The following is a 57,671-nucleotide window of genomic DNA, read 5'->3' on the forward strand; positions in this document are numbered from 1 at the left end:
AGACAGGCCAGCGTCAGCGCGTTTTCTCCGGCGTTGGCCTTGCCCTCAAACGGCGTACCGAGATGCCATAGCGTCGGCGTGGTAATCAACTGCGGAGAGGAAGGTAATTGCAGTTCCGTGCTGCGATCGCGCAGGATCTGCTTCATCGCCTGCGTCACCAGCTCATGTTCATGGCGATCTTTTTGTGAAGCCAGCAATCGGTTTCCCGCCTCGCGATCCAGAACGTCATCCGGCTGTCGGCGTGCCGAGCCTGCTAACGGCAGCGAACTAAACCGCTCGCCCTCTTTGCGTAGCAACAATTCGGGGCTGGCGCCCAGCAGAACGCCGCCATCCGCCAGTGGCACATGGAAGTTGTAACTAACAGGATTCTGCGCAACCAGCCGCTCCAGCAATGCTCCGCTATCCACCGCCACATTAGTGGTGATATCTATCAGCCGGGAAAGCACCACTTTATCGACGTCTGGCGTGGCGGTCAGCATAGCCGCGCGTGCGACCATCGCTTCAAAAGCATCCTGCTCCGGAATCGCCTTTCGCGCCGTCACCGTCACCGGCTGATGGTCAGTAAAATAACGCGCCGTGCGCTGCTTTTCCTGGCGAGAAAAAAGCTGCCACTCTAGCGGGATAAATAGCGACGATGGCTGACAGGTATCAAAGGGGATCGCGCCCACCAGGATAGGATTTACAATGCCCTGCGATTTGGCCGCAGCAAACTGCTGTCGCAATTTCTGCTGGAAAGGGCTATCCGGCGAATCCCCGGAGACCGCAGGCTCGGTATAACGGGCGAAACACCCGGAGGTGGTAAAACTGCGATACGGCGACATGAAGAAAAAGCGGTCGGGAGCAAGCGTTGCCATTGTCTCCTGAGCGTCCTCGGCCAGTGACATATCCATATCATCCTCCAATGATAAAGGCTTATATACACTTCATCCTTCAAGCTGCCTCTTTGTTGGCTGCGCTCAGAAACCCCGGTCACATAGTTATCTATGCTCCCGGGGATTTCTTCCCTTGCCGCCGCGATGCTTCTTGAATGATTTTGTGTATAATAATGATTATTATTTCTATTTTTAGTGCGATAACCTAAGAGTAAAACGTCGCTCTGTCAACTCTGGTCATGACTTAAATGGCGCTAAGGCTTGCATCTCGCTGCCGCTGATATGAAAATGAGAAGCATTAACTTTATTAATAACAGGACGCTATTGTGAGACTCCCCGCCTTTTATCGTTGGCTGCTTTTAGTGGTTGGTTTATCAGTTTCAGGAATATCCTTAGCCCGGGACGCGGGTTGGCCCCGGCAAATCCAGGATAGCCGCGGCGTTCATACGCTGGACCACAAGCCCGCGCGTATCGTCTCTACCAGCGTGACGTTAACAGGCTCGCTGCTGGCAATTGACGCGCCCGTCGTCGCCAGCGGGGCCACTACGCCGAATAACCGCTTTGCCGACGATCAAGGGTTTATGCGCCAGTGGAGCGACGTAGCAAAGGCTCGCCATGTCGCCCGGCTGTACATCGGCGAACCGAATGCTGAAACGGTCGCCGCGCAAATGCCGGATCTCATTTTGATTAGCGCCACCGGCGGCGACTCCGCGCTGGCGCTTTACGATCAGCTCTCCGCTATCGCGCCGACGCTCGTCATCAATTATGACGATAAAAGCTGGCAGAGTTTGCTCACGCAGCTTGGCGAGATCACCGGTCAGGAGAAACAGGCCGCCGCGCGAATAGCGGAATTTGAGGCGCAACTGACGACGGTTAAACAGCGAATCGCCCTGCCGCCGCAGCCGGTTAGCGCGCTGGTGTATACCCCTGCCGCGCATAGCGCCAATCTGTGGACGCCAGAATCAGCACAAGGCAAACTATTGGCGCAGTTAGGCTTTACGCTGGCGACATTGCCCCGTGGGCTGCAAACCAGCAAAAGCCAGGGTAAGCGCCACGATATCATTCAGCTTGGCGGTGAAAATCTGGCCGCCGGGTTAAACGGCGAATCTCTCTTCCTGTTTGCCGGCGACAACAAAGATGTCGCGGCCCTATATGCCAATCCGCTGCTGGCGCACCTGCCAGCGGTGCAAAATAAGCGCGTCTATGCACTGGGTACGGAGACGTTCCGTCTGGATTATTACAGCGCAACATTGCTACTTAACCGGCTTGCCGCCCTGTTTTAGCCTTGTCGGGGTTTTATCCGACTGACCAGACAGATTTTGTCGGTCGGATAAACGCGCCCTCATCAGCCAGCATCGCTAGCCGGCGGCGTCTGGCGAAAGCGGCGTAGCTCGCCCAGCACTAACAGTAGCAACAAACCGATAATCACCAGCCCGAATCCACTCACGCTCGCGGAAGCGACCGGCGTCATCATTGCGCCAAGACCGCCTAACAGCGCCGCGCCGATAGCGTCTCCCGTGACGTTTTGCGCGGTCCACAGGCCGTTCATTCGCCCCAGCATATTTTCCGGCGTCTGGGTTTGCAGCAGAGTATATTGTAATAACGAACTGATGGCGCTGAGCCAGCCAAACAGCGCCAGACAGATAACACCTGCGATCCAGACCGGCATGATGGCGAACAGCCCCACCGCCAGAAAAGAACCAACTGTCGAAACCAGCATAATGAGCCCCGGACGAACGCTATGCGCCAGTTGCCCGCTGGTCAGCGCGCCAATGGCCGCCCCCAGCGGAATTGCCGCATACAGCAAACCGATTTGCGCCGCCGACATCTGCCAGCTCATCGCCAGCGCTGGATAGAGTACGCGTACCGCGCTTGCCATCGTCACCAGGCCGCCAAGCAGCGCAATACCGCCGATAAGCGGACTGGCAAGCAAAAAATGAAACGCCGCCAGCAACGCGATAAAAGGATTTTCCCGCGGCTGCGGAGGGACAGGCAGTCGCGGCAGCGTCAGTAACGGCAATAACGTAATAAACGTCCCGGCAGCCGCCAGCCCATAGTTCCAGGCTACGCCGCCGCTGGCAAGCAATATGCCCCCCAACATCGGCGAAATAACCGATCCCAGACGTACCGTCAGCATGGTAATCGCGCCGGCCTGCATCAGATTTTCTCTTCCGACCAGCGCTGGCGTCGCCGCCAGTAAAGCGGTCACGCCCAGCGACGCGAAAAAGCCGTCCCACAGGCCAAGGAGATATATCGCCAGCAATGACGGTTCCGGCAACAGCGCATTCACGCACAGGCCAATAAAGCCAATACCGCAAGTACCGCGCGCCAGCAAAATCACCTTTTTGCGTTCGTAGCGATCGGCCAGTACGCCGCCCACCATTAAGCCAATAAACATGGCGCCGCCGGTTAACGTTACCGACAGCCCTACCTGCCAGGTGGAGTGCGTCATCATTTGGATCTGTACCGGAACCGCCACGCCAAGCAGCCCCAGCGAGACAATAGAGATAAAACGGGCCAGAAATACTGCGCGAAATGCAGGATGCGTCTTCAACAGGCTGAGATTGAGCAGCCAGGATTGTCGATTCATTACAACGCCTTAATGCGAGTTTTTTAAATATCCATTCAATGGCTGCACATGCTAACATAACAAAATAAGATAGATAACGATAATTACTATCATTATCAGGGAAGTTACTATGTCATGCTCGTTTTCCGTGACGCGCGCGTTCGCCGTGCCCGGATTGTTGTTATTACTGATTCTGGCTGCGGTGTTAAGCCTGGTTATTGGCGCGAAACCGCTGCCCGCCGCCGTCGTGCTGGACGCGTTCACCGGCGTTTGCCAAAGCGCCGATTGCACCATCGTCCTGGATGCGCGTTTGCCGCGAACACTGGCCGGATTACTGGCGGGCGGCGCTTTGGGTCTCGCCGGGGCGCTCATGCAAACGCTCACCCGTAATCCGCTCGCCGATCCGGGGATTCTGGGTGTTAACAATGGCGCCAGCTTCGCCATCGTACTGGGCGCGGCGCTGTTTGGTTTCTCCACGCCGCTGGAGCAGCTTTTCATGGCATTTAGCGGCGCGCTTATCGCATCACTGATTGTCGCCTTTACCGGCAGTCAGGGCGGCGGTCAGTTAAGCCCGGTTCGCCTGACGCTGGCGGGCGTGGCGCTTGGCGCGGTACTGGAAGGACTAACTAGCGGTATCGCGCTGTTAAATCCAGAGGTCTATGACCAGCTTCGCTTCTGGCAGGCGGGATCGCTGGACATTCGCAGCCTGCAAACATTGAAAGTGGCTATCGCGCCTGTGGTGATCGCCGGGATCGTGGCGCTATTGCTGAGCCGCGCGCTGAACAGCCTGAGTCTCGGCAGTGATACCGCGACGGCGCTGGGCAGTAAAGTGGCGCGCACTCAACTTATCGGCTTACTGGCGATTACCGTCTTGTGCGGCAGCGCAACGGCGCTGGTCGGCCCTATCGCTTTTATCGGTCTGATGATGCCGCATATGGCGCGTTGGCTGGTCGGCGCCGATCACCGCTGGTCGTTGCCAGTGACACTATTGGCGACCCCTGTCCTGCTGCTTTTCGCCGATATTATTGGGCGCTTGTTGGTACCCGGCGAACTCCGCGTTTCGGTCGTCAGCGCGTTTATCGGCGCGCCGGTACTTATATTTCTGGTACGCCGTAAATCAAGCGGAGGCGGCCTATGATGTTTCTTTCGCGTCGGCTTATCATAAGCAGCCTGCTTCTGGCGGCAGGCTGCTTCGCCATTGGCTTATGGAGTTTACAACGCGGCGCCGTACATCTTGATACCGGGCAGATTATTGCCGCGCTACTGGGTGACGCGCCGCGTAACATCACCCTTGTGGTGACCGAATGGCGGTTGCCGCGCGTATTAATGGCGCTGCTGATTGGCGCTGCGCTTGGCGTCAGCGGAGCGATTTTTCAGTCGTTAATGCGTAACCCGTTGGGCAGCCCGGATGTGATGGGCTTTAATACCGGCGCCTGGAGCGGCGTGCTGGTCGCAATGGTTCTTTTTGGCCAACATCTGACCGCCATCGCGCTGGCGGCGATGGCGGGCGGCATCGTCACGTCATTGATTGTCTGGCTGCTTGCCTGGCGTAACGGGATTGAAACCTTCCGGCTAATTATCATCGGTATCGGCATCCGCGCTATGTTGGTCGCCTTTAATACCTGGCTCTTGTTGCAGGCGTCGCTGGAAACGGCGCTAACCGCCGGATTATGGAACGCCGGGTCGCTCAACGGTCTGACATGGGCGAAAACCTGGCCTTCGGCGCCGCTGATTATTGTGATGCTGACAGGCGCCGCGCTACTGGTACGTCGCATGCGGCTGCTGGAGATGGGCGATGACAGCGCCTGCGCGCTGGGTGTTAGCGTGGAACGGTCACGCCTGATGATGCTGCTGGTGGCGGTATCGCTCACCGCGGCTGCTACGGCGCTGGCTGGCCCCATCTCGTTTATCGCTCTTGTCGCGCCGCACATCGCCCGCCGCCTTAGCGGCACAGCTCGCTGGGGATTAACCCAGTCGGCGCTGTGCGGCGCGTTATTACTACTGGCCGCTGATGCATGCGCGCAACAACTGTTTATGCCTTATCAGCTTCCGGTAGGCGTCGTCACCGTAAGCCTCGGCGGTATTTACCTTATCGTCTTGTTAATTCAGGAGTCCCGCAAAAAATGACCGAATCCGTAGCCCGTTTGCGCGGCGACCAGTTAACTCTGGGTTATGGCAGCTATACTGTCGCAAAAAACCTTAACGTTTCGATTCCGGACGGCCATTTTACCGCGATCATCGGCCCTAACGGCTGCGGCAAGTCGACGTTGCTACGCACGCTAAGCCGTCTGATGACGCCCATTGACGGCCATGTCTGGCTGGATGGCGAACAAATACAGCGTTACGCCAGTAAAGAGGTGGCGCGACGAATCGGTTTGCTGGCGCAAAACGCCACCACGCCGGGCGATATCACCGTACAAGAGCTGGTCGCCAGAGGGCGTTATCCGCATCAGCCCTTATTTACCCGCTGGCGCAAGGAAGATGCCGACGCCGTCGCCAATGCGATGCGTGCAACGGGTATCACTTCACTGGCGACGCAAAGCGTCGATACCCTGTCCGGCGGTCAACGCCAGCGGGCGTGGATAGCCATGGTGCTGGCGCAGGAAACGTCCATCATGTTGCTGGATGAGCCGACGACCTGGCTGGATATTAGCCATCAAATTGATCTGCTGGAATTGTTAAGCGAACTCAATCGCGAAAAAGGCTATACGCTTGCCGCCGTTCTGCACGACCTGAATCAAGCCTGCCGATACGCCACCCATTTAATTGCATTACGTGAAGGTCACATTGTGGCGCAGGGCGCGCCGAAGGAGATTGTTACCGCTGAGCTTATCGAAAAAGTCTATGGCCTGCGTTGTATGATTATCGACGATCCGGTTGCCGGTACGCCGCTGATCGTACCGCTGGGGCGGCAATAGTTACCCATACATACGAAAAAGCCGGATAATCGCTATCCGGCTTTTTCGTGTAAATCAGACTAATCGTTCATCTATTGTTAGCGCGTTTTCCATTTTACGCGAGACCATCGCATGACGCAGTAATACGCCGCCGCAAGCCATCATACCGCCAATTAGCGTCGCCAGGATAATAATGATCGCTTTACCCGGACCATCCTTTTTGACTGGCAAAGACGGAGACAATTGATATTTAAATGGGGTAAACGTCACGTCTCTTACATTCATTGCCGCCAGTTGTTCAACATGATATTGACGGTTACGCAAATCACCGTTGATCTCGGCCATGTCCGTGACCCCTTTCTCAATTTCCAGTTTGCGGGAAATACCATCAGCGCCGAGGGAAATAGAAAAATCCGGATCATCTTTTACCGCCTGCCCATTACTGTAAACTGGTTTCTTAATTCCGGCGGCGTTGGCTATTTCCAGCGAATAACGCAGTCGTTGAATATTGGCATCAAGTTGATTTCTGAGGCGCACCCGATCCATCGCCAGCTTTTCCTGCTCATAGCGGGTTTTGATTTCCAGTTGGTTACGAATATTTTCCAGTGTCTCTTTCACGACGATAGCAGAGATGTACTGAATATAGCCAGACAGCACTTTTTGCGCTTCTTCCCGCGTCGGCGCGGTAAAGCTCAACGTCCACGACGTGAATAACGATGTTTCATTTTTCTTACCGACATTGCTGTCCACCGCTTTCATTTTTTCGCTCAGCGCGACAATTGCCCGATGAAGATCCTGCTCGTCTATTTTCGCGCCTTTTAATTGATCCATAACATACGGAGAAGAACGAAGATATTCTTCCAGCAGCAACAGCGAGCTAAACTTTTTAATGAACAGATTAAATACACTGACCCGATCAACGCTTACATCCATATCCAACACACGCAGCGCGGTCAACGTTCTCTCCAGTCCCTGCCACTGTACCGATTCGGCCGGCGTGACAATCGCCTGGCTGGTCCATTTTTGCGGCAGTAGAAATGACAGGAGCAACCCCATGCACGCAAAGGCGAAAATGGTAGCAAGAATATGACGTTTAGCCTGCCATAACACCTCCATAAGGCTAAACAAATCGATTTCATGACTGTTGGCGGGCGGCAGTGAGTAACCTGCAAATTGCTGATTTTTTTCTTGATTTATATTAAGAGATGACATGCCGTATGACCTGAAAACTTTATCCAATGAAAGAACACCTTCCTGTCGGAGATTCTAACAGTAAGTAAGAATTATCTGAAACAATCTTTGCGCACCCGCGTCAGAAAAGCACAATAATCGGAATAGGACTTGTCTGCAACATGTATCACTTATGTTAAATAAATTAATAATTGCAATAAAAACCTCATAATAATTATTATGAGGTTTCGCGATTTAATTTGTTAAAAACAGAGACAACGCCCGTTATTTATTAATGAGCTTGTTGATAATAGGTCCAATTGTTTCAAAGGCGGTGGGAGAAATAATATCCACATGCGCGTATGGCTGGCGATAAATAGTCAAAGAGGTTATCCACGGTGACCAACTTTGTTCAGGCGATACGCCTTCCGGCACCGTTTTATCCGCCACAAAGAGCGTAGCATGTCCATCAAACGGTATGCTATGCGCCGTCGTCAGCAGACGGACGGCATCCGCATAATTGCCTTCAATAGCGGCAAATAAGGCGTCGGATGCATTTCCCTGCTGGGCGGTGACAAACGCCGCGCGTTCGCGTTCAATTTCCGCCAGTACGTCCGGATTAAGGCCGTTCGCCTTTTTTCCCCGCCAGTTTTGGGTTTCCGGCGGCCAGGTATCCAGTAATCCCAAAAACGCTACCGTTTCGCCGCGCGCGCGCAACCGGGCGGCGATCCCTTGCGCCAGCGTCCCGCCCAGAGAATAGCCTAATAAATAATAAGGGCCATGCGGTTGCCGGGCGAGCAACGTCGCCAGATGATGTTCACATAACTCATCAAGGGCTGTTGCTGTTTGCATAGGACCTGCAGGACGGGGGGACTGAATCCCCATGATTGACCACGACGGGCTAAGATAACGTGATAATACGCTAAATTGCCAGGCGAAGCCCGACGCCGGATGGAAACAGAATAACGTTGGGCCATCGCTTTCACGCAGCGGCAACAGCGGCCCGAACCCCAGGTTACGCGAGCGTTCATCATCATCAGCGTCAAGCAACTTACTCAACTGCGCCACGTCAGATGCTACCATCACCTGCCCCGGCGTCACCTGGCGATTAAACGTCTGGCTTAACTGGGCGGCCAGTTTCATCGCCAGCAGCGAGTGTCCACCCAGCGCAAAGAAATCGCTTTCAACGTCGTTAATCTCACAGCCCAGCAGGCTAGAAAACGCCGCAGCGACAGCGACCTCCGTTGCGGACTGCGGCGCACGTCCTTTCACGCATGGCGTCAGTTCCGGCAGCGGCAGGGCTTTACGATCCAGCTTTCCATTAGCGCTAAGCGGCAAACTAGCAAGCTGCAACAGCACAACCGGCACCATATGCGCGGGGAGCTTTTGGCGTAATTTTTCCTGCAACGCCGATAGCTCCAACGGCAAACCGGAGTGCGAAACCAGATAGCCGACCAATTGCCGAGCATCTCCGCCCGTCGCCGCCGCCTGATTAAAGACACAGGCATGTGCTACCGCCTGTTCAACATCCGGCAGCGTTTGCATTACGCGATCAATCTCACCCAGTTCAATACGTTGACCACGAATTTTGAGCTGATCGTCGCTGCGCCCCAGGTATTCCACCGCGCCGGAATCCAGCCAGCGCACCACATCTCCGGTGCGGTACATCCGTTCGCCTGGCGCAAAAGGATCGGCGATAAAGCGGCTGGCGGTAAGATCCGGACGCCCCAGATAACCCTGCGCCAACTGAATACCGGTCAGATAGAGATCGCCCGCCACGCCCGGCGGCACCGGCTGCATATGCGCATCGAGAATACGCAAACCGGTATTCCAGACGGGATAACCAATCGGGATGCTGTTGCCGTCGACAGCCGCCAGCTCAGCGCCGCAAGCCGGGTACCAGCTCACATCCACCGCAGCCTCCGTCGGGCCGTACAGATTGTGTAGCGGCGCGCCGGTCAACGTTTCCCATTCGCGACACAGCGCCGTCGGCAGCGCCTCGCCGCTACAGAAAACCCGCTTGAAGGCGGCGCAACTTTTTCCAGCCGACGCTGGCGTTAGCGAGGCAATAAAAGCCGACAGCATCGACGGCACAAAATGGGTGGTCGTGATGCCGTATTGCGCAAAGAACTGCTGCATCGCGAGCGGGTCGCGGTGCGCTTCCGGCTCGGCCATCACCAGTTTCGCCCCGGCGATAAACGGCCAGAAAAACTCCCATACCGAGACGTCGAAACTGCACGGCGTTTTTTGCGCCACTACATCATCCGCCGTCAGCGGATAGTGATCCTGCATCCACAGCAGCCGGTTCACTATCGCCGTTTGCCCCACCATTACCCCTTTCGGTCTGCCCGTCGAACCAGAGGTGAAAATGATATAAGCGGTATGATGCGGTAACGACAGTCCCAGCGGGGTTGCGTCACTGACCGGTAGCGGTTCGCTATAACACAAATATTCCATTCCCGGAATATCGTGAAAGCGCGCCAGTTGCGCCTGAGTCGTAATTAACAGTTTCGGCTGCGCATCTTCCAGCATCATTCGCAGCCGATCGTCAGGATAACCGGTGTCCAGCGGCAGCCAGGCGGCGCCCGCCTCGACAATGCCATGCAGCGCTATGGTCAGGAAAACTGACCGCGGCAACGCCACCGCCACGCTATCGCCAGGCTGAACGCCGCGTTCACGAAGCGCGTGCGCCAGCGCCACAATCTGTTCGCGCATTTCATGGTAGGTAAAGTGATAATGCGCATCCACCAGGGCGGGAGCATCTGGCGTTTTTCGCGCCTGCCGCGCTACTAAATCGCTGAGCGTGGCGACGGGAATAGTTACCGCCGTGTCGTTAAGGCGCGTTAACTGCGTTTGTTCCTCCGCCAGCAGCATTTGCGCGTCGCCGCAGCGCAGCGCGGGATTATCAGCAAATTGCGTGATAAGCGCCATCAACCGTAAGGCATGGCGAGAGAGCATGGCGTCATCGTAACGCTGCGAGTTCGCCAGCAATTCAATATCCAGACCGCCGTTTTCATCCGGAAAAAGCGCCAGTTCAAGATCGTTAACCGGCCCCGTCGCCAGGGTATGGGTTTGCGCCTGTATGCCAGGAAGATCCAGATGATAATCAAACACTTTTATATTGAGCACCGGGCCAAATAGCGGCGTCTCCCCTGCGGCTCGCCCGCTATCGCGTACAATCTGTTCGGCGTCGTAACGCTGGTGGCGGCGCATCTTCTTTAACTGCACCGCAAGACGCTTCGCCAGCGTTGGCAGATCTTCCGTCGCATGAAGGTTAACCGCCAGCGGCAACACGTTAAGGACAGGCCCGGTCGCCGTTAACGCCGCCGAGCCCATCCGCCGCATAAAGATAAATCCGGCGGTGTAATCCATCCGCCCGCATAATCGTCCCAGCCACAACGTCACCAGCGCCAGGGCAAGATCCGCTCGCGGTATCTCAGGCATGTGCGCCGCCAGTTGGCGAAACGCCCCCTCCGGCGCGCTCAATTTCATACGCAGAACATCCGCCGTCGCCGACCGTCCCGGCAACGGCGCGGCAGAAATTGACGCCGGCGGCGGCAGCTCACGACGCTGCTGCGCCCAGAAGGCGCCATCACGCTGCCAGGCCTCGCTCTGGCGATAGCGCTGATACTCTTCGACCACATCCGCAAAGGGGGTAAAAGGCGAGTCAGGCGTAGGGTCGCCGCTCTGCCAGGCGCGATAAATCGCCGCAATCTGGCGGGTTATCGCCGGGAAGCTAAACCCATCAACCAGCAAATGATGGTAGCGCTGATACCAATACCAGCGCATATCATCAATGCGCATTAACTGGTGAAACGCCAGCGGCTTACCGCTATCTGCGCGCAGGTTTTGCCGTAAGTCTGCCTGCATTAACGCCAGCGCCGCGTGATGAGGCTCGGCCTGGTCGCGTAAATCGACAATCGTGGGCTCGCCGAAAGTGCGCTCTGGATCGATCCATTGCCAGACCTCGCCGTTCTCTTCGGTAAAACGCATCTGGAGCGTATCCGCCTGTAGCATCCCCACTGCTACCGCTTTTGCCAGCAAGGCGGCATCCAGTTCGCCGGTCAGTTCCACATAGTGCGCCACGCTCCAGGCGGAAGGAAAATCAGAGAGTTTTTCCGCCATCCAGATCCCCGACTGGGCGGCGACTAACGGTAAACGCTGTGTCATTTCGCCTCCTGCCTATCGGCATAATGCGCCGGATTCAGTGTCGTCCAGCGCGTATTGAGCCACTGCTGGCAGGCATCCTGCGATTGCGGTTCGCATACTACGTCCCAGCCTGCGGGAAGCGCGCACGCTGCTGGCCAAAGGCTGAACTGACGCTGCGCATTTTGCAGGATGTAAAATTGTCCCTGCGGATTATCGAAAGGATTACTGAATTCCATACTCAACTCCTGTCGTGGACATGTGCCCGGTTAAAGCGTGTCGATGAGCGGCTGCCAGAGCAACATTAACCCTTGCGTTAGCCCGCCGCGCCAGCAAAGCGCATCGTGTCCGCCGTCAACCTGACGCCAAAAAATAGTCTGCGGCGAGGTACTCAGTTGGGCATAAAGCGCCTGATTCGCCTGAAAAACGAAAGGCTCACGTATGCCGGCTTCCAGTACGATGCGCAGCCCGCGCGCGCGTAATGCGCCGTTTTTCAACCCGGTAATCACTTCCCCCTCCTGCGGGTTGACGCGATGGGGCCACCAGAAAGATCCTGACTGGCTTAGTACACAGCCAAAACGCGCTGGCCAGTTCAGGCCGGCATACAGCGCCGACAGGCCGCCAAAACTCTGTCCGGCGACTACCGTCCGTGCGGCATCATCGCTAAAGGGCGTTACGGCTCTGACCTGCGGCAACAGTTCCTGCTGCACCGCCAGCCAGAAGTCGGCATTGCAGGGCAACTCCTGGCTACGACGCTGGGTATCAATCGCATCAATCAGCAGATAGACGGCGCCGGGAAGCATACGTTGATGAGTCAGCGAGGCGAGCGCAGGCCAGACGGGCATACTTTCCGCCCAGAACTGACCATCCAGCAGAATAGCCAGCGGCCTTTCTTCCGGCGCCTCGTCTCCGGTCGTCAATATCCATACGCGGCGGGAATTACCCAGACGTTCGCTATGCCACTGCATCATCAAAGGCGGTGAGTACGGCGTTTCAGGGCGATCCCATCCAGGTTGGAGAGGCGCATCCGGCATTTCCAGCGCCGAAACCGCATGGCCACGCCCTCCCCGCCAGCTTTGTGAATTAAGCGGATCGGCAATCGCCTGCGGTAGTAGCTGACGCCAGCCTTTACGCAGCGCGTTCCGATCGGGCGTTTCGCCCGGCGCAAAAGCGGAAAAAATGTCATCGCGCTCGGTGGGAATGAAGCAGTAGCTGCCGCGCCAGTTAGCGCCAAGCACCGTGCTCCAGCGCCAGACATCCGTTCCGGCAATACGCGCCATCGTCTGAGGCTGCGCGTTTTGATGATGATCGGTCACGCCCGTGATGTAGACCCAGACACGCCGTATCGGGGAGTATTTTTCGTTTCCCTGCGGGTCGCGCCACCAAAAAGTGACCCGATAATTTCCGTCTTTTTCCCGTCCCCATTCCGGCCCGGTTTTCGTCCTCCACCAAGCCTCACTTCCCGTCGCCAGCGAACCTTCCATCATAACCCTATGTTTATTATTGGTTTTATATATAAATAGCGAAATATATTGATAATATTATTGATAACTATTTGCATTTGCAATAGCGTATTGTCGCGCTACAGGAAGCGCGCACACAATTTCACCACCCCGGCCAATGCCTTTGACGGGCGTTTTGGCGTATGTGGCTAAAGAAAAGCAGGATATACAATGAACAAGAAGATTCATTCCCTGGCCTTACTGGTCAATTTAGGGATTTACGGGGCCGCTCTGCCCGTGATGGCGGAAGAAAAAACCGATAGCGCTGCGCTCACCAATGAAGACACCATCGTGGTGACCGCTGCCCAGCAAAACCTGCAGGCGTCAGGCGTATCCACTATCACCGCCGATGAAATCCGCAAAAATCCACCCGCACGCGACGTATCAGAAATCATCCGCACCATGCCGGGCGTTAACCTGACCGGCAACTCCACCAGCGGTCAGCGCGGGAACAACCGCCAAATCGATATTCGCGGTATGGGGCCGGAAAATACCCTGATCCTGATTGACGGTAAGCCCGTTACCAGTCGCAACTCTGTGCGCCTGGGCTGGCGCGGCGAACGCGATACCCGCGGCGATACCGCGTGGGTGCCGCCGGAGATGATCGAACGTATTGAAGTACTGCGTGGTCCTGCCGCCGCACGTTACGGTAACGGCGCGGCAGGTGGCGTGGTGAATATCATCACCAAAAAAGGCGGTAGCGAGTGGCACGGCTCATGGAACACGTATTTCAACGCGCCGGAACATAAAGACGAAGGCGCGACTAAGCGCACCAACTTTAGCCTGAACGGCCCGCTGGGCGGGGATTTCAGCTTCCGTCTGTATGGCAACCTCGACAAAACGCAGGCTGATGCGCGCAATATTAACCAGGGACATCAGTCTGAGCGAACCGGAAGTTACGCCGACACGCTACCGGCCGGGCGCGAGGGGGTGATTAACAAAGATATCAACGGCGTGGTTCGTTGGGATTTCGCTCCGCTTCAGTCGCTGGAACTGGAGGCCGGTTACAGTCGCCAGGGCAACCTCTATGCCGGCGATACGCAGAACACCAATACGAACCAACTGGTGAAAGATAATTACGGAAAAGAGACAAACCGTATTTATCGGCAAAACTACTCTCTGACCTGGAACGGCGGCTGGGATAATGGCGTAACCACCAGCAACTGGGTGCAATACGAACATACCCGTAACTCCCGTATGCCGGAAGGCTTAGCGGGCGGTACCGAAGGAATTTTCGATCCGAAAGCGTCGCAAAAATATACCGATGCCGATCTGAATGACGTCACCCTACACAGCGAAGTGAGCCTTCCTTTTGATCTGCTGGTCAATCAAAACCTGACGCTGGGTACCGAATGGGCCCAACAACGTATGAAAGATATGCTTTCCAACTCGCAAACCTTTATGGGGGGAAACATCCCGGGTTACAGCAGTACCGATCGTAGCCCGTATTCAAAAGCGGAAATTTTCTCTCTGTTTGCCGAAAATAACATGGAACTGACCGACAGCACTATGCTGACGCCAGGGCTACGTTTCGATCATCACAGTATTGTAGGGAATAACTGGAGCCCGTCGCTGAACCTGTCGCAAGGTCTGGGGGATGACTTTACTCTGAAAATGGGTATTGCACGCGCTTACAAAGCGCCGAGTCTGTACCAGACTAACCCGAACTATATTCTGTACAGTAAGGGGCAGGGCTGCTACGCGACTGGCGCCGGCACCGGCATCGGCTGCTATATGATGGGCAACGATGAGCTGAAAGCCGAAACCAGTATCAACAAAGAGATCGGTCTGGAATTTAAACGCGATGGCTGGCTGGCCGGCGTCACCTGGTTCCGCAATGATTACCGCAATAAGATCGAAGCAGGTAAGGTGCCGTTGCAGCGTATCAACAACGGCAAAACGGATGTTTATCAGTGGGAGAACGTTCCGAAAGCGGTCGTTGAAGGCCTGGAAGGCACGTTAAACGTACCCGTTAGCGACACTGTGAACTGGACGAATAACGTGACCTATATGCTGCAGAGCAAAAACAAAGAGACCGGCGAACGCCTGTCGATTATTCCGCAGTACACGCTCAACTCAACCCTGAGCTGGCAGGTACGCCAGGACGTTTCTCTGCAATCGACCTTCACCTGGTACGGCAAACAAGAGCCGAAGAAATATGATTATCAGGGTAAACCCGTTACCGGAACAGATAAGCAATCGGTCAGCCCCTACAGTATCGTTGGCCTGAGCGCTACCTGGGACGTGACCAAAAACGTCAGCCTGACCGGCGGCGTAGATAACCTCTTTGACAAACGTCTATGGCGTGAAGGTAATGCGCAAACCGTTAGAGATACTAAAACCGGCGCCTATATGGCGGGCGCTGGCGCGTATACCTATAACGAACCGGGCCGCACGTGGTATATGAGCATTAATACCCATTTCTGATGCCAACCTTCCCTCCCTCATTCGGGGGAGGGAGTTTGAAAGAGATCATGCTGACATCCCATTTTTCCCTTCCCTTTGCCGAACACACGCTGCATATCGTCGACTTTGATGCGAGTAGCTTTCATGAAAACGACCTGTTATGGCTTCCTCATCACGAACGGCTCCGGTCTGCCGGACGCAAGCGGAAAGCTGAACACTTAGCAGGCCGCATCGCCGCTGTTCATGCGTTGTGCGGGATAGGTATCAGGACGGTGCCCGGTATTGGCGATAAGCGACAGCCGCTATGGCCGGACGGCGTATTTGGCAGTATCAGTCACTGCGCGTCAACGGCACTGGCAGTCATCTCCCGGCAACGCGTCGGCGTTGATATAGAAAAAATCATGAGCCAGCAAACGGCGACAGATCTGGCGCCGGCCATTATTGATAACGATGAGCGCCAAATTCTCAAGGCAAGCTCGCTACCTTTTCCGCTGGCCCTGACGCTGGCCTTTTCCGCCAAAGAGAGCGTTTATAAAGCGTTTTCAGGCAACGCCACGCTACCGGGGTTCGATAGCGCAAAAATAACATCGCTTACCGCCACGCAAATCTCGTTAAATCTCCTGCCAGCCTTTGCCGCCACGACGACTGAACGTGATGTCCGGATAAGGTGGTTTCAACGTGATAATCGCGTTATTACCCTTTGCTCCTGAAATAACGCCCCTTCTCCACGACAAACGCGTCCCCGCTTCTATACTTAGCGCGATACCACGATAAATGAGATCGCTATGCCGCTGAATGATTTTCACGTTTCTGAACCGTATACGCTGGGTATTGAGCTGGAAATGCAGGTGGTCAATCCGCCAGGCTACGATTTAAGCCAGGACTCTTCTACACTGATTGACGCCGTTAAGTCCCGACTCACCGCGGGAGAAATTAAGCACGATATTACCGAAAGTATGCTGGAAATGGCCACGAACGTCTGCCGCGACATTGACCAGGCGGCGGCGCAACTTTCTGCCATGCAGCAGGTTATTTTACAGGCGGCGTCGGAACACCACCTTGGCATTTGCGGCGGCGGCACTCACCCTTTTCAAAAATGGCAGCGTCAGGAGGTTTGTGATAATGAGCGCTATCAGCGCACACTGGAAAATTTCGGCTACTTAATTCAACAGGCGACGGTTTTCGGCCAACATGTTCACGTCGGCTGCGCGAATGGCGACGATGCGATTTATCTTTTACACGGGTTGTCGCATTTTGTGCCGCACTTTATTGCGCTCTCCGCCGCGTCTCCCTATATGCAAGGATCTGACACCCGTTTTGCCTGCGCACGCCTGAATATTTTTTCCGCTTTTCCCGATAACGGTCCCATGCCGTGGGTGAGTAACTGGCAAGAGTTCGCAGGATTATTTCGTCGTCTGTCTTACACCGCAATGATCGACAGTATCAAAGATTTGCACTGGGATATCCGCCCCAGCCCTGACTTTGGCACGGTAGAAGTTCGGGTAATGGATACGCCGCTCACCCTTGATCAGGCCATCAATATGGCAGGGTTAATTCAGGCAACTGCTCACTGGTTGCTGACCGAGCGTCCCTTTAAACCGCAGGAACAGGACTATCTGTTATATAAATTCAACCGTTTTCAGGCCTGCCGCTATGGTCTGGAAGGTATGCTGACCGATGTCTATACCGGCGATCGCCGTCGGCTGGCGGACGATACGCTGCGTCTGCTGGATAACGTTACGCCTTCTGCGCGCAAAGTGGGCGCCGACAGCGCCATTGACGCGCTACGTCTGCAGGTAAAAAAAGGCGGTAATGAAGCGCAATATATGCGGGAATTTATTGCCGACGGCGGTTCGCTGATAGGCCTGGTGCAAAAACATTGTGAAATCTGGGCGGGGCAATAGACAGCAAATTTGCCTTACGTGGCGATATCCCGGACAATGGCATTTTAACTTACGTTTAACAAAACCATGCAATATCTGCTTGAATCATTGATGACCGCAGCCGGTATTCTGCTGATGGCCTTTCTCTCCAGCCTGCTGCTGCCCGCCCCTTCGCTCGGCCTTGCGCTGGCGCAAAAACTGGTTGGGCTCTTTCATCTTATGGACCTCAACCAGCTTTATACTTTGCTGTTTTGTTTATGGTTTCTGTTGCTCGGCGCGCTGGAATATTGTGTTATTCGCTTTATCTGGCGGCGCTGGTTTGCGCTGGCCGATTAAGCATTTCAATGCGTGCGCCATGCTTTTCTTTACGGTAAGCGCCTGGCGGCAGGTTGAATGTGCGGGTAAAAATGCGCGTAAAGGTTTGCTGCGAATCAAAACCATACTTGAGACAGATATCATACACTTTCTGATCGGTGTCACGCAGATCGCGCGCCGCCAGTTTTAACTTCCGTTCACGCACATAGCGCCCCAGACTCTCCCCTTTGTACTGCATAAAAAGGCGTTGCAGGTGCCACTTGGAATAGCCCGCATGGCGGGCAATATCATCAATACGTAACGGCTGATTCAAATTATCATCAATCCACTCGACAATCGTGTCGATAACCTGAGCGGAAATAGTCATCGTGCTCTCCCCTCTATCAAACTCGTCAACGGCTCCCACACCGTACATTTACTGCAATAGCAATAAGCATAGTAATAACCACACAAATTGTGAGACGGCTTATGGCATGGCCTGCAATACGCTTTTCAACCGCTTCACGTGGGCAGCTCTTGATTATGAGTGAGTAAGCACTCATTATAGAAAGCAACGATACGCCGTCAAGGTACTTTTCAAAGGTTGATATTCACCGTTGCGACGTGACAACGGGCGTGATTCAATCATCTTTTTACAGACATAAGGGTAACGTGTAGTGGCTCGTCCGAAGAGTGAAGACAAAAAACAGGCATTACTGGAAGCGGCAACCCAGGCGATAGCGCAATCCGGTATCGCCGCCTCAACAGCGGCGATCGCGCGTAACGCTGGCGTTGCAGAAGGAACATTATTTCGCTATTTCGCGACCAAAGATGAGCTGATTAACACGTTGTATTTGCACTTGAAGCAGGATCTCTGCCAGTCAATGATCATGGAGCTGGATCGCTCCATTACCGATGCCAAAACGATGACCCGTTTTATCTGGAACAGTTATATCAACTGGGGTCTGAACCATCCCGCCCGCCACCGGGCGATCCGTCAATTGGCCGTCAGCGAAAAGATCACCAAAGAGACGGAAAAACTGGCCGACGATATGTTCCCCGAACTGCGCGATTTATGTCATCGCTCCGTTTTGATGGTGTTTATGTCGGATGAGTACCGCGCCTTCGGCGACGGTCTTTTTCTGGCACTGGCCGAAACGACAATGGATTTCGCCACGCGCGATCCCGCTCGCGCTGGTGAATTTATTGCGCTGGGATTCGAAGCCATGTGGCGCGCGCTGACTCGCGAGGAGCAATAATGGACGGCCAAACGCTGCACGCCTGCGCAAAACGCTTTGCGCTGGAACGGCCTTTTACCGAACACTGCTGGCCTTTCGGCCCGCAGTACGATGTGTTTAAGGTCGGCGGCAAAATATTCATGCTTTTCACTGAACATCGCTGTCGCCCGCTAGTGAACCTGAAAGCAGACCCGCAAAAATCTCTGGTGAATCAGCAAATTTACCGCAGCATTACGCCTGGCTATCACATGAATAAGAAACACTGGATTTCAGTTTATGCGGGGGAGGATATCACCGTATCGCTACTCAACGATTTGATAAATGACTCATGGAATCTGGTGGTAGACAGCCTGCCCAAAAGAGATCAACAGCGTCTGCGGCCGCGCTGATGTAATACTCGTCGCAATAACCGCATTTTCCTCCCTTATCTTTTTGCCGATAACCCGGTACCCTGCTGATACAAAAGGGTACTAAACCAACCAGGAGCATTTATGGATATCGTTTCTGTCGCCTTAAAACGCTACTCCACTAAGGCGTTCGATCCCAGCAAAAAACTGACCGCCGAAGAAGCGGATAAAGTAAAAACACTACTACAGTACAGCCCCTCCAGCACCAATTCCCAGCCGTGGCACTTTATTGTCGCCAGTACGGAAGAAGGCAAAGCGCGTGTCGCAAAATCCGCCGCCGGAAACTACACGTTCAACGAACGCAAAATGCTGGACGCCTCCCATGTGGTGGTCTTCTGCGCGAAAACCGCGATGGACGACGCCTGGCTGCAACGGGTGGTCGATCAGGAGGAAGCCGATGGCCGTTTCGCTACGCCGGAAGCTAAAGCGGCAAATGATAAAGGTCGCCGCTTTTTCGCCGATATGCACCGCGTCTCGCTGAAAGATGACCACCAGTGGATGGCGAAACAGGTTTATCTGAACGTCGGCAACTTTCTGCTGGGCGTCGCCGCGATGGGTCTCGACGCCGTCCCCATTGAAGGTTTCGACGCCGACGTGCTCGACGCTGAATTTGGTCTGAAAGAAAAAGGCTATACCAGTCTGGTCGTGGTGCCAGTCGGCCATCATAGCGTCGAGGATTTCAACGCCGGACTGCCGAAATCACGTCTGCCGCTTGAAACCACACTGACGGAAGTCTAATCCCCTGCCTAAGCCGGACGCCCGTCCGGCTTTTTTCACCTTTCTGCCAGGTTCCCCAATGATCAATGGCGCGAAGTGCCAGGTTTTACATCGTTAGTGTTAACTTCCCCTTTCAACCTATTGAAAATAAATAACATTTAAAACTGGCACGCCGTTTGCCATATCTGGATACCCCCTATCTGGATGAAGGAGAAAACGGGTGAGACATGTTTATGTGGCCAGCCATGGCCCTTTTGCCCGCGGACTTATTAACAGTCTATCGCTGCTGATTGGCGACGAACACGGCGTGACACCGGTTTGCGCCTACGATGGCGATATTGTCACCACGGAGCAGCTTGAACAAACCCTCGAAAATCTGATCGCGCAGGCCAACGGCGAAGAAGTGGTGGTGTTTACCGATCTGCTCGGCGGCAGCATCAACAATAGCGCAGCGAAAGTGCTGATGCGTCACCGTCACGTTTTTGTGGTGGCTGGCGTCAACATGACCCTGCTGCTGGAGTTTTTACTCTGTGAAGAAGAAAGCACAGACGCGGCCATTACCTACGCCACCAATGCGGCGCGTGAATCCATTGTCTTTATCAACACGCTAATAACACAACCATCCGCTGACCTACAGGGAGAATCCCATGATCAAATTAGTGCGCATTGATTACCGCCTGCTGCACGGCCAGGTGGTCTTCGCCTGGACCCGGGCGCTGGATATCGACCATATCATCGTCGCTAACGCTAACGCCGCCGGCGACGCGTTTGTCTCTATGTCATTAAGTCTGGCAAAACCCGCTGGCGTGTCGCTGGACATTATTACGGTGGAACAGGCGGCGGAAAAACTCGCCAGCGGCAAGCTGGATCACAAAAAAGTGATGGTGGTACTGGGAAATACCGCCGAAACCCTCGCCTTCGCCGAGAAAGTGCCAGGGATTAACGTTATCAACTACGGCGGTATCGCGCAAAAAGAGGGCGCGCAGCAGTTCGGCAAAGCCATATACCTGACCGAGCAGGAGATTGCCGATAGTCAAGCGCTAAAAGCCAAAGGCATCCGTCTGGAAATGCGCCAGGTTCCGGCCCATTCCGCCGAATTGCTTAACGATAAACTCTGAACCCGGAGGTCACTATGTTGCTCACCGCAACGCTGCTCGGCCTGATTGCCGCACTGGGCATTCTTGACGGGCGCTTACTCGGCGTGTCGATGATTGACCGTCCGCTGGTGATGTGCGCCCTCACCGGTCTGGTCTGCGGCAATTTACATGAAGGCATTCTGATCGGCGCGACGCTGGAACTGATCTTTTTAGGCAATGTCGCTATCGGCGCCGCCGTACCGCCTGATGTCGTCACCGGTTCGGTACTGGCGACCGCGTTTTCTATTATGTCCGGGCGCGGGCCCGAAGCGGCGCTGACCATCGCGATTCCTATCTCTATGCTGGCGCAGACTCTCGGCGTCCTGGTGCGCGTGGTTAACGCCCGCTTTGGCCACATGGCCGATCGTTATGCGGCGCAGGGTAATACCCGGATGGTTGCCGTTATGCACCTGGGAGGCCCAACGCTGCTCTATTTTCTAAGCGGTTTTCTGCCGGTCTTTTTCGCCATTTTGCTCGGTTCTGCCGCCGTCACCTGGTTCCTCGACGCTATTCCCGCCTTTATTACCAATGGCCTGGTTGTCGCCAGTAAGATTTTGCCGGCGCTGGGATTCGCGTTGCTGATCAGCATGATGCTTAGCAGCAAATTAATGCCTTACCTTGGGCTGGGCTTTCTGATCGCCGCATATACCAAACTGGACATCATCGCCATCGCGCTGTTTGCCGTGGTGCTGGCTTTCATTATCAGCCAGTTTCTTAACACATCCCAACAGGAGGGCTAATCATGAGTGAAGTGACGCAGACCCTGATCGACGACGCACAGGCTCACTCGCAAAGCGAAAGCCGCATCACCGCCCGCGATTTACGCAGCGTTTTCTGGCGCTCCTTTACGTTGCAAGGATCGTGGAACTATGAACGCCAGCAGCATATGGGCTATGCCTTCGCTATGTCGCCAGCGCTGAAGCGTATCTACCAAGACCCCGCCGAGCTGGGGCGCGCCTTACAGCGCCATCTGGTGCTGTTTAATACCACACCGCATCTGTCAACGTTTGTCTTTGGCCTGTCGATTGCGATGGAGGAGGAAAATCAACGCAACCCGGACTTTAACGAAGAGTCGATCAATGCCGTTAAAACCAGCCTGATGGGGCCGCTGGCCGGGATTGGCGATTCCATCTTTTGGGGATCGCTGAAAGTTATCGCCGCCGGGATGGGGATCTACTTTGCCCAGCAGGGCAGCATTCTGGGGCCAATTCTCGCCCTACTGGTCTATAACATTCCGCACATCCTCTGCCGCTGGTACGCCCTCAAACTGGGCTACCGGGCGGGGACCACCTGGCTGATGCGCATCTGGCAAAGCGGGTTGATGGACAGGGTGACTTATATCGCGTCAATCGTCGGGTTGATGGTCGTCGGCGCCATGACCGCCAGCATGATCGACATTACTACCCCGCTGAGCTTTACCGCCGGGCAGACTACCATGAAAGTGCAGGATTTTATTGACAAAATCCTCCCTTCCCTGCTGCCGCTGCTCTTCACGCTCGGCATGTACAAACTTATCCGTAAGGGCGTGAACATTAACTGGATCCTGTTAGGCACCGTCGCGTTTGGGCTTCTTGCCAGCGCGCTGGGCCTACTTTGACGAGAGGTAATACTATGCAAGTAGAAGACTATATGAACGAGACGCCCCTTCGCCTGCTGGAGATGCTGACGCAGACGCGGGAAGATCTCTGGCGCGCGGCGCAGGCGCTAACGGAACGCGGCGTCACCCGCATTATTCTGACAGGCTCCGGCACGTCATACCACGGCGCGCTAACCGCTCGCGCATTTATGCAGCGCTGGTGCGCATTGCCGGTGGATGTCTGCTGGCCGTTTATGCTTGACAACGAGACGCTTGCCCGCAGCGGCAAGGCACTGGTTGTCGGCATCTCCCAGGGCGGCGGCAGCCTCTCAACGCTGGCGGGGATGGAGCGCGCCCGCGATATTGGTCATATCACCGCCTCAATGGCTGGCGTGGCGCCTGCGACTATCGACCGGGCGGCGGATTATATCCTTACCGTTCCCTGCGGCGAAGAAACCGCTGGCGCGAAAACAAAAGGCTATCACTGCACGGTTCTCAATTTGATGCTGCTGGCGCTCGCCGTCGCCGGGCAGCAACAGCGGCTGGATGGCGAACAGCGCCGGTCACTGCTGCTGCGGATGGAAAAGACCTTTAACCACCTGCCCGCGCTGATTACCGCCTCGCAGGCGTGGACGCAAACCAATGCGCTGGCGCTGCGCGATAGCGCAGATATTCGTCTGACCGGCCCGGCAACGCTGTTCGGTACGGTGCAGGAAGGTGCGCTCAAGATGCTGGAGACGTTGCGCTGCCCGGTATCGGGCTACGAATTCGAGGAGTTTATTCACGGTATTTACAATGCCTTTAATGCGCAATCCGCACTCATTATGCTCGACCCGCAGCCTGACGCGCGTCAGGATCGGCTGGCGCAAATACTCGGTGACTGGACGCCGTCTATTTACCGCATCGGCCCGCAGGTAGAAAATAATGGTCTGAATCTGAATTTCCCGTTTGTCAATGATGAGGACTTTGCTGTCTTTGAATATATCATTCCACTACAAATGCTATGTGCGATATTACCCCCGCAAAAAGGCATTAATCCGGCGATACCCAAAGATCCGCAATTCCATCAAAAAATGAAAAGTAAGCAAGAAATGTAATTTTTATTAATGCTCGTTATTATCCGCGCTGTTGCGGAGGACGCGCTACACGCTAAGGAGATAAATATGTCTGTTGCTCATGGAAATGCCCGCCGTATTATTAGTGATATTTTAGGTAAACAAAACATTGAACGCGTCTGGTTTGTCGGCTGCGGCGGTTCATTAACCGGCTTCTGGCCAGGAAAATACTTTCTGGACTGTGAAGCGTCAAAACTGGCTGTCGGTTATATCACCAGTAATGAATTTGTCCACGCCACGCCAAAAGCGTTAGGAAAAAATAGCGTCGTTATTCTCGCCTCGCAGCAGGGCAATACGGCGGAAACCGTCGCAGCCGCCCGCGTGGCGCGTGAAAAAGGAGCGGCGACCATCGGTCTGGTTTACCAACCTGACACGCCGCTGTGCGAATACAGCGACTACATCATTGAATATCAGTGGGCGCGTTATCCGGAAACGGTCGACCCTGCACAACAAAAAGCCGCATACAGCCTGTGGCTGGCGCTGGAAATTCTCGCCCAAGCAGAGGGCTATGCGCAATACGATGAATTAGTCAGCGCGTTTGGGCGCTTTAGCGACGTTGTTCACGGCGCCCAACGGCAGGTACAAGAAGATGCTCGGCGTTTCGCCGCCGAATGGAAGGATGAGAAGGTGGTCTATATGATGGGCAGCGGCCCCTCTTTCGGCGCCGCGCATCAGGAGTCTATCTGTATTCTGCTGGAAATGCAGTGGATCAACTCCGCCAGCATACATAGCGGAGAGTATTTCCACGGACCGTTCGAAATCACCGAGCCGGGCACGCCGTTTATATTGCTACAAAGCAGTGGTCGCACTCGCCCGCTGGACGATCGCGCGATTCGCTTTATTGAACGCTATCAGGGAAAACTGCAGTTGATCGATGCGGATAAACTCGGCATTCAGGATCTGCCCACCGACGTTGGCGAATACTTCTGCGGCCTGTTGCACAACTGTGTGCTGGACGTTTATAACCTCGCTCTGGCGACAGCCCGTAACCACCCACTGACCACCCGCCGGTATATGTGGAAAGTTGAATATTAATAGTTATGCCGGATGGCGGCTTCGCTTTATCCAGCCTACAAAGCGATCTGTAGGCCTGATAAGCGTAGCGCCATCAGACCTTTCTTCTGCGGGGCGCTAGCGCCCCTTTTTCCCTGAACTACCGCGGCTACCAGCGGAAATCCTCTATCCGTAATTCGAAAATATCGTGGATATAGCCAATTTCCGCTACCGGCAGCGCCACGTTATAAAGAATTTTCAACCGCTGAAACGAATGATTTACCATCGCGATAAATTCACCATGTCGCTCGTTAAATTCCGTCATGTTTTTATAGTGGGTAATTTCATTGCGCATGACCAGTCGCTCAATCATACAGCTCAAATGAACATATAAACTAATAATCAAATTATTATTAAAGCTGAAGCCCAGCGTATTTTGCCATTCGGCAATAATCGTTTCGATATGCCCTATCGTCTTATTGGCATTAAGAATAGTCAGCGAATTAACCACATTATGCAACGAAAATTCGCGAACCATATTTTTATTAATTAACGCAATTTGTTTATCGTTAAGATAACCGCTTAATAACTGACTTAAATGCGCATACCCCTGCTCGCCAAGCAGCTCTTCAATCCCCACCCAGGGAACGCCCGCCAGCTGCGGGTCAATGGTGCCGACAACCGCAATCACTTCATACTGATTCAGCAACGAGGTCGCCATTCGGCTGTTTTTCAGGCGGGTATATTCACAGGCGATAATATTAATATCAAAGTCGGTCAACTGACTTTTTTCCATCAAATTTTTAAATTTAAACGCCGTCCCGATGCCGGTAATACAGGTCACCAGCAGCGCGCGCGCTTTTTTCTGCGCGGGCCAGAAGACATCCCAGCGCGACTGATTTAACGGGACGATCTCTTCGGCGATCTGTTCGATGTTTTTTTGCAGCGCGATCTCGCTGGCCACGTTCAACGCCAGACGCGTCGTAACGTTATCGACCACCACCAGCGGGCCATGAATTACGCTCAAAAGCGCATCGGCGATCTCTTTGGTGTATCCCATATCGATCAGCACCATGACGCCTGCGCGGGTATCCGTATGCTGGAGATAATCGACAATGGCCCGGCTGACATCGCTAAACGCGACCTCCATCGGCATATCCATCGCATGATAAATCTTTTCGCCAATCAGACGGTTCGCCACGCCTGCAATGCTGCTGGCGGTCGAATAACCATGCGCGATGATCAGCGCTTTTACCTTACCGCCGCTGGTGGCGTCAATGGCATTACTGACGATGGCCGCCACGACCAGTCTGTCGAGCGTGTCGATTAACAAATCATATTTATTATTTACCACGTCCAGCAGTTTTTGCGCCACACGCTGCGCCAGTCCCGGCGCCTCCTCCAGCCAGCGCAGCATCACATGGCGAACCGATGGCGACGCCTCCACCGGCGTTAACGGCAGGCTGGTAAGGTAACGTCCGGTGAGATAAGCGAATTCCGCATTCAGTTCGAGATCGTAATGTGCAGCGATCGCTTTCCCGACATCTTCGATAAAACGCAGCCGCTTGTCCTGACGAGCGCGAGGGCTCTCTTTATTCATTAAGGCATCGAGATATAACGTGAGATTTTGATAGACCAGCTTGTCAAACGTCCGTGCGGAAATATTCTCCTGCGCCAGCTCTTCGCACAGGCCGCAAATGTTTTCCGTCAACCGTAAATATTCCTGATGCTGACCGGAAACTCGCGGAAAACCGCCACCTTCGCGATAAATCATGACGCGTTCCGCCGTCTGCGGAACGGTAAAGGGCACCTCCATCAGCAGACGATCCGGCAGTTGCCCGGCTTTTACCTCCAGTACCCCATCGTCACGCTGGCCGAAAGTCCAGGCGCTGGCGCAAATATTACGAATGAGATTTTCCAGGCCGCCGACATTCCCTTCCAGGGTCTCCTGCATCAGTTGGCTGATAATTTCACTATCCAGCGACAAATCGTGATGAAGACGCTGCGCCTCGCGACGGAAAAAATGGTGAATAAACGCCAGCCGCTCATACTGTCCGCGTTCGGCGATAGGCAGAATTTTGACAATGACCGGTATCCGGCGAATAAATGTCGCCAGAAAGTGTTTTTCCAGATCTTCGGTAGAGGCGAATATCAGGCGTACCGTGGCGCTGCGTTCATCGCTGCTTTCGCCTAAGCGACGCCAGGTGCCGTTATCCATAAAATGGAACAGTTTTTCCTGCCCTTCCGGCGGTAAACGGTGCACTTCATCGATAAACAATACGCCGCCATTACTGGTCTCAATTAACCCGGATACCGCTCTGTCTGCGCCGGTAAACGCACCTTTGGCATGACCAAACAATTTTGACGTCAGCAATTCCGGGTTATTAGCGTATTCGGCGCAGTTAAACACGGTAAAGGGCGCCTCCGGGGGCAAAATGCCCTGCTCGATGGCGTACTGCCAAAGCTGACGCGCCAAAAAACTTTTTCCTGTCCCCGTCGGGCCGCGCAGCAGCAAAGGCAAGCCCGCGCCGGGATAACTGATCGCCGCCTTACACTGACGCAGGGACTCCTGCAAGCTGCCCTGCGCGCCAATGAGCAGCTCCAGACTGTCCTGCCGCTCCGCGCACAGCGCCTGAATGGACGCGTAATCCCCCTGTCGAACCGCCAGTCGGTGGTAACGACGTAGCGCCTCGACGGGCAGGAACAGCACCGGGCGGCTATTCACTTTGACCACCCGCTGCTCACGATGCAAGTTATTAAGATGGTGACTAATAATGCTGCGTTTTTGCCTGAGACTGTCGGCAATCGCCATTGCGCTAAACCCGCTTAACGCGTCGGCTGTTAGTGAACATCCGGCCAGCCGTAGCTCCAACTGACGAAATATGGACTCTTTATTCATACCTGCGCCCCGCCAAAAACGTAAACTCCGCTTATACGATAATTTACAAACGGCGTCACAGGCTTCACCCACATTTTTGAAAATACTTACTTTTTATAAAACTTACCGTTGCGCTTTCGGCTCATCGTGTCACGAACGAACGGGATTGGCCTTCCCTGGCGTCTCATCAGAATCGGGCGCTAAATCCGACGTTATAGCGGGTTTGATTGCCATCGTTTAACCCTGCCGTTTGCGCCAGCCCAACGAAGCCTGACACCGCTGCCGACAGCGGAAAATCTGCGCCAATCTCAATATCAACCCAGTTTTTATCCTGCGCTTTCCCGGCGCGGCTAAACGTCAGCGCGGTCGTTTTAAGACCGCCGTTCGCCACATACGTATCATCGCCAAACTGGCGGCGATAATTAATCTGCGCCCAGGAATGAATGACGCTGTCGCGAAGATCCAGACGCCAGCCAGCGCTACCCACCTGCGAGTGGGCGTTTTGGTCGCCAAAACGCATTGATGTGCTGGTATTGAGCTTCTCGCTATAACCATTAACGTGGCTGTAATCCCATGCATATTGCAGCATCGGTCCGGTCGTTAACCACGGCATCACGACAAAATCGTAACCGCTAGTTAACCTCGCGCCCCACAGCCGACCGTTGGTTTCGCCCTCTTCCACGCGTCTTAGCGCACCGAGCGTTATACTGCGCTGAATGTTACTGAATTTAGCGGTCAGGTAGTGTAAATCGCCATCCAGCCACGCCTGCCCGGCGCGTAAATGGCTGAACACGGCGGCCTGAAAACTGCGGGCGTCATAATGATAGTTATCGTCAGGACGTTGCTTATCCAGAGAGCCGGCTATCAGCCCTCCCAGCAGTACCTGCTCGTTAAGCTGATAATCGACGCCAACCGTTAGATTATTATGATTACCGTGACCCTCGGCCTCATTATTATCATAACGTTGATATCCCCCGCTGTATCCGCCGAACATGCCCAGCGAACCGACAGGATTTTCCCCCTGGCGAAGCTGCTGATAACGGCTGTTAAGCGTGGTACGACTGCCTTGCGCCATCGACTGAACGCTTTGGTTCAAGTATGTCGCCTGTACCGGCGCGGCAATAATCGACTGAATATATTGCGCGATAATGGTATGGACCTGCGGGCCGGGATGTAAATGATCGGCAAACAGATAGTTCTGTGACGCATTAAAACCCGGCATTGCCGAGGAACACGCTGAGGCGGATACGCCCGGCGGGCAAGCCATACCCACAGTATTTGTCAGACCAAACGCCTGCGGATTGTCGAGGATTTCCTTAAAGAGACCGTTGATATCGGCACGGGCAATATTGCCGCCGTGTTGCTCCAGTCCCTTCTCTTCCGTCTGATTATAATAATCAGTCAGAGATGACGCCTGCCCTGCCGCCGTTTCATAGCCCGCCAGCAGTTGCTCAACGAGCTGTTGCTGAATAGACGGGTCACTGCTTACCGTTGCAGCCGCCGCCAGCAACGCCTCGCGGATCGCCTGTTGCCGGCTGGCTGAATCGGGCGTCGATCCCGCCGCCAGCGCATCTAACGCCGCTTTTAGCGCCGGGGGCGCCGCTGCGCCAAGCCCGGCGGTGATTACCGCCTCCAGCAGCATTGGCGTCGCACTAATGTCCGGTACATTTGGCACCACCACCAGCCCTGCGCCGGCACCCAGTAGCAGCCCTACCTGTGCCGCCGCGTTGATTGCGCTATTATCGGCTATTTGCCGCGCCATGGCTGGCTGCGCGATTGCCGCCGCCAGATCGTTTCCACCGACCCAATGAATATATAAACCGTTGCGATCGGCTTTCCCTCCCGTTTTAGCAAGCCACTGCCGCACCTGATCCGCCGTATTATCCTGGGGATTTAATTCCGACGTTGCCGTCGCGCCGCCTGCGGCATAATTAGAACCGCCTTTGCTGGAAGGACTTAATGCCAGCCCATATCGGTCGGCCAACTGCTCATCATAGAGATAATTTTGACTACTATCCCAGGTCCAGCGACCATTATTACCGGTATCGCTAAGACTATCGCCGAATACTGTAAGAGAGTCAAATGCATAGACAGATAATGGCGTGGTCAGCGCCAGCGAGAGTATGTGGTGTTTTACCAGGGTACGCTTTCGGGTCATCTCATGTTCCTTAGTGTTATTGTTGGTAGGTACGACGGTACAAATCATCATCCGGCAAATACATTGCAATCGTTTTAAGCATTGTGATTGAGATATTTCATCCATTGTTTACGGACTGGCGCCTGTTCAAAACGGGGTTCCGGCGTAAAATAACGGCGTTATGCGGGCGCTGGATAAAATATAGCGTATGGATAAACCCAGAAGCGCTTTTACCCGTCTCTTGCTGATTATGCCTGAAGCGCAGGCATCCTGATTTGCATAAATGCCATTCAGCAGTCATCATAGGCTGCTGTTTATAAAGGAGAGATTATGCAGGAATTGATATCCCAGGTAGAAGATTTAGCGGGTATTGAAATGAATCACACCACGTCGCTGGTGGTGATATTTGGTATTATTTTTCTGACGGCTGTTGTCGTGCATATTATTTTGCACTGGATAGTACTGCGCGCTTTTGAAAAACGCGCCAGCGCCAGTTCCCGCCTGTGGCTGCAAATTATCACCCAGAATAAATTATTTCATCGTCTGGCTTTTACGCTGCAAGGCATCATTGTCAATATTCAGGCCGCGCTCTGGCTGCAAAAAGGCAGTGAGGCTGCGGATATCCTGACGACTTGCGCGCAGTTATGGATTATGACCTACGCCCTGCTGTCGTTATTTTCCCTGCTGGACGTGATTTTCAATCTGTCGCAAAAATGGCCCGCCGCTTCTCAACTGCCGCTAAAAGGAATATTTCAGGGCATTAAGCTAATCGGCGCGATTATCGTCGGCATTCTGATGATCTCACTGCTGATTGGCCAGTCACCGGCGATTTTAATCAGCGGGCTGGGCGCAATGGCCGCCGTGTTAATGCTGGTCTTTAAAGACCCGATTCTTGGACTGGTTGCCGGTATACAACTTTCCGCCAACGATATGCTCAAACTGGGCGACTGGCTGGAAATGCCGAAATATGGCGCAGATGGTGCGGTTATTGATATTGGTTTAACCACGGTAAAAGTGCGCAACTGGGATAATACCATCACCACTATTCCCACCTGGTCGCTGGTTTCCGATTCGTTTAAAAACTGGAGCGGCATGTCCGCTTCCGGCGGACGCCGGATTAAACGCAGCATAAATATTGACGCAACCAGCATCCACTTTCTGGATGATGATGAAAAACAACGACTGTTAACCGCACATCTGTTAAAGCCGTATCTTACCAGCCGTCATCAGGAAATCGATGAATGGAATAAACAGTTGAATGCGCCCGAATCAGCCTTAAATCACCGTCGGATGACTAATATTGGGACGTTTCGCGCCTATCTGAACGAATATTTACGTCACCATCCGCGCATCCGTAAAGATATGACGCTGATGGTACGCCAACTGGCGCCTGACGATCATGGTTTACCGATAGAGATCTATGCCTTTACCAATACCGTCGTGTGGCTGGAATATGAGAGCATTCAGGCCGATATTTTCGACCATATTTTTGCCGTGGTGGAAGAGTTCGGCTTGCGCATTCATCAGACGCCGACCGGCAGCGATATTCGTGCGCTGTCAGGGGCATTAACGCATTAATGGATTGCCCGATCGCATGATCCGGGATCGGGCAAAAAAATTAAGAGGCCTTACGGCGTAAAACGTTAAACGCAATAAACAGGAAAACAACCCATACCGGCAGTAAAATCGCCGACAATCGCATATCATCAATCGTACACATTAACACCAGAATCAGCGCCAGAAACGCAATGCACAAATAGTTCCCGGCGGGATAAAGCAGCGCCTTAAATTGCGTTTCGCGCCCTTGACGGCGCATTGCCGCGCGAAAACGTAAATGCGCGAGACAGATCATTATCCAGTTCAGCAATAGCGTCGCGACAACCAGCGCCATCAACAGGCTAAACGCTTTTTGCGGCAACAGATAGTTGATCAGTACCACCAGCGAGGTAATCGCCCCGGAAAGCATCAGCGAGTTCACCGGCACGCCGCGATGGCTGACGCGGGTTAAAAATTTCGGCGCATTGCCTTGTATGGACAGGCCGAACAGCATTCGGCTATTTGAATAAACACCGCTGTTATACACCGAAAGCGACGCTACCAGAATAACGAAATTCAGCGCCGAAGCGACCACGTTACTGTCCAGATTATGGAAGATCATCACAAAAGGGCTGCTATTGGATTTCACCTCCACCCACGGATAGAGCGCCAGCAAAACCACCAGCGAACCGATGTAGAACAGCAAAATACGGTATACCACCTGGTTAACCGCTTTCGGGATGCTTTTTTGCGGATCGCGCGCTTCCGCTGCGGTAATGCCGATCAGTTCCAGTCCGCCAAAGGAAAACATAATCACCGCCAGCGACAGAAGCAAACCATGCCAGCCGGTAGCGAAGAAGCCGTTATAACGCCAGAGGTTATCAATACTGGCATGTTCGCCTCCATGCCCGGAGAACAGTAGCCACAGGCCAAAACCTATCATGCCGATAATCGCCAGCACTTTAATCAGCGCGAACCAGAATTCCGTTTCGCCATACAGACGAACGTTCACCAGATTCACGGCATTAATGATAATAAAAAACGCCGCCGCCCATATCCATGTTGGTACGTCAGGCAGCCAGTACTGCATATAGATGCCCGCCGCGGTCAGCTCCGCCATCCCGACCAGCACAAACATGACCCAATAGTTCCAGCCCGACAAAAAGCCCGCAAACGGCCCCCAATATTTCCAGGCGAAGTGCGCAAACGATCCGGAAACCGGCTCTTCCACGACCATTTCACCCAACTGGCGCATAATGAGAAAAGCGATAATCCCGGCAACGCCATAGCCCAACAAAACAGCCGGCCCCGCCATCTGAATCGCCGGACCGATGCCCAGAAACAGCCCGGTGCCAATAGCGCCGCCCAGCGCGATTAGCTGAATATGACGGTTTTGCAACCCCCGCTGAAGCGTCGGTTCATTCTTCGACGCGGCATCCGACACGCTGGCGCCGGATGCAGTTGACGCGTTTTTCACGTCCTACCCCTGTATCGTTTTTATTGAGGGGCACCTTTTAACATTTCGTTCTCGCTGCCGCAAGGCGCAATCGTTTGTCACGGCTAAACTCTGGGCGTTACCGTCATCGCGCAAAAAAAGATGTCACGGGAAGTAAAAAGAAAAGAATGCGCGCCGATAGAGAGCGTTACCGGTGAAAGACGACGAGTATAATATATGTGAATAACTCTGGACGAAAAGTACGACACCCTACAGAATACATTTAGTATTTTTTCAGTATTTTCAAAAAGGTGAATCAGAACTATCATCTGTTATCCGTTTTTGAGCCACGCCAGGCATCAACGTCATGAATAAAATCATTAAACGTTTAGAGATCATCAAAAGCGCCATCGAACTTGAGGACGAAGAGATTATCCATCAGCAGCTCATCTACCTGAAAAATGAGCCGCAGGATGCCGTAATCAGCACGATTGCCGAGGCGATTGAAGCTCGTCGTTTCAGTGATGCCATGCAGGAAATCTCCGCCTGGCTACAGGCTCAACGGGCGCTCTCGACGTGGCAAGATCCCGCTATCGCCGCCAGCAAACTGGAGTTGAAAGCGCTTGAAGCCCAACTTCGCGATCTGATTGACAAACGAAATGCGCGGGTACAAATCCTCGATGATTTTAACGACCTCTACCATCTGCGTCTTGGGCCGTTAATGAGCCGTATCCTGGAGTTGCGTAAACAGCTCGCCGTAAGTATGCAGCGCAAGCAAGAAGCGGAAATAAAACGTCGGGAAAAGGATTATCAATCCTGCCTGCAATTTATTTCCCAGGCCGTGGATCAACTGGCAACGTTAAAGCAGCAGTGGATAGGATTGAATGCCGCCTCACGGCAGGCTATGGGGATCCGTCAACGAATCCAGCAACAGACGGAGTTAATCACCGCGTTGCTGGCGGAAATTCGCGAGCTGGAAGCAGATTTTTCTCATCAGGATGACAGCGCCTCCCGCCAGGCGCAGGAAGACGCGGAACAGGAGTATCATCAGTACCAGGAGCAACAGCAGGAAGCGCAATTCCGCTACGCCTGCGATCAACGTTTGTCGGCTGACGAACGCAGTGAATTAAAACGCCTGTGGCGCCAGGCCAGCCGCCTGTGTCACCCGGATGTGGTCGCCGATGAATTGAAAGAAAAAGCGCACCAGATGATGGTACAGCTCAATCAGGCGCGGCAGAATGCCGATCTGGCGGCAATTCGCGCGTTATTGACGCAGTTGCAAAGCGGTCTGGAACCGATGATGGCAAGCGACAGGTTGAATAACCTGGAACATCTGCGCAATAAAATACGCCAGCTCCGCACGCAAATCGACGCGCTGTTGAAAGAGATTACGCAACTGGAAACAGAAAACGCCTGGCGGCTCGCCTCTTCCGTTACTGATAAAGAGGCCTATTTCTCCGAACAGGAGCGGGCGTTAACAGAAATTCGCAATACGCTGGAGGCGCAGGTCCAGCAGGTGGAACAGGAACTTCTTACCGGTTAGCGCTCGTTCACTTGTCAGCCATAAAAAATTGTCGGATGGCGCCTACGCAGCCATCCGACGAATCGCGGCATCAAGAGGGTAAGAGGATAGCTACTGTCGCTGTGAAAGTAGCGAACGGGCGGAGTCCGCCATGATCATCACCGCGCCTGCCAGCATTAATGTATCTTTCAAGACCAGCCGTCCGGCGCCCGATAAATACGGGAAACCATAATGCGCATCGCCCAGCGGCATAACCCAGGCCTCCGGCGTGGTGATTAAAAACGATAGCGTTACAAATGGCGTCAGGAATGCCAGTACGCCGCCCGCCAGTCCTAACCAGCGGCTGAAAGGATTAGCCAGTACCAGCGCGGCAATAATCAATTCCACCACGCCCAGGCCATCCGAAAACGCATACGTATTATTAGCCGTTTGCCAGGCGCGCTCCTCCGGCTTTAATTCGCCCTCATGAGTCAGATGCTGACGATATTCCTCAGGATGCTCATAGAAAAATGACATAAATGGACTGTTCGCTACAAACGGAGTAATACTGTCCGCCTCATAGGGCACAAATTTCAGTAACCCAATCCAGATGAAGACGATGGCGATACTCAGGCGGATTAATGTTAATCCAAGCCGATCCCCCCGACTTAACAGACGAAGATATTTATCCATACCCACTCTCCTTATTTATATAAAATCGCAGTGGCATAACCCGTATTATCAATACGCATTGACGTAATTTTCCATGATGATGCATGTTTACTTTTAGCCAGTCTGGCAATAGCGTCTTCAAGCATCGAAGGCGTCGCTGAAACTGCAGAAACGCTGATATGTTCAACGTGGGTTAACGGCTGTGTGGAGGCGGAAAATGCCAGAGGCGCGGCTAATAATGAGGCAATAAGTGTTGTGATTTTTAACATCGAGATTTCCAGTGATGGGTTATTTCAATGGCGCTATAATACGTTACTCCTTACAGATACCTTTTCTTTTAGACGCCAGCATAATTGTCCTGGCGTATTTTTATGGCATAACAGGCAAAAAAAAGCCCTGATTAACAGGGCTACGCTATCTATGTTTTACTTAATGAGAGAGAAGAGATCGTTTAAAGATTCACTCATTGTAGGATGGGTAAATATCTGATCGCGTAACACCGTATAAGGTAAGTCCGCATCCATAACGGTTTTAACGATATTAATCATTTCATGAGAATCGACGCATAACAATGACACGCCTAAGATACGCTGCGTATTCACGTCTACTACCGCTTTTAGTACGCCACGGGTATCGTTCATAACACGGGCGCGAGGGATCGCCGCCACCGGTAATGTCGCCACCTGCACCGTTGCGCCGCTTGCCCGCGCTTGTTCTTCCGTCAGCCCGACACGAGAGAGCGGCGGCGTCATAAAGACGGAATACGGCACATTCAGGCGATCGCGGGTACTGCGTTTGCCATCCCCCAATAAACCGTCGCGTACAATGCGGAAATCATCTAGTGAAATATAGGTAAACTGCAACCCACCGGTAACGTCGCCCATCGCCCAGATATTCTCCGCCGTGGTACGCAGGTAATCATCAACTATAATCCCGCCGCGTTCGTTCACCGCCACCCCGGCGTTTTGAAGCTGTAAGCCAGCAGTCGCCGGTTTCCGTCCCGATGCCACCAACAGGGCATCCACAAGATGCGCGCCTTCCGGCGTTTCTACCTGTACTACGCCCTCCTGTGACGATACGGCCTGCACGCTGGCGTTTAACATCAGCTCGACGCCCTTTTCCTGCAAAATGCGGGCAATCGCCTGCGCGATGTCCCGATCCTCACGGGGCAGGAATTGCGGCGCGGCTTCAAAGATAGTGACCTTCGTACCGAAGTTGGCGAACATTGACGCAAATTCAAGGCCAATGTAACCGCCGCCTAAAATCCCCAGGCGCGCCGGACGTTGGCTCATACTGAGTAGCCCGGTGCTATCAAACACGCCCGCCGTAGTCGTTAGGCCCGTAATAGCCGGGATCACCGACTCTGCGCCAGTATTAATGAAGATCTTTTCTCCTCGTAATACCCGCTCGCCGTCCGCCTGAAATACCCGTAGGGTCTGGTTATCAACAAACTCCGCCCTTCCCTCAATCACATCAACATTGTCCAGGTCGGCAAGGTTATGAAAATTCTTGTCGCGTAAAAAACCCACAACTGCCGCTTTACGTTGCATGGCGGCAGAAAAATCTCCCTCGCGCTCCGCATCATGCACCAGCGTTTTCGTCGGAATACAGCCAATGTTGATACAGGTTCCGCCGAACATACTGGCAGACTGTTCGATAATCGCCACGCGCCATCCCGTCTTCGCCAGAGTTGCCGCCAACGTTTTTCCTGCCTTGCCAAAACCAATAATGAGCGCCTGATACTGTGTCATCTTCTTTCTCCGCCAAATCACCATCTGTTTGTCAGGACAAGTATAAATAACGTCAAAAAAGACAGGGTTATCCGCAACGCGCCATTTTTTGTCTTATCGTCTAAATTGGCGCTTAGCAAAAACAAGGGTAGAAATAACATTAAGTCCGAAATATAGTGAAAAGATACAGAAATGGTTATCCCCATTTTTGAAAATGAATCTGTTCTGGAGTCTATATGGATGCGCTTAGTCGGCTATTAACGCTTAACGACCCTCAGGGCTCAATCGATAAAAATTGCCCGTTGGGCGGCGACTGGCAACTGCCGCACGCCGCTGGGGAGCTATCGGTGATTCGCTGGCATACCGTTATGCAGGGCGAAGCGCAACTGGAAATGCCTACCGGCGACGCCATTATGCTTACGTCGGGAAGAGTGGTATTTCTGCCGCAAAACTCCGCCCACCGTTTGCGCCAGTCTGGCAAAGAACCGACACATATCATGTGCGGTAGTCTATGTCTGCACACGACGTCACGTTATTTTCTTACCGCGCTGCCGGAAGTGTTATGTCTTGCCCCGCCATCGCATAGCCCCGCCAGTATCTGGCTTAACGCCGCCACTTTGCTGTTACAGCAGGAGGCAGAACGCCATTTACCTGGCGCTGACGCCTTATGTAGTCAGCAGTGCGCGACTCTGTTTACCCTCGCCGTTCGCGACTGGCTGTCGCAGGCTGGCACGGCGAAAAGCGTGTTGAATTTATTACTGCATCCCCGGCTGGGTCGCGTGATTCTTCACATGCTGGAAGCACCGGCACACCCCTGGACGGTCGAAACGCTGGCGCAACGGGTACACATGTCGCGGGCGAGTTTCGCCCAGTTATTTCGCGACGTGTCCGATACAACACCCTTAACTGTCTTAACGATGCTGCGCCTGCAAATCGCCGCTCAAACTCTGTCGCGCGAGGCGCTGCCGGTGATTGTAATCGCCGAGTCAGTAGGTTATGCGAGCGAATCCTCTTTTCATAAAGCGTTTGTCCGAGAATTCGGCTGTACGCCAGGCGAGTACCGTAAACGGGTAAACGCGCTCGGACAATAAACGTACGCCGGGCCCGCCTACAGTTTGACGCCGCAGGCGGGCATTTTTACCGATCGATATCCATATTGATGTAGCGTCCACCTTCCAGCCGCTCCCGCTAGGGCAGCACTTTCAGCAATAGCGGATGATAGAGTCGAATCAGAAAACGGTTGAGCGGATTACGACGCTTCGCGCGGATTTTCCCGTGTAACCAGTACCCAATCAAAACCGAAATCACCACAACAGCCAACAGCGCGATACCCGCCTTCACATAGGTTTTGGTAAACTCCAGCGGGTCGACCAGGCCTCCCTCCTGGCCATCAAAGGTAAAAATGGGGATAGCGCACGATAATCAACTTACGCTGTCAACTGAGGGCTTATAGAAGCTACCTTATCGTTTTTCATTAGTATCCTATTGAAACACCTGATATAGCCTGCAGCTCTCACCGTATACCCTGTTCCGGGCTGTTCGAAGTAGTTTTGGAAAAACATGAAGCCTGCGTGATTTTCTATAACACTTCAACAAAACTTTCGATACCTTTTGATTTTCTTCTTTATCGCTTTTTAAGACTTTTATTGATTAAAAAATCTTTCGATATGTTTTTTTGTGATCCAACGTAAGGAAACGAAAGCATATAAAAGATAATATCTCTGCGAGTTGGCAGCCAGCAAACACTCATTGCCCATACCTGATGTCCGGACCACATTTTTCCGGCAGTGGAGCTACAGATGCAGGAAACCTCCCTATAAATCCCGCAATGTAGCGTATTTCTATAATTACAAGGGTTAGATATTATTATGAAAGCGAAGTTGTTAGTTACTTCTGGAACAGCAGCCTGTCTGGGGATCATTGCTGCACTTCTGCCCGTCTGTGTACACGCTGCGAAAGTGAATGCAACACTGAGTTGGGTGACGGGAGATTACGGTACGCCATATGATTACAGTGGTCCGCGCCTGGATATGAACCTTAATCCCGACGGTTCTAACTGGTACTATGATTTAGGTTTTCGTAAACAATTCCACGACTCCCGCCAGCGCTATCAACGTGCTGAGGCTATGGTCGGCTATCGTTTCCGTTTTGACGAGGGTTGGATCCAACCGAGCTTTCGTATTCGTGAAGATTTAACCACTTACGATAACGGCAATCGAACTACCATTAATTTTTATACCGCACATTTGACCGGCCAGCGTCTGTTATCTGAACGTTTTACATTTGCGAGCAGTATGATTCTGGGTATTGAACGTGAAGAGGTAAATACGGCATCGAATCAGTCTGTACGCCGTTCAGATCGCTTAACCTGGGAAATTGAACCAGGCGTACGTTTCAAGTCGAGTGCCAATACCATGATGACGTTGAACTATTTTAATGCCGGTAAACGTAGTGACAAAGGCGATACCTGGGGATTGACCGATAACTCAAGAAACCAGCAAATGCGTTTCTATTTTAACTGGAATACGCCAATTGGTCTGGTGCTCACCCCATATGTTCGCTATGCCCTTAATTATGGTGAAACGTCCGGATGGTACGAAAGCGCGGCATACAGTGAAACCAAAACAAAAAGTAAAGTTAACCGTTTAGCCCTGCAGATGGCTTACCCTTTATCCGATAGCTTCCGACTTCAGGCAGAATACTATATTGAAGATGTTAAATATAAAGAAGGCTATACCATGGGTAAAGAAAACTCTTCATCTAAATATATGAAAGTAGGCGTACGCGCAACATTCTAAAGATTTACTTATGCCTGGCATAGAAACTTAAAATTCAGCATTAAATAATTCCGGGTTTCAATACAGCATTAGATTCATTCCTGAGAAAGGGAAGGTATTATTATGTCTAAAAAATTTAGGGCGAAAGTTCTCGCGGTCACTATATCCACTATTTTACTATCAACAGCATTTAATACAGCTGCGAGTGCTTGTCCACCTTATATACCAGCGGGCAGTACTTGTGATGCAATAATTGCCTCCGATGGTAAAGCCGTGACCTTAGCGTCAGACTTATACGTTACCGAAGGTAATGGCCTGACCTATACTGGCAGCACACCATTTGTCGCCCAGTATATCCGTAAAAACATTACTGTTGTCGGAGAGAATGCGTATGCTATCTACGCCGATGGTAATACGTTTTTTAATAACAACATTAATCTTGAAAAAGGGATTAATGTTATCAGTGAAAATGGCACAGCAATTAAAATTGACGGTTCATTTAAACAACCGGCCGTTCCTAATATAGGTATATCAATAAAAGATGGGTCGACGGTTAAAGGTAAAGAAAATGCCATTGACTTCTCAGAAGCAAAGACAGCACTGAGAATAGATGTCAACGGTAACGTCTACGGGAATATTATAGGTAATGGTCTGGAAGGAAATAAAGTCAACTTTGCTTACCAAAGCGGAGCACAGCAAGGGTTGTTTGATGGTTATGTTATTTCCGGGGTTGAGAAAATAGAAAACTGGGGAAATCTGAGTATCATTGCTAAAGATAAAACCATTTTCTGGAGTGGTGATTTTAATAATAAAAAAAATGCGATTTTAAATTTTAAGATTGGTAATTCCGCTAATTTAAATACACCTTTATTATTGATTGAAGGCAAGACCGTATTTAATACAGGAAGTAAGGCATTATTCTCTTATGTAGGGAATAACATCAACGATATCGTCAATAAGGATATCATTCTCATTCAATCAAATGGGGGAATGAGTGGTACTGTTGAGGTCGGACAAGGTGGCGTAAACGCGGTTAGCGATCTTTCGCCATTGCTAAAACAAATCGACTCCTGGATAACTACCACCGATCCGGTTGTGAATGGTGGCATTCAAGGCAATCAGCTAGTGGTACGCTACGGGGTGAACTACGAAGGCGGTGATAATTTTGTCAACATCGCTAAACAAGGTGGCATAAGTGAGCAAAGGCTCCAGGCAGCAAGTTATATCGTTAACTATGCATTGTCCGAATACAACAAAACTCAGTCCGTACGAAGCGGTGAACTCCTGGCATTGTTAACCTCAGCGGGTAACAGTAATACAGGCGACGACGGTGCGAATTCATCTGTTGTTGACAACGGCAGCAATGGTATTGCCCGGTTAGTTGAACAATTAACCCCGAATGCTGAAGGTAGTGAGGTCCGCGCCGCCCTGCGTGTGGTCGATAAGATGCGTGACCAGGCAAATAACCGTAGCTTCTATTTACGCAATCAGGAGACCGCAACGCCGTGGAATTTCTGGGCGCAAACTCTGTATACACATGGACGCCAGGGCAATGAGGCTGATATTTTCGGTTATCAAACTAATGCTTACGGCATAAATATTGGTATGGATCGCCGCTTCAGAGATGAAGCTTTATTCGGTGTCGCGTTCGGTTATCAAAACAGCCATATAAATATAAATGGTTATGGTAATACAAAAGATGTAAATAGCTATGAAGCTATGGCCTATACTGGTTGGTTCAACGACCGCTATTTTATTAACGGTAACATTAATATGGGCTATAATAAAAATAGCAGCACCCGTAATATTGGTTCCTTAAATGGCTATCAGGGAAATACCAGGGCTGAAGCCGACTATAACAGCTTGCAGATGGGTTATCAGGCCAGCGCCGGTATAACATTTGACCTTGATATCGTTAAATTACAGCCGCGAGTAGAATATAACTATCAGTGGTTCCGGGTGGAAGATTATGCCGAAAGCGGTTCACCAGCCAGTCTGGAAGTAGATCGGCAGTCTTATTCAGTGAAACACCTGGGTGCCGGTTTTACCGCCTTCAATACCTACGATTTGGCGTTTGGTAAATTTACCCCATCACTCTCCTTAATGGGATACCGTGATTTAAATGATTCAGAAGTTATAACCGAAACTGCGGGTTTAGTGATGGATCAGGGTAAAGGAAAAGGCCGTTTTACTATCACCGGCGATAGCATCGGTAATGATATTTTTGAAGCCGCACTGAAATCTTCTTTAACGCTAAAAAATAATATTATCCTGGACGGCAACTTGAATTACTACAAACGTGATGGTTATAACGAAGGATATATAGGTCTGAGCGTTTCTAAATACTTTTAAGTGCAAGTCGCCAGAACTCTTTTGTAGGTATAACGCATCGGGATACAGCATGACCTTTATCCCGATGGGTATCGCCTCTCTTCATTTCTCTGTTGCATCCTTTTATTGAGTAGCGAAGATTATGTATACACCTTTCAGATTTAAACTTATAGCCCTCACCGTCGCAACCTTGCTGGGAGCAGCAGCCTGTACATCACATCCATCAGTGAATAACGCTAAAAGTACAAATAATGAAATCAATAAAAAAATGCTGATGCAGGCGACAATTATTGATTTTGACGGCAATAACATCCCTGAATTTGTCTCCGCAAGTAAAGATTCAACGCTGTCATTGAGCCCTGAGCGCTATATCATGGGCAATAAATCGCTTAAATGGGACTGGCAGGCGGGCAGTTCCGTGACGATTCATCACCCTATCAAACAGGTACCCGACTCCGTTGCGTCTAAGATATGGGGTCGTAAGGCCACGCAAGTGCTATCGTTTTGGATCTATAACGAAAGCCCGGTTGACGATTACATGATTGTTGATCTTGGCCGTGGTCTGGGACCTGCTGGTTCACCTGATACCGGCATTAAAGTCAAAATGAACTTTAGCGGCTGGCGCGCAATCGGCGTTTCACTGCAAAACGATCTTGAAGGACGCGAAATTGAAGGCTTGGGCATCAGTGAAAACGAAGCCGGTGAGAGTGGCGCCCGCAATACCATTGCCAGTGGGGCAAAAAGTGATATGGATGACATTCGCTTTAAAGCACCGCTTAAAGCGCCCTCCGGCACTTTTTATATCGACCGTATCATGTTGTCTATCGATGACGCTCGATATCAATGGTCTGATGACCAGGTTAAAACACGCATCCAAATTCCAGAAATTGATTTTCGGCTACCTAAAAAGTTACCGACCCCAACGGCAAGTGAATTAGCAGCTACTGATAGCATTCGCGATGCCCTGGTGCGCATATTTATCCAAGTGAATACCGACGAGAATGGACTGGTCATTGTCGACAATTATGAAAAATTACGTAGTGACTTTGCTGCATTACGTATTAAACGTAGTGCAGAGGGTAAATTGTCCGGGCGGCATATAATTACAGATAAACAGAAGGTGTTGTATCAACCTGAATTTATGAGCGCCGTCGACAAACAGCGCTTTAACGATTATGTTTATCTCGCTGATTATGCCACGCTGATGTTTAATATCAGCCGTACCTATCAGGTCAGTACTGCGCCTGCACAGCGACAGGAACTGGCCGACATGTATATACTGATGACACAACATTTATTGGATCAGGGATTCGTTGACGGCAGCGCGCTGGTCACGACCCATCACTGGGGATACAGTTCTCGTTGGTGGTATATCTCGGCGCTGATGATGAGCGATGAACTGGAAAAACATCAGTTACGTCAGCAGGTCGCTGATGCCCTGCTGTGGTATTCACGGGAGTTCAAAGCTAACTTTGACATGCAGCCGGGGGCGGAGAGTTCGGATCTGGACTATTTTAATACGCTTTCGCGTCAGCACTTGGCTCTGTTAATGCTTGAGCCCGATCCGGCGAAACGTATTGCATTATTAAAACGTTTTGGTGAATACATCAACGTGGCGCTGTCACAAATCCCGCCCGGCTCGCGAGATGGCCTACGCCCTGATGGTACGGCATGGCGTCACGAAGGCAACTATCCAGGTTACTCATTCCCGGCCTTTAAAAATGCCAGCCAGCTGGTTTACATGCTGCAAGGTACACCGTTTGAGGTCAGCAAAGAAGGACGTGCTGCGCTGAAGAAAGCGATGGTTTCAGCATGGATTTACAGCAACCCGGCGACCTCATTGGGGCTCGCGGGTCGTCACCCGTTCAATTCATCAAGTGTGAAATTATTCCAGGACTCGTTCCGGTGGTTGGCCCTGGCCGGCAATCCGCAAACCGGCGATAAAGTGGATAAAGATCTGGCAGCCATCTATCTGCAAATTACCAGAACGCCAGAGAGCGAAAGCGAAACGCTTTTTGGTCAGACGATTAAGCCCGCTTCTTTGCCTCAGGGTAACTGGACCTTTAACGGCGGCGCGTTCGGAATTCATCGTTTTAGCGACAAAATGGTGACCCTGAAAGCCTACAACAGCAATGTTTGGTCTTCAGAGATTTACTATGCCGATAACCGTTATGGCCGCTATCAAAGTCATGGTGCTGTTCAGGTTCTGCCTTATGGTAGCCAGAAAGAGATAGGTTTTACACAAGACGGTTGGGACTGGAACCGCAATCCGGGGACCACCACGATTCATTTACCGTTAGCCGAGCTGGACAGCCCTAACCCGCATACGCTGATGTTACGTGGCGATCAGCCTTTCAGCGGTCATTCATCGTTGGCGGGTAAATATGGTATGTTCGCCTTTAAGTTTGATGCGCCATCAATGCCGAAATTTGATAGCAGCTTTACCGCTCGTAAAACCGCGTTAGAGACGGAAAATCGTCTGGTCTTATTAGGCAGTAATATTAGCAACAGTACGACTAAATACCCAACAGAGACAACGCTTTTCCAGCACGGCATCACGGATAAAGCGCACGCTCTATGGGTGAACGGCGAACGCATTACCGCATTCCCGTATCAGCGTACTCTTGGGGAAGGTGATTGGTTAATCGACGGTCATGGTACCGGTTATTTATTAACGGCCGGCGCGAAAGGAGAAGTACGCCGTCAGCATCAGGTCTCGGCGAATAATAAAACCCGTAAACCAACGGAAGCTGACATCAGCGTGGCGTGGCTCTCTCACGGCAAGAAACCACAAGATGCTGAATATGAGTACCTGATGGTGCTTGAAGCCACGCCCGGGAGTATGCAACAGTTGGCTAACGATTATCGCGCAGGCAAGAAACCGTATGAGGTATTGCGTAAAGACAATGTTGCACACATTGTGCGTGATAATGTGACCCAAACCATCGGTTATACCGCATTTAGTGCGGTGACACCTGCCGACGGCGTGGTGAAAAGTATTCCTCAGCCCGCGATTATTATGACCCAATCACGGGGAGACAAAGAACTTATTGTTAGCGGCGTTACACCAGACCTGAACATGACCCGTACCACGGCGGCAACCCCGGTGCCTATTTCAGTGACGCTTAACGGTCAGTGGCAGGCTAGCGTCCCGAACCCGCAGGTTAGCGTCAGGACCGCGGGAGGTACCACGGAGTTGACGTTCTCGAGCTATTTTGGTATTCCGCAGGAGATTACTCTGAAGCAACAGCTGTAGTTAGGTTATTATTACGTTAATAAATACCCTCCAGCATAGCCCTGCCTCTTATACACAAATCCCCCGACAATATTGTCGGGGGATTTTTTGAACCTTTTCCCCATACTGTGATCTTTTTTTAATACTCCCTCCACTTCTGGTGCTTTACTACCGAACGCTGTGCAACCGTAACCAGATTAACGAACGCGGTGTCTTTCAGCCTCGCCTTATCCAGACGTTCAAAGATACGGGAAAGCAGGTCGGCGCTCCAGCGGGAACGAAGCCAGCCAAAATACTGCGGGAAACTCTGTACCAGAAGCGGCAGAATGTGCAGGATATCCGTGACCGGCCAGCGAGGCGCGCGTCCCGGCCTGAGGCTTTTTAGTCCGTCAACACCATATAAGGTAAACCAGTTTATCCATCTGCCGACGGATGAGCGGGCAGCACAAAGTAGTCTGGCGACGTCGGTAACAGTCATTCCCTGATGCATCTGGCATGGTTTTTATCATGGGTCTGTTGGACTTCTTTACGCATCAGTCGCCGTTCTTCATCAGGGATAAATGCTATGATCGGCATAACTCTGTCCGGTTGGTGATTGGTTTTGATTTGGCTATTAATCAGATCGCCCAACTCGGATTGAGTTCCTTTCCGGTGTTCTACTATTTAGAGAGGTTATTTAGTAAAAGGATTTTGGTGAAAGCTAAGGACGGAAAATAAATATCAACTATGATGTGAATATTATGAATAAATTTAAAAGTGTATTTGTTGCTATATCAGCCATAGCATTTTCTTCATCTACAATGGCTACAGAAAGAGGCAATAAAAGATTTTCATGTTTTTCATTCCCGTAGTGTAAAATCTGGCCGCCAGATATACCAATACCAGAACTACCATGGGGTAAAACATACTGGTAAATCAAATAACCTTTTATTACTCAAAGAGATTGATTATAGAGAACTAAATTACCGAAATAACTCATAATGACTGGCTGATTTATCCGACCAGTCAGTTTATTCACCATCGGCGCATGTTTACTCCAGCATAAGTTGAAAACCTGAAAAATAAAAATATCGATGCTTATTATTTTTTCATTAAGTAAATTTTCGCTCAACAAACTTAATTATTCATTGCATGAAGATGAAGTGTGAACAATGCTTATGAAGGATATAAATAGCAAGGATAATCTGAGTATTTTCAGGAGAAATTATGAAAAATCGCATATCTTTACCATTACTTTTGGTGCTGTCGGCAACAGCTTTTTCGGCATCAGTGATGACTATCAGTGATTCCCACCACCACCAGATAATACAAAATATTCCTCCAGTGGCTGGCTGCCAGATATCCTGAAAACACTGGATTGGTGTCAGGTTTGTGGCTGTTAGTATACAGAATATTACTTCTGGATGGCATATTTTATTGACACCAGTCTGATTTTTCACAATGTTAGATTACCCCCTTCCAGCGCCGGAGATAATTGGCGGGCGCAGCCCAAAGTTGACGCCAGGGCAATGAGCGCAGGCCAGGTGCCTTATGGGGTCAGGTGCGCCGCGGCGACAGGTAGCGATTATTTATGATGTAGGGCTATTGACGCTATACAGAAAATTCCCGGCTAATAAATCTGGAGGTTCCAAATGTTGTAGACGTTAGCAGGTGTAGTAATTTATAGATGCTGACAGGCTTGAATTATTTTTCTCTGAAAACTACTGCATGTAAAAGGGTCTTCCCTTGTTGGGATGGGATTCGTATATATTTATATCTTAGTGAGTTATGAATCATACTTGTGGTTTTGCTTGGGAGGTAACATGTTTACAATTGATAGTACTAACAGGGTGGCGACTACAGTCGCTCTATATGCACATGTAAGTAGAGTTAGTTTAGAGGACGAGACTACATTTGTAACTTCTGCATCTTCAGATGAACATACCTCAATACACGAGTATGAGTCTTCTTTGCAATGCTTTGTCTTAAATGATCAGCATGTTCCGCAGAATACATTAGCTAAGGATGTTGAAGGCTACAATAGAGGTTTACAGGAACGTATAAACCTCGAGTACCAGCCCCTGGAAAGCATTGTTTTTCTACTCGGCACCCCTGCAGTCTTAGAGACTACAGAGTCTTTATCGTTACCAGTTTCCCCGCAAGCTCTAACCCAAAAATTATTAAGCATTAGTAACAATGATAAGTGTAAATTATCAGGTAGCGCTGCCCCAAACAGTCATAACGCATCGTCCGGTTATATTGCTCAATACAGCCATTCTGCTGAGGTTTTCCCGCCTGAATAAAACGAAGCGTTATAAATAGCTGCGCCGAATAGGAGAATACTTCGATGGAACTCAGTCCGGATTGTACGAGCTGATCAATAGCTAAAAATCACAAATCACCAACCGGACTGAGCGATGCCGATCATAGTACCAATTTCCCGCACCGAACGACGCCTGATGCAGAAAACTATCCATAAAACGCTGTTGCAGAAAGTTTTTTCCAGTTACTGAAGCGTGAACTGATAAAGAAAAAGATCTACGGAGCGCGGGAAGAAGCCCGAAGCGATATTTTTGATTACATCGAAATGTTTTATAACAGTAAACGCTGGCATGGTTCGAGCAATCAGATGCCATCTACTGAATACGAAAACCAATATTATCAACGGTTCGGAAGTGTCTGGATTATCCGTGGCTATTCAAATCGTCTGACTCTACTCACACTAACAATCAATTGCTTGCGTTAAATAAATATAAATTTACTTCTATATCAGACATCTATTTCGGTTTAATTTACGGTTCATGATGTATTTTGAAACTACCATATGCAATGTATGGAATATGAAGCATATATTGCCAAGATACAATCAAAAGCAATACTGTGAACGGATATTATTATAAATGCAATCATCATCCAGATAAAGGATAACATTTCCAGAAAACGAATATGATACTGGCGAATACTAATGAAACCGTCAAGAACTACAAATTTTTTATCATTCAATTTAAACAAACAACAATAATTCAGCGACTCAACAAGAGAATAGATTATGAAAAAGAACTTTTTTCACCTTCTGATAATGATTATCTGCACTTATATTTCTTTTGCCTGCGCGAATATCAGCGACTACAGAGTTATGACCTGGAATCTTCAGGGATCTTCAGCATCTACAGAAAGTAAATGGAATGTCAATGTCAGACAGCTTTTAAGTGGTACTTCCGGTGTGGATATTCTTATGGTCCAGGAGGCCGGTGCTATTCCCACCTCGGCGGTTCCTACCGGACGACATATTCAGCCTTTTGGTGTGGGTATTCCCATTGATGAGTACACCTGGAATCTCGGAACCACCAGACGTCAGGATATAAGATACATCTACTACTCGCGTATTGATGTTGGAGCACGCCGTGTTAATCTGGCAATAGTTTCCAGACAAAGAGCGGATAATGTTTATGTCTTGCGTCCGACAACTGTCGCATCTCGCCCCGTCATTGGCATCGGGCTGGGTAACGATGTTTTTCTGACGGCGCACGCACTGGCTAGTGGAGGTCCGGATGCTGCAGCTATTGTCAGGGTTACCACTAATTTTTTTAGACAACCTCAGATGCGGCATTTATCCTGGTTTCTTGCCGGAGATTTTAATCGCGCCCCAGACAGACTCGAAAGTGACCTGATGACTGAGCATCTGGAAAGATTTGTAACCGTACGCGCACCTACAGAACCCACGCAAATTGGTGGTGGTATTTTAGATTATGGGGTCATTGTTGATCGAGCACTTTATTCACAACGGGTTGAAGCATCACGTAATCCACAACTCGCTTCTGATCATTATCCTGTGGCGTTTTTAGCACGGCGTTGTTGATGAGAAGTTCATCAATAAAAATAATGTCTTCGTGATATGTATTCCTTGGTAGTACAGCACATGGGCTTAATAACAGGTAAAATTATGAGTTGTTTTACTACTCCAGCAATAATGGAAATGTTAGGTCATTATAGATGGCGGGTTTACGAGCCGTTCAGATTTTATCTCAGTAAAGATAAAAATGATGTAATTGAAGTACCAGTCGGTTTCATTACCGATCTAGCCACTGTTCCGCGTATTTTCTGGTCACTGTTACCACCGGATGGAGAATATGCTAAAGCAGCAATCATTCACGATTACTTGTACCACTATTCACTACGTAACAGAAAAGAATCGGATCTAATATTCCTGGATGCAATGAAAGTACTCGGTGTGCCAAAAAAGAAACGAATATTAATGTATCTTGCTGTAAGGATGTTTGGATGGAAATATTACAATTCTCATATTTCACAGTGTGATTAATTTTCTCAGGCTGAGTTTCAAAATTAACAAACTGGATGTGTTATAAAAAAAACATGGCCCCACCCTTTAATGGTAATTATGATTCTTCATAACTTTATCTGCTTCACCGGAAGTGACACAAACTGTTTTAATCTATCCATTGCAAAAAGTTGTGTTGCAGATTAATGAAAATTATGGTCTAACACACTCCTTCATCCATACGTAAATAATTCATTAGCCTGACGCTGTTCAGCCAGTTCCAGATAGCGTTGCCTCTGACTACAATTTAGCGCACGAATAAGTATCATTTCACCTTCGCTCTTCTGGCTAGAGAGGAAAATTTTCAGCGCCGAAAGATTACGTGGACTGTAGTCTCCCCCAAATTTAGTCTTACCGCTTAATAGAGTCCTCTGGTTAAAATACAACCAATGGAGGTACGCTATGAAGAAAAAACGTTTCACCGAATCCCAGATCCTGAGAGTCCTGAAAGAAGTTGAAGGCGGTCGACATGTAACGCTTGCCCAACCGGAACCCGCAGCCTTTGGCGGTCCCCATTAACATGAATCCCTGTTGGTCAGTGGATTTTATGAGTGACGCGCTGATGGATGGAAGGCGGTTCAGATTGTTTAACGTAGTCGATGATTTTAATCGGGAAGCGCTGGCAGTCGAAGTGGACTTAAATATCCCGGCGCATCGCGTAGTGCGCGTTTTGGAGCGGCTCAGCGCCGAAAGAGGCTATCCGGCGTTTATCCGAAGTGATAATGGACCGGAACTTACCGCCGCCATCCTGTCGGAGTGGGCCGAGCAGCATGGAGTCATACTGGATTTTATTCAACCGGGAAAGCCAATGCAGAACGGATTTATCGAACGGTTCAATAAGACATTACGAACAGAAATACTCAATATGTATCTGTTCCGAACGCTGTCTGAAGTCCGAGAGTTAACAGAAAACTGGCGAACGGAATATAACGAGGAACGCCCGCATAGCTCACCTGGCGGCATACCGCCGGTTACCTATGCAAGGCAAAAACTGGCCGGAGACTCTAACTGGCAGTGGTACTAAAAACCGGAGTGACTACAACGCCAGCAAACCAGAAGCCCGGTTCTTTTTTAGTAGGCCATGGAAATGGAGAAGATTTACAGGTTGAAAGGGTGCAAAAAGTGCTGGAAGAAAAACGAGCAATAGAAATTGGATTTAATGGAAGGTGTACACGTTAGTGCACATGTGGCGGTTTTAAGTGCTTGGTGAATATTGCGTAACTGTATGATTTTAAATGGCGCGCCCTGCAGGATTCGAACCTGCGACCCACGGCTTAGAAGTTCCTGGAACCACATTCTAAGTCAATAACATACCGCGTCATACCTGCGCTCACACGTCCCATGATGCGAAAAGATACCAATCCATGCCAATAGTTAAAAACGGATGACTGTCCCGAATCCGTCCCACCTGCCCTATCCCACAAACCGGCGTTCAGATGCTCACCAAGAAAACCACCTCACCCTCATAACTCAGTAAGCGTCCCGTGTAGGACGTAGCGTAAGGATTATTTTACGGTTTCGAGGTTCCAGGGCAGCAGTTCGTGCACCCGGTTCGATGGCCAGTCGCTGATTTTCCACAGCACGTCGCGTAACCATGTCTCGGACTCCACTCCGTTCAGTTTGCACGTACCCAGCAGGCTGTAGATGATCGCCGCTGCCTCGCCGCCCCTGTCTGAGCCGAAGAACAGATAGTTACGCCGGCCCAGCGCCACGCACCGTAAGGCGTTTTCACAGATGTTGTTGTCGATCTCCACCCGACCGTCGCTGCAGAGAACACGTTCAACGCATCACACTGCTTCAGCATATAACCGAACGCCTTCGCCATCTCCGCATGCACCGACAACGTTTTCAACTGCGCCTGTATCCAGTCGTACAGCGACTGGCTTTTCTCTTTCCTGACCGACAGCCGTGTTTGCGCCGGGCTGTGGACTCTGTCACCTGTAATAGTGTCCATCCAAATTTAAGTGGACACTATCATCGCCGGATTGACAGGGTTCTGACAGACGTCCTCCACGGTGCGCTTACCTTTTACCTATTAAGGAATATTTTTGCTTTTTAAAGGTATTAAACCATCTCGGTGATGTAACAAAAACTTTCCCTGCCATAGATTCTGACTCTAATTCTCGTGGTAATGCATCATATTCATTAGCTGCTATACTTGAATTACTAAAATCAGTATAATAAATAAGTTTCCTTCTTGTTGCCATTCTATATTTACACACCCATTCATCTGCTGAAAGAATTAATGGGCCATTCAGATTACTCATACCTCTATTTTCAAACTGATGGGCTGTAACATCAAACACATAGTCTTTTCCTTCTTTATTTCCAACCACTGCAAAATGATTTGTTGGCATTTCCTCTGTTGGTTTATCCCAGATAAATATACCTCGATAACGAATATTATCGAACCCTTTTTCATTCATGAAATTGCTTACAGGAGTCATTAATGACTCACACTGCCCTGCCGGATTCATTATTTTATTATTTATCATTGGATTCTGTTTCAATTCATCCAGATAGGCCGCAGCATCAATATCACTGGTTAGGTTGTAAGTTATATCTGTGCGTTCCACTTCCGGTTCTGTTGCCATGGTTAAGTGATGTGTTTCACTGTACCCCTGGCAATTTACGGTATAGTTCCCGACGTCATCCAGGGTGACTGATAATATCTCCTGACTGTCTTTATCCAGGATACAGAAGTAGTTTTCCCCGTGCAGGCCGGAATGAATGTTTTCCTCCCATCCGGCATACGCGAGCGTCCTGAGCAGTTCAAATCTGCTGACCACATCCTCCCGCGTCGTTCCGGCCGGCGGGTGACAAATCGCCCGGATGCACTCCAGCGCTTCAGTCTGGTGCGTTGAGCAAAAAAATTCCTTACTTTTTTCCCATGAGCTCATTTTAGGGGGGGTATCAGACCAGGCAATACGATAAATGCGGCGGTTACTGATGGTGGCGGGAAGACATCCGCTTCCAACATGAAAGGGCATAACAAAAAACCTTTATAAATTTACATATAGTATCTGTCCGGCAGACATCATCTCTTCCTAGTCTTAATTTCACAATAAGGTTATCGGCGGATTCATGGTTGTCCCGCCATCCCCCCCCCATGTCAGGGTAGTTGTCGCCTCTAACTGAAAAAAAATCCAGAGGGCTGGAGAAGCTGTTCATGTATAATCGCTACACATTATTGCCATCAGTCCGCTCTTCCTTCATCCTGGCTTCCACCATAGCGATATGGACGGCTTCCTGTTTCTGATTCCAGATGCTGTCAGCCGGCATTTCAACACGCACAGAAACAAATGAGTCTGACGGTATATCAATCGGATCTCCATTTGTCAGATTATCAATCTCGTTTCTGGCAAATTTTGGCGATTGCGGATGTGTACGATGGTATGTTTTTACAAGAATCGAACCGTCTGTATTTACCTCATAATCAAGCCAGATACGGGGTTGCTTGTTTATATCAAGCGGGATATCAAATCCTCCGTCAGTACCGCCCCATGCAGCATCAGCGTTCATCCCCAGACACCCAGATATCAAATATTCCCCAACGGCAAGCCGCGTTACCGTTATTCCCTCCGACTCATTGTTTACATCAAAACTACCGTCTGCATAAATTTTAACAACCGGAGACGCTATCTTTATAAAACCATTTGTGTCTACTGAGGTATTGAGGTCCCTGACCAGAAAGTCTCGCCAGTTGGTTAACCGCGGAGAGCTTCCGCCAAATCTTTGACGAATTCGCGGAGCAGACTCCTGTATTGACGGGAATGAAACTTGTGAATAATTACCGTTTTCACCAGTATTTCCTGATTCAGAAATGTTCAGAATAGTTGAATATGAATATGGTTTACCATTACCACCAGCTTCCTGCCCATCACCGAGGAAAAACGAACATGTTGGTAAATGTGGATCACCTGCATTTGTCACATTTCTGTTTACCTGAAGCGCCCCTAACCGCGCTATCGTTGTAGCGCTGAATGATACCACATGCAAAGTGTTGCGTAATCAGATAGGCAAGCATCACAAATGGGTGTTCGTACATACCACGGCGGCTAAGCGAGCAGATGGAACATCAACGCCAGCAGTCAGGAAGATGCGTATTGACAGCAAGACATCATGGTTATCAGCTTGTCGTCGTGCAGGCATTGAGGATTTCCGACTCCATGACCTGAGGCATACATGGGCAAGCTGGTTAATTCAGTCCGGAGTTCCACTGTCAGTGCTTCAGGAAATGGGTGGCTGGGAGTCTATTGAAATGGTTCGCAGATATGCTCACCTTGCACCTAATCATTTAACAGAACACGCGAGGGAAATAGACGACATTTTTGGTGATGATGTCCCAAATATGTCCCACTCCATAATTATGGAGGAAATAAAGAAGGCGTAACTCGTTGATATATCATGGCGCGCCCTGCAGGATTCGAACCTGCGACCCACGGCTTAGAAGGCCGTTGCTCTATCCAACTGAGCTAAGGGCGCCTTGTGAAGTGAAGACTTCATGTAGACGAAACGGGAGAATTATACGGTCAGGTCTTCCTGAGTCAATGGCTTTTGTTCCGGTTGCTGACTAAGTGTACGAATATCATCTTTTCTGACGCCAGGGTGGTTCCAGGAAATCGCCTGGGCACAACTCAGTATGCATAAAGTGACAATTAAGGCCGCCAGTATTTAGAAAATCAATAAATTCCTTTAATATTTCACTATAATTCACCAGCTATTTAGTATATTTTTTATGCTGCGTATCGCTATTAAGGAACAAAACCGTCACTTTGAGCATGGTTTGAAAATCATCATGGCGCGTCTGGTGAATCAGTGGCAGCAGAAAATTTACTTTCTGCCGCCAGAAGAGATGATAATGCCGATGTCCCATTTCTGGCACTGGATGATGATTGGTTCAGCGCAGGCTGTTACCAGATACCGATGCATACCCAACATCAGTTGCGGGTGATTATTTGTAATGAATACGATAAAGAAAAGCTCATGTTCAGGCCATGTCTGTATATGTTACCGCATATTTATCGAGGAGATGATATTGAAGAAATCACCCATAAAAGGATATTGATTTTGCATAAGCGAGCGCTTCGACATAGCGTTCCCTCTACCATTTGCCACTACCGCACGACTCATCATTTTTCTGTAACAGAACGTCATCTGTTAAAACTGATCGCCAGTGGTTATCATTTAAGCAAAACGGCCGCATTACTTTCATTTTCAGAAGAGCAGATAAAGTCACTCCGACGGAACATTCTGCGAAAATTACATGTTAAAACGGAGCAGCAGTTCTTACAGTATATTAGCGTTAATCTTCATTTCTTGATCAGTCAGTAAACTTACTTAACGTTTTACAAGGCTTGCGAAATATCTCACCAATAATTAAGTAACGATACCTACTGGCATTTTTTTAACACTGCCAAAATGATACCCATAATATCCTGATAGATTCAGGAATCGAAAATATATGGCTGTATAATAAATATCTGGTGGAATATTTGAAAGGACATCCAGGAACCTTGTATCTGAGCTGCATAAAAATGCGCCGGGCTATTTCTATTGAATATAAGAGCGCAGCCAGTGTGCTGATAGAAGGCATTGAAAGATCAGAGCAACGATGCAGTGCTTTTTACTCTGGTGCAGCGATGAGGCAAGATTATTTATAGCCAGCGACATTACCAGATATAAATGAGGAAATGGAAAAAGCAGGATGCGCAGCATACCACGCAGAGAAAGATATCGTTGTTTCAGAAGGACCAAAGACAGCACCTGCCGTTATCACTCTCCAGCGCCGCAGATATTTGATTGCCTTGAATTACTGAACCAACAGCTCTATTATGCTTTTCCGGCTGGTATCATTTCTCAGGTAATAATTACAACAGACAACTACATGGGGTATTCGCTAAGTCGCTACTTATTTTCCGGAAAGCGCACCGCAGCATTCCGCTCACTGCAGGATATTTCTTTGCGGATCGAAGAGAGTTCGCTCAGACAGCTAATTGTGGATATAGAGTCACTACCCGTGTCACGCGTTGAGGCGCTTAGCCAGCTACGCGCGCTCAGCAGGAAACGAAGCGATATCCAGATTTACCTGCTGGTATCAGATAAAGCCCCCGCTATAGCACAGTTTATCCGTATGGCTGGTCGTTTTTTTGTCCTGTCGAGGCGGCAAAATATGGCTTCATTACGCGAAACCTTATTATCGGGTTCCACCGTTCCTCTCTTGTCCGAAAGCTTTAGCCGCACTGACTGGTTGATGATTGAAAATTTAGCGCAAGGCGCCTCTTTAAAAGAAATAGCGCGCCAGCAACGGATACATTATCACCGTGTGGTTTATCGGCTTAATCAACTTATCACCCTTCTTAACCTCCCTCACAGACAAAGCTTTCTTCGGCTGATCCAGCAACTAAACGTTACTTTCCCCGACATATTTTAACGAACTAACTTTCTGTCGAATAAGATTTTTTAAGAAATTACTTATTTTCACCCCGATTAAATGTAAAATTTTCACATAAAATTAATATTTACAACTTGTCCTGGTAAGCGATAAACATCCTTTCCATACACGCCCCCCTGTCCTTCCTCGTTCTTTGAGACACTCAGCGTAAAAACCTTTCTTTTTTACATAACAAACACTAAACAATTAGCTTTTTATATTATTTTTACAGCTAAAAACAATGGATTAATTCAGCTAATATCAACTCTAAAGAAAATAACTCTATAATGCGCAAATTCAATATAACGCTACAGAATATCCTAACCGCTGTTCGTAATTCGCAACTCACAAGACTTTTCCGAGAAATCAGACCAGGTATAATCCATATTGCTTTTACTTAATCAGAAATTTCTTTTTTGTTGGTGCGAAATGGGTATGCCATATATTTATTGTTCTTACGCAAAATAGCCAGCCAACAGGGAGGTCTCATTCTTTATTATTGCTCCACCGCATGGTGTGTGGAACTGACTATTTAATAATCTTCAAGGTGTCTGACGCTTATTCCAAAACGAAGGACGCATAACAGTCTGAGGCATACAACAATGAAACCTGCATCTGTTATCATTATGGACGAACACCCTATAGTAAGAATGTCAATCGAAGTTTTACTTGGTAAAAATAGCAATATTCAGGTTGTCCTGAAAACGGATGATAGCCGAACTGCGATAGAGTATCTACGTACTTATCCTGTCGATCTTGTCATCCTGGATATTGAATTACCTGGTACCGACGGATTTACCTTGCTTAAACGGATCAAATCTATCCAGCAAAATACCAGGGTACTTTTTTTATCGTCAAAATCAGAGGCTTTTTATGCCGGAAGAGCAATAAGAGCGGGTGCAAACGGATTTGTGAGCAAACGCAAAGACCTCAATGATATTTATAATGCGGTAGAAATGATCTTATCCGGCTATTCTTTTTTTCCATCTGAGACACTTAATTTCATCAGCAGTACCCGCACGCCTAAAGGCAGACACCATGATATGCCGCTTTCTAACCGCGAAGTTACCGTGCTGCGCTATCTGGCAAATGGGATGTCTAACAAAGAAATTGCTGAGCAACTTTTATTGAGTAATAAAACTATCAGCGCACATAAGGCCAATATATTTTCTAAACTTGGCCTTCATTCTCTTGTTGAACTTATCGATTACGCCAAATCACACGAATTATTGTAAGCGTACTCCCGGCGAATTATCGTTCGGGAGTCATAATAGCGTACATCAATTATAGTTGATCATAAAGGTCGCATCCGCGTTAGCAACACCGGGCTGCACGCCATCCGCTAAGGCGATATAGTTCGCATAGAATGTCAGAGACGCATTGCCGTTATTGTCAATATCAACGGCCTTGCTGGCCTGTTCAAGCGGCAATCGACGTTGATCGCCATCGCGAATTTCAATCGCCAGTTTTTGCGCCATTACCGTATCAGCCAGCGCCAGTAATGCCGTGCCGGGCGTCGGCGTCCCGGAAAACGTTATCGACGCCGACCCCGGCGGGCAGCCTTCAAGTTTCAGGCTAAATGCCACCGGTGGTGTGGCGTCACCGGCGGCGTGAAGCTGTTTTGTCGGCCAGGTACCGAGGTTAACCGACTTGTTACTGTCGCCCGCAATTACGGCGCAAGTAAAATCCACTACGTTACCGCGCAGTTCAATATTAATGTCGCCCAGAGATGAATTGGCCTGACACAGTAGACTGAACAAAATACAA

General features: G+C 50.5%; 45 protein-coding genes, 1 tRNA gene and 11 pseudogenes (2 of these 57 running past the window's edge). 34 read left to right on the forward strand and 23 right to left on the reverse strand.

Features of this window, described 5'->3' with window-relative positions; translation table 11 throughout:
* Positions 1-890, reverse strand: the 5' portion of a protein-coding gene (gene entC / locus F4V61_RS05980) for an isochorismate synthase EntC (RefSeq protein ID WP_079782185.1). It extends 286 nt beyond the left edge of the window; only the first 890 of its 1,176 coding nucleotides appear in the window; it begins with the start codon at positions 888-890; the stop codon falls past the left edge of the window.
* Between the two features lie 308 nt (positions 891-1,198).
* Between entC and fepB the strand changes: the two genes are divergently transcribed.
* Complete coding sequence (gene fepB / locus F4V61_RS05985) at positions 1,199-2,155, forward strand: Fe2+-enterobactin ABC transporter substrate-binding protein (protein ID WP_079782168.1); 957 nt, start codon at positions 1,199-1,201, stop codon at positions 2,153-2,155.
* 62 nt (positions 2,156-2,217) lie between these two features.
* Here fepB and entS read toward each other — a convergent pair whose 3' ends face one another.
* Positions 2,218-3,462, reverse strand: coding sequence for an enterobactin transporter EntS (gene entS, locus F4V61_RS05990; protein WP_079782169.1), 1,245 nt, complete (start codon positions 3,460-3,462; stop codon positions 2,218-2,220).
* Positions 3,463-3,571: 109 nt separating this feature from the next.
* Between entS and fepD the strand changes: the two genes are divergently transcribed.
* From fepD to fepC, 3 genes are read left to right on the forward strand one after another with little or no spacing between them, the layout of a single operon-like run.
* The gene (gene fepD / locus F4V61_RS05995) at positions 3,572-4,579 is read left to right on the forward strand and encodes a Fe(3+)-siderophore ABC transporter permease (RefSeq protein ID WP_080160885.1); all 1,008 of its coding nucleotides are present in this window, start codon (positions 3,572-3,574) and stop codon (positions 4,577-4,579) included.
* Positions 4,579-5,568 (forward strand): iron-enterobactin ABC transporter permease, encoded by a 990-nt coding sequence (fepG, locus tag F4V61_RS06000; RefSeq protein ID WP_080160890.1) that lies wholly within the window; start codon positions 4,579-4,581, stop codon positions 5,566-5,568. The genes fepD and fepG overlap by 1 nt, the downstream gene beginning before the upstream one ends.
* Positions 5,565-6,359, forward strand: coding sequence for an iron-enterobactin ABC transporter ATP-binding protein (gene fepC / locus F4V61_RS06005; protein ID WP_000140617.1), 795 nt, complete (start codon positions 5,565-5,567; stop codon positions 6,357-6,359). Before fepG ends, fepC begins: the two co-directional genes overlap by 4 nt.
* 54 nt (positions 6,360-6,413) lie before the next feature.
* Here the strand turns inward: fepC and wzz(fepE) are convergent, their stop codons facing one another.
* The 4 genes from wzz(fepE) to fes form a co-directional block, all read right to left on the reverse strand.
* Positions 6,414-7,550 carry an LPS O-antigen length regulator Wzz(fepE) gene (gene wzz(fepE), locus F4V61_RS06010; RefSeq protein WP_000096771.1) on the reverse strand — a complete coding sequence of 379 codons (1,137 nt, stop codon included), beginning with the start codon at positions 7,548-7,550 and terminating at the stop codon, positions 6,414-6,416.
* A gap of 243 nt (positions 7,551-7,793) precedes the next feature.
* Positions 7,794-11,678: an enterobactin non-ribosomal peptide synthetase EntF gene (entF, locus tag F4V61_RS06015; RefSeq protein WP_080160886.1), complete on the reverse strand. Its 3,885-nt coding sequence runs from the start codon at positions 11,676-11,678 to the stop codon at positions 7,794-7,796.
* Positions 11,675-11,893, reverse strand: coding sequence for an MbtH family protein (locus F4V61_RS06020; protein WP_000396007.1), 219 nt, complete (start codon positions 11,891-11,893; stop codon positions 11,675-11,677). Before F4V61_RS06020 ends, entF begins: the two co-directional genes overlap by 4 nt.
* A 30-nt stretch (positions 11,894-11,923) precedes the next feature.
* The gene (gene fes, locus F4V61_RS06025) at positions 11,924-13,138 is read right to left on the reverse strand and encodes an enterochelin esterase (RefSeq protein WP_038397809.1); all 1,215 of its coding nucleotides are present in this window, start codon (positions 13,136-13,138) and stop codon (positions 11,924-11,926) included.
* 189 nt (positions 13,139-13,327) lie between these two features.
* On the opposite strand from fes, the gene F4V61_RS06030 reads away from it, so the two are divergent.
* From F4V61_RS06030 to F4V61_RS06045, 4 genes and pseudogenes are all read left to right on the forward strand, one after another.
* The gene (locus F4V61_RS06030; RefSeq protein ID WP_001034855.1) at positions 13,328-15,583 is read left to right on the forward strand and encodes a TonB-dependent siderophore receptor; all 2,256 of its coding nucleotides are present in this window, start codon (positions 13,328-13,330) and stop codon (positions 15,581-15,583) included.
* A gap of 47 nt (positions 15,584-15,630) precedes the next feature.
* Positions 15,631-16,336, forward strand: a pseudogene (gene entD / locus F4V61_RS06035) (enterobactin synthase subunit EntD).
* A gap of 11 nt (positions 16,337-16,347) precedes the next feature.
* Positions 16,348-17,466: a YbdK family carboxylate-amine ligase gene (locus F4V61_RS06040; protein WP_038396615.1), complete on the forward strand. Its 1,119-nt coding sequence runs from the start codon at positions 16,348-16,350 to the stop codon at positions 17,464-17,466.
* Positions 17,467-17,532: 66 nt separating this feature from the next.
* Positions 17,533-17,781 carry a DUF1158 domain-containing protein gene (locus F4V61_RS06045; protein ID WP_080152873.1) on the forward strand — a complete coding sequence of 83 codons (249 nt, stop codon included), beginning with the start codon at positions 17,533-17,535 and terminating at the stop codon, positions 17,779-17,781.
* Here the strand turns inward: F4V61_RS06045 and F4V61_RS06050 are convergent.
* Entirely contained in the window at positions 17,747-18,127 is a 381-nt protein-coding gene (locus tag F4V61_RS06050; protein ID WP_000155632.1) for a RamA family antibiotic efflux transcriptional regulator, read from the reverse strand. The genes F4V61_RS06045 and F4V61_RS06050 overlap by 35 nt on opposite strands.
* A 289-nt stretch (positions 18,128-18,416) precedes the next feature.
* On the opposite strand from F4V61_RS06050, the gene F4V61_RS06055 reads away from it, so the two are divergent.
* The 9 genes from F4V61_RS06055 to F4V61_RS06095 all read left to right on the forward strand — a co-directional run bounded on the left by F4V61_RS06055 (position 18,417) and on the right by F4V61_RS06095 (position 24,963).
* Positions 18,417-18,998: a TetR/AcrR family transcriptional regulator gene (locus F4V61_RS06055; RefSeq protein WP_000113602.1), complete on the forward strand. Its 582-nt coding sequence runs from the start codon at positions 18,417-18,419 to the stop codon at positions 18,996-18,998.
* Positions 18,998-19,366, forward strand: a complete 369-nt coding sequence (locus F4V61_RS06060) for an MmcQ/YjbR family DNA-binding protein (protein WP_000348994.1) — start codon at positions 18,998-19,000, stop codon at positions 19,364-19,366. The genes F4V61_RS06055 and F4V61_RS06060 overlap by 1 nt, the downstream gene beginning before the upstream one ends.
* A gap of 102 nt (positions 19,367-19,468) precedes the next feature.
* The gene (nfsB, locus tag F4V61_RS06065) at positions 19,469-20,122 is read left to right on the forward strand and encodes an oxygen-insensitive NAD(P)H nitroreductase (protein WP_058345657.1); all 654 of its coding nucleotides are present in this window, start codon (positions 19,469-19,471) and stop codon (positions 20,120-20,122) included.
* 199 nt (positions 20,123-20,321) lie between these two features.
* The gene (locus tag F4V61_RS06070; RefSeq protein WP_001216659.1) at positions 20,322-20,771 is read left to right on the forward strand and encodes a PTS sugar transporter subunit IIA; all 450 of its coding nucleotides are present in this window, start codon (positions 20,322-20,324) and stop codon (positions 20,769-20,771) included.
* Positions 20,749-21,219: a PTS sugar transporter subunit IIB gene (locus F4V61_RS06075; RefSeq protein WP_000594174.1), complete on the forward strand. Its 471-nt coding sequence runs from the start codon at positions 20,749-20,751 to the stop codon at positions 21,217-21,219. Before F4V61_RS06070 ends, F4V61_RS06075 begins: the two co-directional genes overlap by 23 nt.
* Before the next feature lie 14 nt (positions 21,220-21,233).
* Positions 21,234-21,977, forward strand: a complete 744-nt coding sequence (locus tag F4V61_RS06080; protein WP_000927523.1) for a PTS mannose/fructose/sorbose/N-acetylgalactosamine transporter subunit IIC — start codon at positions 21,234-21,236, stop codon at positions 21,975-21,977.
* A 2-nt stretch (positions 21,978-21,979) separates the two neighbouring features.
* On the forward strand, positions 21,980-22,834 hold the full coding sequence (locus tag F4V61_RS06085; protein WP_000005801.1) for a PTS system mannose/fructose/sorbose family transporter subunit IID: 855 nt from the start codon (positions 21,980-21,982) through the stop codon (positions 22,832-22,834).
* A gap of 32 nt (positions 22,835-22,866) precedes the next feature.
* Complete coding sequence (locus tag F4V61_RS06090; RefSeq protein ID WP_079799161.1) at positions 22,867-23,910, forward strand: glutamine--fructose-6-phosphate aminotransferase; 1,044 nt, start codon at positions 22,867-22,869, stop codon at positions 23,908-23,910.
* A 66-nt stretch (positions 23,911-23,976) separates the two neighbouring features.
* Positions 23,977-24,963 (forward strand): SIS domain-containing protein, encoded by a 987-nt coding sequence (locus tag F4V61_RS06095; protein WP_079827814.1) that lies wholly within the window; start codon positions 23,977-23,979, stop codon positions 24,961-24,963.
* Positions 24,964-25,090: 127 nt separating this feature from the next.
* On the opposite strand, the gene F4V61_RS06100 is transcribed toward F4V61_RS06095, so the two are convergent.
* Positions 25,091-27,820: a sigma 54-interacting transcriptional regulator gene (locus F4V61_RS06100; RefSeq protein ID WP_079827812.1), complete on the reverse strand. Its 2,730-nt coding sequence runs from the start codon at positions 27,818-27,820 to the stop codon at positions 25,091-25,093.
* 166 nt (positions 27,821-27,986) lie between these two features.
* Positions 27,987-29,957, reverse strand: coding sequence for an autotransporter domain-containing esterase (locus tag F4V61_RS06105; protein WP_038396628.1), 1,971 nt, complete (start codon positions 29,955-29,957; stop codon positions 27,987-27,989).
* A gap of 309 nt (positions 29,958-30,266) precedes the next feature.
* Here F4V61_RS06105 and F4V61_RS06110 point away from each other — a divergent pair, with 309 nt between their 5' ends.
* Positions 30,267-31,514 (forward strand): mechanosensitive ion channel family protein, encoded by a 1,248-nt coding sequence (locus F4V61_RS06110; RefSeq protein WP_001156968.1) that lies wholly within the window; start codon positions 30,267-30,269, stop codon positions 31,512-31,514.
* Positions 31,515-31,554: 40 nt separating this feature from the next.
* On the opposite strand, the gene pheP is transcribed toward F4V61_RS06110, so the two are convergent.
* The gene (pheP, locus tag F4V61_RS06115) at positions 31,555-32,949 is read right to left on the reverse strand and encodes a phenylalanine transporter (protein WP_079827808.1); all 1,395 of its coding nucleotides are present in this window, start codon (positions 32,947-32,949) and stop codon (positions 31,555-31,557) included.
* 325 nt (positions 32,950-33,274) lie between these two features.
* On the opposite strand from pheP, the gene F4V61_RS06120 reads away from it, so the two are divergent.
* Positions 33,275-34,450, forward strand: coding sequence for a DnaJ family molecular chaperone (locus tag F4V61_RS06120; protein WP_038396630.1), 1,176 nt, complete (start codon positions 33,275-33,277; stop codon positions 34,448-34,450).
* A 90-nt stretch (positions 34,451-34,540) separates the two neighbouring features.
* On the opposite strand, the gene rclC is transcribed toward F4V61_RS06120, so the two are convergent.
* The 3 genes from rclC to rclA all read right to left on the reverse strand — a co-directional run bounded on the left by rclC (position 34,541) and on the right by rclA (position 36,831).
* Positions 34,541-35,101 carry a reactive chlorine resistance membrane protein RclC gene (rclC, locus tag F4V61_RS06125; protein ID WP_000362183.1) on the reverse strand — a complete coding sequence of 187 codons (561 nt, stop codon included), beginning with the start codon at positions 35,099-35,101 and terminating at the stop codon, positions 34,541-34,543.
* A gap of 11 nt (positions 35,102-35,112) precedes the next feature.
* Positions 35,113-35,349, reverse strand: coding sequence for a reactive chlorine resistance periplasmic protein RclB (gene rclB, locus F4V61_RS06130; protein ID WP_000913125.1), 237 nt, complete (start codon positions 35,347-35,349; stop codon positions 35,113-35,115).
* Between the two features lie 156 nt (positions 35,350-35,505).
* Positions 35,506-36,831, reverse strand: coding sequence for a reactive chlorine resistance oxidoreductase RclA (gene rclA, locus F4V61_RS06135; protein WP_038396636.1), 1,326 nt, complete (start codon positions 36,829-36,831; stop codon positions 35,506-35,508).
* A gap of 215 nt (positions 36,832-37,046) precedes the next feature.
* Between rclA and rclR the strand changes: the two genes are divergently transcribed.
* Positions 37,047-37,901 (forward strand): reactive chlorine-specific transcriptional regulator RclR, encoded by an 855-nt coding sequence (rclR, locus tag F4V61_RS06140; protein ID WP_079827806.1) that lies wholly within the window; start codon positions 37,047-37,049, stop codon positions 37,899-37,901.
* A gap of 103 nt (positions 37,902-38,004) precedes the next feature.
* On the opposite strand, the pseudogene F4V61_RS06145 reads toward rclR, so the two are convergent.
* Positions 38,005-38,220: pseudogene (locus F4V61_RS06145) on the reverse strand (hypothetical protein); the annotation flags it as partial.
* 458 nt (positions 38,221-38,678) lie between these two features.
* Between F4V61_RS06145 and F4V61_RS06150 the strand changes: the two are divergent.
* The 3 genes from F4V61_RS06150 (at position 38,679) to F4V61_RS06160 (ending at position 45,174) form a co-directional block, all read left to right on the forward strand.
* Positions 38,679-39,608 carry an OmpG porin family protein gene (locus F4V61_RS06150; RefSeq protein WP_038396640.1) on the forward strand — a complete coding sequence of 310 codons (930 nt, stop codon included), beginning with the start codon at positions 38,679-38,681 and terminating at the stop codon, positions 39,606-39,608.
* 102 nt (positions 39,609-39,710) lie between these two features.
* Entirely contained in the window at positions 39,711-41,939 is a 2,229-nt protein-coding gene (locus F4V61_RS06155; RefSeq protein WP_079827804.1) for an autotransporter outer membrane beta-barrel domain-containing protein, read from the forward strand.
* Positions 41,940-42,060: 121 nt separating this feature from the next.
* Positions 42,061-45,174 (forward strand): chondroitinase family polysaccharide lyase, encoded by a 3,114-nt coding sequence (locus F4V61_RS06160; protein WP_080160887.1) that lies wholly within the window; start codon positions 42,061-42,063, stop codon positions 45,172-45,174.
* 211 nt (positions 45,175-45,385) lie between these two features.
* Here the strand turns inward: F4V61_RS06160 and F4V61_RS06165 are convergent.
* Both F4V61_RS06165 and F4V61_RS22770 read right to left on the reverse strand, forming a co-directional pair.
* A pseudogene (locus F4V61_RS06165) lies at positions 45,386-45,729 on the reverse strand (helix-turn-helix domain-containing protein); the annotation flags it as partial.
* 548 nt (positions 45,730-46,277) lie between these two features.
* Positions 46,278-46,592 carry a hypothetical protein gene (locus tag F4V61_RS22770; RefSeq protein ID WP_430624688.1) on the reverse strand — a complete coding sequence of 105 codons (315 nt, stop codon included), beginning with the start codon at positions 46,590-46,592 and terminating at the stop codon, positions 46,278-46,280.
* 34 nt (positions 46,593-46,626) lie between these two features.
* On the opposite strand from F4V61_RS22770, the pseudogene F4V61_RS06180 reads away from it, so the two are divergent.
* A pseudogene (locus F4V61_RS06180) lies at positions 46,627-46,800 on the forward strand (helix-turn-helix domain-containing protein); the annotation flags it as partial.
* 155 nt (positions 46,801-46,955) lie between these two features.
* Entirely contained in the window at positions 46,956-47,435 is a 480-nt protein-coding gene (locus tag F4V61_RS22775; protein WP_416378252.1) for a hypothetical protein, read from the forward strand.
* Here the strand turns inward: F4V61_RS22775 and F4V61_RS22780 are convergent.
* A pseudogene (locus tag F4V61_RS22780) lies at positions 47,398-47,514 on the reverse strand (hypothetical protein); the annotation flags it as partial. The gene F4V61_RS22775 and the pseudogene F4V61_RS22780 overlap by 38 nt on opposite strands.
* Before the next feature lie 97 nt (positions 47,515-47,611).
* Here F4V61_RS22780 and F4V61_RS06195 point away from each other — a divergent pair.
* The 3 genes and pseudogenes from F4V61_RS06195 to F4V61_RS06205 all read left to right on the forward strand — a co-directional run.
* Positions 47,612-47,878 (forward strand): annotated as a pseudogene (locus F4V61_RS06195) (IS3 family transposase); the annotation flags it as partial.
* 303 nt (positions 47,879-48,181) lie between these two features.
* On the forward strand, positions 48,182-48,991 hold the full coding sequence (gene cdtB / locus F4V61_RS06200) for a cytolethal distending toxin S-CDT (protein WP_079827802.1): 810 nt from the start codon (positions 48,182-48,184) through the stop codon (positions 48,989-48,991).
* Positions 48,992-49,075: 84 nt separating this feature from the next.
* On the forward strand, positions 49,076-49,453 hold the full coding sequence (locus F4V61_RS06205) for a DUF1353 domain-containing protein (protein WP_079827800.1): 378 nt from the start codon (positions 49,076-49,078) through the stop codon (positions 49,451-49,453).
* A 191-nt stretch (positions 49,454-49,644) separates the two neighbouring features.
* Here F4V61_RS06205 and F4V61_RS22325 read toward each other — a convergent pair whose 3' ends face one another.
* Complete coding sequence (locus tag F4V61_RS22325) at positions 49,645-49,893, reverse strand: putative peptidoglycan-binding domain-containing protein (protein WP_058819201.1); 249 nt, start codon at positions 49,891-49,893, stop codon at positions 49,645-49,647.
* 53 nt (positions 49,894-49,946) lie between these two features.
* On the opposite strand from F4V61_RS22325, the pseudogene F4V61_RS06215 reads away from it, so the two are divergent.
* Together F4V61_RS06215 and F4V61_RS06220 are read left to right on the forward strand one after the other, a co-directional pair.
* A pseudogene (locus F4V61_RS06215) lies at positions 49,947-50,495 on the forward strand (integrase core domain-containing protein); the annotation flags it as partial.
* Positions 50,496-50,749: 254 nt separating this feature from the next.
* Positions 50,750-50,845: pseudogene (locus F4V61_RS06220) on the forward strand (SOS response-associated peptidase); the annotation flags it as partial.
* 131 nt (positions 50,846-50,976) lie between these two features.
* Here the strand turns inward: F4V61_RS06220 and F4V61_RS06225 are convergent.
* From F4V61_RS06225 to F4V61_RS22330, 3 genes and pseudogenes are all read right to left on the reverse strand, one after another.
* Positions 50,977-51,392: pseudogene (locus F4V61_RS06225) on the reverse strand (IS66 family transposase); the annotation flags it as partial.
* Between the two features lie 100 nt (positions 51,393-51,492).
* Positions 51,493-52,461: an SPI-2 type III secretion system effector SseI gene (sseI, locus tag F4V61_RS06230; RefSeq protein WP_079828110.1), complete on the reverse strand. Its 969-nt coding sequence runs from the start codon at positions 52,459-52,461 to the stop codon at positions 51,493-51,495.
* 190 nt (positions 52,462-52,651) lie between these two features.
* Entirely contained in the window at positions 52,652-53,404 is a 753-nt protein-coding gene (locus F4V61_RS22330) for a hypothetical protein (RefSeq protein ID WP_416378251.1), read from the reverse strand.
* 16 nt (positions 53,405-53,420) lie between these two features.
* On the opposite strand from F4V61_RS22330, the pseudogene F4V61_RS06240 reads away from it, so the two are divergent.
* Positions 53,421-53,864, forward strand: a pseudogene (locus tag F4V61_RS06240) (site-specific integrase); the annotation flags it as partial.
* Positions 53,865-53,879: 15 nt separating this feature from the next.
* Here F4V61_RS06240 and F4V61_RS06245 read toward each other — a convergent pair.
* Positions 53,880-53,956 (reverse strand) — tRNA-Arg (locus F4V61_RS06245).
* 253 nt (positions 53,957-54,209) lie between these two features.
* Between F4V61_RS06245 and fimW the strand changes: the two are divergent.
* From fimW to fimZ, 3 genes and pseudogenes are all read left to right on the forward strand, one after another.
* Positions 54,210-54,805: pseudogene (fimW, locus tag F4V61_RS06255) on the forward strand (fimbria biosynthesis transcriptional regulator FimW).
* Positions 54,806-55,178: 373 nt separating this feature from the next.
* Complete coding sequence (fimY, locus tag F4V61_RS06265; protein ID WP_080161100.1) at positions 55,179-55,904, forward strand: fimbria biosynthesis regulator FimY; 726 nt, start codon at positions 55,179-55,181, stop codon at positions 55,902-55,904.
* A gap of 602 nt (positions 55,905-56,506) precedes the next feature.
* Positions 56,507-57,139, forward strand: coding sequence for a fimbria biosynthesis transcriptional regulator FimZ (gene fimZ, locus F4V61_RS06270; RefSeq protein WP_079828105.1), 633 nt, complete (start codon positions 56,507-56,509; stop codon positions 57,137-57,139).
* A 45-nt stretch (positions 57,140-57,184) separates the two neighbouring features.
* Here the strand turns inward: fimZ and sfmF are convergent, their stop codons facing one another.
* On the reverse strand, positions 57,185-57,671 hold the 3' portion of the coding sequence (gene sfmF, locus F4V61_RS06275) for a fimbria assembly protein (RefSeq protein WP_058819196.1). The gene runs 32 nt beyond the window's last position; only the last 487 of its 519 coding nucleotides appear in the window; the start codon falls outside the window, past its right edge; the stop codon is at positions 57,185-57,187.

Source organism: Salmonella enterica subsp. arizonae (genome assembly GCF_008692845.1).
GTDB classification, from domain to species: domain Bacteria; phylum Pseudomonadota; class Gammaproteobacteria; order Enterobacterales; family Enterobacteriaceae; genus Salmonella; species Salmonella arizonae.

Bases quoted from the DNA above. Each gene is read 5' to 3' on its own strand.
- F4V61_RS06100 (WP_079827812.1), bottom strand. From the start codon at position 27,820: ATGAATAAAGAGTCCATATTTCGTCAGTTGGAGCTACGGCTGGCCGGA.
- F4V61_RS06205 (WP_079827800.1), top strand. From the start codon at position 49,076: ATGAGTTGTTTTACTACTCCAGCAATAATGGAAATGTTAGGTCATTAT.
- fes (WP_038397809.1), bottom strand. From the start codon at position 13,138: ATGGAAGGTTCGCTGGCGACGGGAAGTGAGGCTTGGTGGAGGACGAAA.
- nfsB (WP_058345657.1), top strand. From the start codon at position 19,469: ATGGATATCGTTTCTGTCGCCTTAAAACGCTACTCCACTAAGGCGTTC.
- F4V61_RS06160 (WP_080160887.1), top strand. From the start codon at position 42,061: ATGTATACACCTTTCAGATTTAAACTTATAGCCCTCACCGTCGCAACC.
- fimY (WP_080161100.1), top strand. From the start codon at position 55,179: ATGCGCAGCATACCACGCAGAGAAAGATATCGTTGTTTCAGAAGGACC.
- F4V61_RS06110 (WP_001156968.1), top strand. From the start codon at position 30,267: ATGCAGGAATTGATATCCCAGGTAGAAGATTTAGCGGGTATTGAAATG.
- F4V61_RS06030 (WP_001034855.1), top strand. From the start codon at position 13,328: ATGAACAAGAAGATTCATTCCCTGGCCTTACTGGTCAATTTAGGGATT.
- F4V61_RS06120 (WP_038396630.1), top strand. From the start codon at position 33,275: ATGAATAAAATCATTAAACGTTTAGAGATCATCAAAAGCGCCATCGAA.
- F4V61_RS06060 (WP_000348994.1), top strand. From the start codon at position 18,998: ATGGACGGCCAAACGCTGCACGCCTGCGCAAAACGCTTTGCGCTGGAA.
- entS (WP_079782169.1), bottom strand. From the start codon at position 3,462: ATGAATCGACAATCCTGGCTGCTCAATCTCAGCCTGTTGAAGACGCAT.
- F4V61_RS06150 (WP_038396640.1), top strand. From the start codon at position 38,679: ATGAAAGCGAAGTTGTTAGTTACTTCTGGAACAGCAGCCTGTCTGGGG.
- F4V61_RS06020 (WP_000396007.1), bottom strand. From the start codon at position 11,893: ATGGAATTCAGTAATCCTTTCGATAATCCGCAGGGACAATTTTACATC.
- F4V61_RS06090 (WP_079799161.1), top strand. From the start codon at position 22,867: ATGAACGAGACGCCCCTTCGCCTGCTGGAGATGCTGACGCAGACGCGG.
- F4V61_RS06050 (WP_000155632.1), bottom strand. From the start codon at position 18,127: ATGACTATTTCCGCTCAGGTTATCGACACGATTGTCGAGTGGATTGAT.
- fepD (WP_080160885.1), top strand. From the start codon at position 3,572: ATGTCATGCTCGTTTTCCGTGACGCGCGCGTTCGCCGTGCCCGGATTG.
- F4V61_RS06080 (WP_000927523.1), top strand. From the start codon at position 21,234: ATGTTGCTCACCGCAACGCTGCTCGGCCTGATTGCCGCACTGGGCATT.
- fepC (WP_000140617.1), top strand. From the start codon at position 5,565: ATGACCGAATCCGTAGCCCGTTTGCGCGGCGACCAGTTAACTCTGGGT.
- F4V61_RS06075 (WP_000594174.1), top strand. From the start codon at position 20,749: ATGATCAAATTAGTGCGCATTGATTACCGCCTGCTGCACGGCCAGGTG.
- fepG (WP_080160890.1), top strand. From the start codon at position 4,579: ATGTTTCTTTCGCGTCGGCTTATCATAAGCAGCCTGCTTCTGGCGGCA.
- fimZ (WP_079828105.1), top strand. From the start codon at position 56,507: ATGAAACCTGCATCTGTTATCATTATGGACGAACACCCTATAGTAAGA.
- F4V61_RS06045 (WP_080152873.1), top strand. From the start codon at position 17,533: ATGCAATATCTGCTTGAATCATTGATGACCGCAGCCGGTATTCTGCTG.
- F4V61_RS06085 (WP_000005801.1), top strand. From the start codon at position 21,980: ATGAGTGAAGTGACGCAGACCCTGATCGACGACGCACAGGCTCACTCG.
- rclB (WP_000913125.1), bottom strand. From the start codon at position 35,349: ATGTTAAAAATCACAACACTTATTGCCTCATTATTAGCCGCGCCTCTG.
- F4V61_RS06155 (WP_079827804.1), top strand. From the start codon at position 39,711: ATGTCTAAAAAATTTAGGGCGAAAGTTCTCGCGGTCACTATATCCACT.
- F4V61_RS22775 (WP_416378252.1), top strand. From the start codon at position 46,956: ATGTTTACAATTGATAGTACTAACAGGGTGGCGACTACAGTCGCTCTA.
- F4V61_RS06040 (WP_038396615.1), top strand. From the start codon at position 16,348: ATGCCGCTGAATGATTTTCACGTTTCTGAACCGTATACGCTGGGTATT.
- sseI (WP_079828110.1), bottom strand. From the start codon at position 52,461: ATGCCCTTTCATGTTGGAAGCGGATGTCTTCCCGCCACCATCAGTAAC.
- F4V61_RS06105 (WP_038396628.1), bottom strand. From the start codon at position 29,957: ATGACCCGAAAGCGTACCCTGGTAAAACACCACATACTCTCGCTGGCG.
- entF (WP_080160886.1), bottom strand. From the start codon at position 11,678: ATGACACAGCGTTTACCGTTAGTCGCCGCCCAGTCGGGGATCTGGATG.
- cdtB (WP_079827802.1), top strand. From the start codon at position 48,182: ATGAAAAAGAACTTTTTTCACCTTCTGATAATGATTATCTGCACTTAT.
- rclR (WP_079827806.1), top strand. From the start codon at position 37,047: ATGGATGCGCTTAGTCGGCTATTAACGCTTAACGACCCTCAGGGCTCA.
- rclC (WP_000362183.1), bottom strand. From the start codon at position 35,101: ATGGATAAATATCTTCGTCTGTTAAGTCGGGGGGATCGGCTTGGATTA.
- rclA (WP_038396636.1), bottom strand. From the start codon at position 36,831: ATGACACAGTATCAGGCGCTCATTATTGGTTTTGGCAAGGCAGGAAAA.
- F4V61_RS06095 (WP_079827814.1), top strand. From the start codon at position 23,977: ATGTCTGTTGCTCATGGAAATGCCCGCCGTATTATTAGTGATATTTTA.